A 57671-nucleotide genomic window follows, 5' to 3' on the forward strand; every position below is an offset into this window, starting at 1 on the left:
GGTGGCGAGCAGCTGGTTCAGCATGGTGACGAACTCTTCGTGCGTCTCGTCCATGCGGTCGTCGCCGGTCTGCAGGCTGGGGACCCATTCCAGGCCGGTGGTGGTGGCGGGGGCTTCGGGCGTGGCGGTGGTGTTCATGGGGCGCAACTGTACGGGGTGGGTGGGCCGCGGGGCTTGATGAAGGTCAAGTGCCGCCGGACCCCGATTGTGCCGCGGTGGGTGCCGTCTATGTTGGCAACGGCGCACCCCGCCGGGCCGCTGACAGCCGGGATCTGAATCAGGCTTCGGCCGGCTCGCCCAGCATCTGGCGCACGGCGGCTTGCAGTTCGGGCGATTGCAGCGCAGCGGGCAGGCGCGCGAGCATGGGGTGGGCCAGGCAGGCGCGCAGGTGGTGGGTGTCCACGGCGTCGCCGATGCTGAGTGCCTCGGGCGACGGGATGCGGCCTTGCGCCAGCCCTTCGCCCAGGTGGGCGCAGAGATAGCCGAGCGCGATGCGCGGCAGGCGCTCGGGTTCGATGGCGGCCGGCGGGGTGACCAGCAGGCGGCCCATGTCGTTCACATCGTCCACCAGTGCGGTGGGCAGTTCCCACGACTTCATGAGCAGGCCGCCGATTTCCACGGCGTTCAGGCCCAGCAGCTCCTGCTCCAGCCGCGCGCGTTCGAGCCGGTCGCGGCCGAGCCACCGCGGCATGCCGGCGGTGGGGATGAGCGAGGCGGTGGCCAGCTGGCCCACGAACCCCAGAACCACTTGCGTGGACATCGACGCCTGGTCGGGCAGGTTCAGCATCTTGCCCAGGCGCACGGCCAGCTCGCTGGCGATGGCGCTGGCTTTCCAGATGGCATCGAAGGCTTTTTGCGCCTCGGCCTGTGTGGGTTTGAAGGCTTCGGTCAGCATGTATTGCAGGCAGAGGCTGCGCACGCTGCTGATGCCCAGGAAAGTGACGGCCTGGCCGATGTTGGTGACGGGCCTGTGCAGGCCGTACAGGGGCGAGTTCACGGTGGACAGCACCTTGGCCGCGATGAGCGGTTCGCCCATCACGAGATCGCTGAGTTCGGCGGAGCTGGCCCGGGCCACGAATTCGGGCGACAGCAGCTGCTGCAAGGATCGCGGCGGGCGCGGGATGCCGCGCACGGCAGCGATCAGGGTGGCGTGGCGTTCGCTACCGAGATCGGATTCTGTGCGCCAGTGGAAACCCGCCAGCGCGCCCGGCAAGGGCTGCACGGTGGCGACAAAGGCCGGTGCCGGGCGCGGCGAGGAAGCCGGCACTGGACCGAGGGCACTGCGCAGGGTGGCCAATTCACGGGGCGCACTGGCTGGGGCGCGCCCGACCGGGCGGCGGAGCAACCACCATGCCATGGCAGAAGCCAGCACAGCAGCGATCCACAGAAACTCTGAAGACATGGGGGAACCTCCGATGCAAGGGTTATCGCCCGCGTGCGGCGGACTTTCGTTATGACCCTGTGTATCGGCGCCCTTGGAGCGGTCTTGAGCCCGCCCAAGGGCGGCTGCCCGGCCGACAGCCGCCCGGTGTGAACGCTCAGGCCAGGCGGACGCGGTGGCGCGCGATCTGGCTCAGCACCTGGGCCGGCGCGGTGCCACCCAGGGTGTTGCGGGCGTTGAGGCTGCCGCGCAGGCTCAGGCACTCGTAGACGTCTTTCTCAATGCTGGCGTTGAAGCCCTGCAGCACCGTGAGAGGCAGTTCGGACAGGTCGCAGGCGTGGCTGGTGGCGGCCTTCACAGCGTGGGCCACGGTTTCGTGGGCATCGCGGAAGGGCAGGCCTTTTTTCACCAGGTAGTCGGCCAGGTCGGTGGCGGTGGCGTAGCCCTTCTTGGCGGCTTCTTCCATGGCGATGGCGTTGACGGTGATACCGCCTTCCTTCTGCCCCGTGGCCGGGTTCGGCTGGCCACCCACCATCTCGGCAAAGATGCGCAGCGTGTCTTTCAAGGTGTCCACCGTGTCGAACAGCGGCTCCTTGTCTTCCTGGTTGTCCTTGTTGTAGGCCAGCGGCTGGCCCTTCATGAGCGTGATCAGGCCCATGAGGTGGCCGACCACGCGTCCGGTCTTGCCGCGCGCCAGTTCGGGCACGTCGGGGTTTTTCTTCTGCGGCATGATCGACGAGCCGGTGGTGAAGCGGTCGGCGATCTTCACGAAGCCGAAGTTCTGGCTCATCCACAGGATCAGCTCTTCGCTGAAGCGGCTGATGTGCACCATGCACAACGAGGCGGCGGCGGTGAATTCGATCGCGAAATCGCGGTCGCTCACGCCGTCCAGGCTGTTCTGGCAGACCTGCGGGTGGCCTTGTTCATCGACCATGCCCAGCGTGACGGCCACGCGCTCGCGGTCCAGCGGGTAGGTGGTGCCGGCCAGCGCGGCGCTGCCCAGCGGCAGGCGGTTGGTGCGACGGCGCACGTCATTCATGCGCTCGGCGTCGCGCGCGAACATTTCCACGTAGGCCAGCAGGTGGTGCGCAAAGCTCACCGGCTGCGCCACCTGCAGGTGGGTGAAACCGGGCAGGATCACTTCGACGTTCTGCTCGGCCACGTCCACCAGCGCGGTCTGCAGCTCCACCAGCAGGTCGCTGATCAGGTCGATCTCGCTGCGCAGCCACAGGCGCACGTCGGTGGCCACCTGGTCGTTGCGGCTGCGGCCGGTGTGCAGGCGTTTGCCGGCGTCGCCCACCAGCTGGGTCAGGCGGGCCTCGATGTTCAGGTGCACGTCTTCCAGGTCGAGCTTCCATTCGAAGCTGCCGGCTTCGATTTCGCTGCGGATCTGAGCCATGCCGCGTTCGATGGACGCGCGGTCGTCGGCGCCGATGATGCCCTGGGCGGCCAGCATTTCCGCGTGGGCCAGGCTGCCGGTGATGTCGGCCAGCCAGAGGCGTTTGTCAAAAAACACGCTGGCGGTGTAGCGCTTGACCAGTTCGCTCATGGGCTCCGAGAATAGGGCGGACCAGGCTTCGGATTTCTTGTCGAGTTGGTTGGTGGACATGGTGGTGCCAGCGGCTGGGTAGGGAATTGGAGGGCGGCGGGTGCGCCGGGCCGGGCTGGCCGGGTTTTACAAACGGATCTGTGCTGCCCATCTTCGGGCGGTCGCAGCCTATAGTGCGAGCCATGCAAGACTCCCGAATTTTATCGAGCTTCCAGGACCTGGCGCCAGCGGCCGGCATGCGGCCCCTGCGGCGCATGCCCGAGCCGGTGCGCGCCAGCGAACTGGTGTTCGACACCTGCAAGGTCGGCGTGGTGTTGCGGGCGGTGCTGTTCGTGCAGGCCGTCGTGTGTGTGGCGGCGCTGTTTGGTGCTCAGGGTTTGTGGGCCTGGACCGGCCAGATGGCCATGCTGACGGGCGCTGCCCTGCCCGCGACCCTGGTCTGGTTGCTGGGCGTCTGCGCGCTCAAGCGCCCGCTGGGCGCCCTGCCGATGCCGGCGCAGTGGACCGCGGGCGTCACGCTCGGTGCGCTGGCAGCCCTGTACGGCTGCGCGCTGTTGCACTGGATGGGGCTGGTGGATCCGGCGCCCTGGCTGGCCAGCGCGGCCTCGGGCGCGTTGTTGGCGGCGGTGCTGGTGGCGGCGCTGGTCTGGCGCGCCCGCGCCCGCACACCGGCGAGCACCACGGCGCGACTGGCGGAGCTGCAGGCCCGCATCCGGCCCCACTTTCTGTTCAACACGCTCAACAGCGCGATCGCGCTCGTGCGCGCCGAGCCCGCCCGGGCCGAGCGCCTGCTCGAAGACCTGAGCGAACTGTTCCGGCACGCGCTGGCCGACTCCAAGGAAGCGGTGCCGCTGAGCCAGGAACTGGAGCTGGCCCGGCACTACCTGGCGATCGAGCAGGTGCGTTTTGGCACCCGCCTGCGGCTGGAATGGAGCATCGACGAGTCGGCCTCCGAGGCCCGGCTGCCGCCGCTGATCCTGCAGCCGCTGGTGGAAAACGCGGTCAAGCACGGCGTGGAGCCCAGCCCCACCGGTGCCGTGGTGCGCATCAGCACGCAGCGGCGTGGCAGCGTGGTGGTGATCAAGGTGACCAACACCGTGCCGGCGGGCAGCGGCACCAGAGGCAACGGGCTGGCGCTGGACAACGTGCGCCAGCGCCTGACCCTGTTGCACGACGTGCAGGGCCGGTTTCAGAGCGCACTGGTCAATGATGTGTTTCAGGTTCGCCTTGAAATACCGGTATAAGCTGTTGTTTCGAGCCTGACAGCAAGGGAGCGTGGCATGGCATTGAAGGTTTTGATCGTCGACGATGAGACACTGGCCCGTTCGCGGCTGCGCACGTTGCTGGGCGATTGCGCCGATCCGCGCACCGAGATCGTGGGCGAAGCGGCCAACGCGGTGCAGGCGATGGAGCAGATCCAGCGCACAGCCTGCGATCTGGTGCTGCTGGACGTTCACATGCCCGGTGTCGACGGCATGGCGCTGGCCGCCAGCTTGCGCCAGATGGCATCGCCGCCGCAGATCATTTTTGTCACGGCCTACGCCGAGCATGCGGTGCAGGCTTTTGACCTGGAAGCCATCGATTACCTGACCAAGCCGGTGCGGCTGGAGCGCCTGCAGCAAGCGTTGCAGAAAGCGCAGCGCCTGCGCAGTGTGGGCGGCGAGGGCGCAGAAGCTTCTGGCCCCGTGGACAGCCTGCTGATCCAGGAGCGCGGGCGCAGCGAGCGCGTGGCGCTGTCGGATGTGATCTACCTCAAGGCCGAGCTGAAATACATCACGGTGCGCACGGCGGAGAAGGAGCACATCTACGACGGCGCCTTGAGCGATCTGGAGCAGAAATACGCGCACCTGTTCGTGCGTGTGCACCGCAATGCGCTGGTGGCGCGCCGCGCAGTGCGGGCGGTGGAGAAGCACAACGATCCTGTGGACGGCGAGGGCTGGACGGTGCGGCTCGATGGGGTGGACGAGCGTCTGTCGGTTTCGCGTCGTCAGCTGGCGGCTGTTCGTGAAGCGTTGATGAGCTGAGGTTTTTTGCTTGCGTTGCTCCGGTTCTTGAGCTGCTTCGGTCTCCGATAGCGCCGGTCATCGGCAACCGGGGCGACCGATTCCGCTCATGTCCCCCGGGCCGTTCCGGCCCTCCTCCTTTACTTCGCTGCATCAGTCACCCCGTTTGCCGATGACCTCGTTGGCGCTCGCCAGGTGCACAGTTTCTGTTTGAGTGCCCACCCGTTTGTTGCTGGCGAGGCCATGGCGTTCTGCAAAGCGAAGTAAAGGAGGAGACGGCCGCAGGCCGTCGGGGGACATGAGCGGCGCAGAGCGCCATGGCCTCGCCAGCGTGCAAGGTCAATGACAGAAATGACCTCAGACCTCAGCAGCCTCGATCAAAAACCGAACCCGTCGTTGACCCTGCCACTCATCCGCATCCAGCCGGAAGGCCAGCTTCACCCGCTCGGGCAACGGCTCGGTATGGCCGAACCAGATGCCGTCCACCGGATCGCCCTGGTGCTTCATCTTCAGCGCCAGGTGCTTCTCGCCCACGAGACGTTGGGACACGATCTGCAGCTCTTCGCAGAACACCGGTGGCGCAAAACCCTGGCCCCACACCTCGTGGTGCAGCGTGTCCACCAGATCGGTGCGGCGGTACTGTTTGTCGAGCGCACCGTCGGCTTCCATGCGCCGCTGCAGGGTGGCGGCGTCCAGCCATTCGTGGGCCACTTGCTGCAGCGCGGCTTCAAAGATGTCCAGGTGTTCTTCGTCGATGGTGCAGCCCGCCGCCATGGCGTGGCCCCCAAAGCGCAGCAACACGCCCGGGTGTCGCTTGGCCACCAGGTCCAGGGCGTCGCGCAGGTGAAAGCCGGGGATGGAGCGGCCCGAGCCCTTGAGCTCGTTTTCCTTGCCCTCGGCGCCACTGGCGGCGAACACGAAGGTGGGCCGGTGCATCTTGTCCTTCAGACGCGAGGCGACGATGCCGACCACGCCTTCATGGAAGTCCGGGTCGAACACGATCAGCGCCGGCGGCGGTTCTTCGGACTCGTCGAACATCTCTTCGGCCAGCAGCAGCGCCTGGTCACGCATCTCGCCTTCGATGGCCTTGCGCTCGCGGTTGATGCCGTCGAGCGTGCGTGCGAGTTCGTCGGCGCGCAGACCGTCGTCGGTGGTCAGGCATTCGATGCCCAGCGTCATGTCGGCCAGACGCCCGGCAGCGTTCAGGCGCGGGCCGAGGGCGAAGCCGAAGTCGAAGCTGGTGGCTTTTTGCGGCTGACGCGCCGCCACGTTGAACAGCGCCGTCATGCCCGGCGGCATGGCGCCGGCCCGCACGCGCTTCAGGCCCTGCGCCACGAGGCGGCGGTTGTTGGCGTCGAGCTTGACCACGTCGGCAACCGTGCCCAATGCGACCAGGGGCAGCAAGGCATCGATCTTGGGTTGCGTCTGCGCCGTGAACACGCCGCGCTCACGCAGTTCCGCACGCAAGGCGAGCAGCACGTAGAACATGACACCCACGCCGGCGATCGACTTGCTCTCGAAGTCGCAACCGGGCTGGTTGGGGTTGACGATCACGCAGTCGGCGGGCACCACGACTTCGCCGCCTTTCAGCGCGGGCAGGTGGTGGTCGGTCACGATGACCTGCAGGCCCAGCTCGCGCGCGGCGCGCACGCCGTCGAGGCTGGCGATGCCGTTGTCCACCGTCACCAGCACGTCGGCACCCTGCGCTTTCACGCGCTTCGCGATAGCGGGTGTGAGGCCGTAGCCGTCGGTCACGCGGTCGGGCACCAGGTAGCTCACGCGGTCAAAACCCATGGGCGCGCCCAGCAGGCGCAGGCCGCGCAGACCCACGGCGCAGGCGGTGGCGCCGTCGCAGTCGTAGTCGGCCACGATGCAGATGCTTTTGTTCGCGGCCATGGCGTCGGCCAGCGCGCGGGCGGCTTCGGCAGCGCCTTTCATGGAAGACGGCGGCAACAAGAGCGAGAGCGCGTCATCGAGCTGCTCCTTGCTGGTGATGCCGCGCGCGGCGAACAGGCGGGCCAGCAGCGGGTGCACACCGCCTTGTTCCAGCGCCCAGGCGGCGCGGGGCGGTACATCGCGGGTGATGATCTTCATAGGGTTTCGAGGGCTTTCCAGGCCGGGGGCGTGCCCAGCAGGTTTTTGAACAGGCGGCCGAGGCGTGCGCTGGCGTTGCGTGGAGCGCTGACCCAGGTTTTCGCACCACGCTCGCCGCACAGCGTGAGTGTGACCGGCTCGCCGCGGCGCGCGGCTTCCAACAGGGCTTTGATGGCTGTGGCGTCCAGCTGCGCCCAGGCCTGTTGCCAGGCGGCCCAGTCGGCGCGCAGCGCGGCCTGGCGCAGGGTGTCGGGCACGGTCGGTGCCGGCTGCAAGGGTGTGGGCGTTTCCAGGGCTCCCGCGCCGCTGACCCAGAAGCCGTTGACCGGCAGCAGGCCGCGGGCGGTTCGCGCATCGTGCACCGGGTGTGTGTAGAACAGCATCTGCGCCTCGCTTTGCAGGCGCTTGAGCAACTGGCTGCCGGCCGGGTTGGCGGGACTCTGGGGCATCCAGCCGTCCACCGGGCGGCCACTCACGCGGTCCAGGCTGGCGCAGGCGATGCCGCGCAGCGGTTCGCCGCTGGCGTGCCAGCGCGTGGCGCTCTCAAAGCGCAGGGTGATGCCGTCTTCCGCGCAATAGGGCGCGAATGCGTCGAACAGGCCGCGGGCGTCTTCATCGGTCAAGCCGATCTGATCGCCCGGCAACAGGCTCACATGGTCCGTGCCGATCTGGAAATGGCAGGGGCTGAACCAGGCTTGCGGCGTGGTCGGGTTGGCACTTGCGGCGGCGGCCCACGGGATCTGACCGTCGTCGCAGGCCGAGCCGTCCGCCTTCACCAGCCCCTGCGCCCGCGCCAGCGCGCGCTCGTGCGGCAGGCTCAGGCTGTGGTCGTCGCCGGTGTCGGTGGTCACGGGCGCCAGTTCGGCCAGCAGGGCCTGCAGGTTCGGCAGGCGCAGGCCGCTCAGCACCGCCAGGCACTCCGGCGCACTGGCGCTGGCAAACGGGATCAGCAGGCGGTTGGGCAATGGAGGCGGGGCTTCTGGGGCCATGGGGGCAACGGGCATGGATGCGATTGTCGGGGATGCCACAATCTCCGGCTGGACTCCAACGATGCAAACCCCTTACGAACTCATTCTCGGCTGGCGCTACACGCGCGCCGGCCGCGCCACCCGGCGCAACGGCTTCATTTCTTTCATCTCGGGCGTTTCCATGCTGGGCATCGCGCTGGGCGTGGCCGCGCTCATCATCGTGCTGTCGGTGATGAACGGTTTCCAGAAAGAGGTGCGCGACCGCATGCTGGGCGTGCTCTCCCACATCGAGGTCTTCGAACCGAGTGGCCTGGCGATTCCCAACCTGGCCGACACGCTGGCCATCATCGAGCGCCACCCCGAGGTGCTGGGCGCGGCGCCGTTCGTGGGGGCGCAGGCCCTGATCGCGCGCGGCGAAGACATGAAGGGCGCGCTGGTGCGCGGCATCGACCCGGCGCTAGAGCCCAAGGTGACCGACCTCGTGGCCGACCTCGCCGACACCGTGCTGCCGCGGCTCGTGCCGGGCGAATTTGGCGTGATCCTGGGCGGCGAGCTGGCGCGCAGCCTGGGCGTGGCCACCGGCGACACGGTGACCCTGATCGCGCCCAGCGGCCAGGTCACGCCCGCGGGGGTGGTGCCGCGCATCCGGCAGATGACGGTGGTCGGCACTTTCGATTCGGGCCACTTTGAGTACGACTCGGCGCTGGCCCTGCTGCACCAGGAAGACGCCGCGCGCATCTTCCGCGTCGAGGGGCCGACGGGGGTGCGCGTGAAGATCAAGAACCTGCACGAAGCGCGCGAGGTGGCCATTGCCATCGCCGCTGATCTGGACCCAGGCTTGCTGGTGCGCGACTGGACGCGCCAGAACCGCACCTGGTTCGCTGCCGTGCAGCTGGAAAAACGCATGATGTTCATCATCCTCACGCTGATCGTGGCGGTGGCGGCGTTCAACCTGGTGTCCACGCTGGTGATGACGGTGACCGACAAGCGCGCCGACATCGCCATCCTGCGCACGCTAGGCGCGAGCCCGCAGAGCATCATGGGCATCTTCATGGTGCAGGGCGCGATGGTGGGCATCATCGGCACCGGCGCCGGCCTGCTGCTGGGCCTGGGCGTGGCGTTCAACATCGACACGCTGGTGCCCGCGCTGGAGCGCCTGCTGGGCGCGAGCTTCCTGCCGCAGGACGTGTACCTCATCAGCCGCATGCCGAGCGACCCACAGCAGGGCGACATCCTGCCGGTGGGGCTGATTTCGCTGGCGCTGTCGTTCGTGGCGACCATTTACCCGAGCTGGCGCGCGAGCCGCGTCAATCCCGCAGAGGCCTTGCGCTATGAGTGAAGTTGTACTTCAGGCCACCGGCCTCACCAAGCGCTTCTTCGAAGGCCGGCTCGACGTGACCGTGCTGCAGGGCGTGGACCTGACGGTGCGCAAAGGCGAAACCGTGGCCATCGTCGGCGCTTCCGGCTCGGGCAAGAGCACGTTGTTGCACCTGTTGGGCGGCCTGGACGCGCCGACCAGCGGCAGCGTGCAGCTCATGGGGCAGACGATGTCGGGCCTGAGCGCGGCGCAGCAGGGCGCGCTGCGCAACCGGCATCTCGGCTTCGTCTACCAGTTCCACCACCTGCTGCCCGAATTCAGCGCACGCGACAATGTGGCAATGCCGCTGTGGATCCGCCGCCTGCCACGCGCCGAAGCGGCCGAGATCGCCACCCAGACCCTGACGCGCGTCGGACTGGCCGGCCGCCTGCACCACCGGCCGTCCGAGCTCTCGGGCGGCGAGCGTCAGCGGGTGGCGATCGCGCGCGCGCTGGTGACGCAGCCGGCCTGCGTGCTGGCCGACGAGCCCACGGGCAACCTCGACCGCAGCACCGCCGACGGCGTGTTCGAGCTCATGATGCAGCTCGCCCGCGACCAGGGCACGGCCTTCATCGTCGTCACGCACGACGAGACCCTGGCCGCGCGCTGCGGGCGCGTCCTGCGGTTGACGGCCGGCGTGCTGACCTGAGTACTCAGGGCGCGGTCTGGGCGAAGCGCAGCGGCTGCGCCATGCCGTTCACGTGGATCAGCAGCGTGCGGCCCTGCAGCTCGTAGCGCTCGGCCTTCTGCAGGGCCGAGAGATAGCGCACCTCCTGCTCGTTCGCCGGCCCCATGCAGGCCATCTTGGTCGAACCCATCTGGTCGAAGCCGATGTGGCCCTGCGTGATGCGGACCGAACCGAAGAAGCGGTTGCACGAACCGTTGCCGGCGACGCGACCTGCCTCGGGGAAGGTCAGCGTCGCCTGCGAGCGCGCCATCACGGCGCTGTCGCCCAGGGCTTCCAGCCGCCACTCGGTGCCCGTGAGCGAGGGCGCGGCGGGCTGTCCGGCGCAGGCGGCCAGCGAGAGGGAGATGGCGAACCAGGCGAAGGGGCGGACGAAACAAGAGGTCGAATGGGACATCGGGGGCTCCGGGACCGCACGGTGTGCCCCACATCGGGCACGCTTCAGGCGGCACAATTAACGTTATACCGCCATGTGGATCGACACCCATTGCCACCTCGACGCTACCGAATTCGGCGCTGACCACGCGCTGGCGGTGCAAGCGCGCGAGCGGGCGCGTGGGCTGGGTGTGGGCCTGTGCGTGATTCCGGCCGTGATGCGGCAGAACCTCGATACGGTGCGCCTGCTGGCGCACCGCCTGGGCGACGCCTACGCGCTGGGCATCCACCCGCTGTACGTGCCACAAGCGCGGGACGAAGACCTGGATGCGCTGGACGCGGCGCTGACCGAACACCGCGACGATCCGCGGCTGGTGGCGGTGGGCGAGATCGGGCTGGACTTCTTCGTGCCGGCGCTGTGCGAACCCGCCATGCGCGAGCGCCAGACCCGCTTCTACCGCGCGCAACTGCGGCTGGCGCGCCGGCACGGCCTGCCGGTGATCCTGCACGTGCGGCGCAGTGCCGACGCCTTGCTGGGCGCGCTGCGCGAACTGCCGGTGGCGGGTGGCATTGCGCACGCTTTCAACGGCAGCGCGCAGCAGGCACAGGCCTTTCTGGACCTCGGTTTCAAGCTCGGGTTCGGTGGCGCGGTGACGTTCGAGCCGGCGCTGAAGCTGCGCCGGCTGGCCGCCGAGCTGCCGCTGTCGGCGCTGGTGATGGAGACCGATGCGCCCGACATCCCGCCGCACTGGCTGTATGCGACGGCGGCCGAGCGCGCGGCCGGGCGCTCGCAGGGCGTGAACACGCCGGCCGAGTTGCCGCGCATCGGGCAGGTGGTGGCGGATCTGCGGGGTGTGCCGGCCGACGCGCTGGCGCGGGCGACCAGTGCCAACGCCCTGGTGGCGCTGCCGAAACTGGCTGCGTTGGCGACCGGTGGGACCGTGGCTTGAGCCGCCTGCAGGGTTTGCCGCCGGTGCTGGACGCGCGCACGCGCCTGCTGGTGCTGGGCAGTTTCCCGGGCGTGGCTTCGCTGCGCGCGCAGCAGTATTACGGCCACCCGCAGAACCAGTTCTGGAAGATCCTGGGCGCGCTCTGGCAGCAGCCACTGATCACGCTGCCGTATGCCGAACGCATCGCCGCGCTGCACGAGCACGGTCTGGGGCTGTGGGACGTGTACGGCGCCTGTGAGCGCGAGGGCAGTCTGGACGCCGACATCCGTTCTGCCGAACTCAATGACTTCGCTGCGGTGCAGCGGCAGTGTCCGCTGCTGGAGGCCATTGCGCACAACGGGGGTGAGAGTTACCGGCACGCCAAGCACACGTCGGCGTTCGGACTGCCGGTGTACAAGTTGCCATCCACCAGCCCGGCGAACGCGAGCTGGTCGTTTGATCGCAAGCTGGTGGCCTGGGCTGAGGTGTTGCGGCGGCATGGGGTTGCGTAGGGCCCGGGGGTAGACCTCGCAGGCTTGCTGCGACGGTGCGCTCTGCGCCGCTCGTGTCCCCCGGGCCTGCGGCCCTCCTCCTTTACCTCGCTATGCAGAACGCACCGCCGCAGCAAGCTGGAGTCATGGTTGGTCGTCGTTGAGCCGTCCGCACGGCGTCTTGTCCCCGCACCATGCTGGCCAGAAACACGGGCCCAGAAGAAAAGCCACCCGGCGCGAGAAAGCCATGACGAACTCCATGTTCATAATGATCGCTTTGCAGTTCCAGAAGTGACAAAGATGCAGTATTGGTTGCCGGTCCGCGCAGCGACGGATTCAGGGGGTTCGCCCGCCCGCCACCCCGTGGCATGGTTCCCCCGCCTGTTGGGCGGTGACCGCACAGGAGTCCGCGCATGAAGAGCGGGGCCAATGCCACGGCCCGGCGCCGCACCGGGCCGCAGACCCTGCCCGACGTGACCATGTCCGAAGACGGCGAGGTGCGTTTCCTGCACCTGGGCACCGAGTGGATCCAGGGCTCGATGATCATCGACGCGCCGTTCGACATCGAGCTTGACTACGTGCAGCGCATGATGGCCTGGCTGCTGTTCGTGGAGCCCGATTCGGTGGGCAAGCGCCGCGCCATGCAGCTCGGGCTGGGCTCGGCCGCGTTGACCAAGTTCCACTACAAGCAGCTGCGCATGGACACCACGGCGATCGAGATCAACCCGCAGGTGCTGGCTGCCTGCCGTGGCTGGTTCAAGCTGCCGCCCGATGGCCCGCGCCTGCGCGTGCTGCTGGCCGATGCGGAGCAGGAAATCCGCAACCCGGTGCACACCGGCCAGATCGACGCGCTGCAGGTCGATCTGTACGACCACGAAGCCGCAGCGCCCGTGCTCGACAGCCCCGACTTCTACGCCGACTGCCGCTCGGTGCTGACCGATGAGGGCGTCATGACGGTGAACCTCTTTGGCCGCGACGCGAGCTACGAGCGCTCGCTGCAAAGCATCTGCGCGGCGTTTGGTGATGACGCGGTCTGGGCTTTCAAACCCACGCGCGAGGGCAACACCATCGTGCTCGCGCAACGCACCGCCGACCGCCCCACGCGCATGGCGCTGCTGGCGCGGGCCGAAGAGATCCAGTCGCGCTGGCGCCTGCCGGCCGTGAAGTGGCTGAAGATCTTCAAACCGGCTCATTGAACTTGAGACGCCCATGAAAACATCCACCAAAGCCCACGCACCCGCACCCGCCGCAGCACAAGGACCGCTCGACTGGCGCAAGCTGGTCGGCTGGCTGCGCGAAGATGGCGTGATCTCGGCGGACGAGGCGGCCCGCACGGTGGCGCGTTGTGCGTCGGCGCACAGCGCCCAGCACCCGCTGCAGCGGCTCGCGGTGGTGGGCGTGGCGCGCGAGGCCGATGGCCATGTGCTCGACATCGAGCAGCTCACGCAGTGGCTGGCGAAGCGCAGCGGCATCGACTACTTCCGCATCGACCCGCTGAAGGTCGACGTGGGCAAGGTGGCCGACGTGATGAGTGCGGCCTACGCCGAGCGCCACAAGGTGTTGCCGGTGCAGGTGGGTGTGGCGGAGGTGGTGGTGGCCACGGCCGAGCCCTTCATTCAGGATTGGGTGCCCGAGGTGGAGCGCCAGACGCGCAAAAGCGTGCGCCTGGTGTTGGCGAGTCCGCAGGACGTGGCGCGCTACACGGCCGAGTTTTTTGCGCTGGCCAAATCGGTTCGTGCCGCAAGCAAGCTGGGTGGCCAGGCGGGTTTTGGCAGCTTTGAGCAACTGGTGGAGCTGGGCAAGGCCAACAAGCAGCTCGACGCCAACGACCAGCACGTGGTGCAGGTGGTGGACTGGCTCTGGCAATACGCCTTCGACCAGCGCGCGAGCGACATCCACCTGGAGCCGCGGCGCGAGCAGGGCGTGATCCGTTTCCGCATCGACGGCGTGTTGCACCCGGTGTACCAGATGCCCATGGGCGTGATGAACGCGATGATCGCGCGCATCAAGCTGCTCGGCCGCATGGACGTGGTCGAAAAGCGCCGCCCGCAGGACGGCCGCATCAAGACCGTGCGCCCCGGTGTCGGTGCGGTGCGGGGCGATGAAGTCGAAATGCGCCTGTCCACGCTGCCCACCGCTTTTGGTGAAAAGCTGGTGATGCGCATTTTTGACCCCGAAGCCACGGTGAAAGACCTGAGCGCGCTGGGTTTCGCACCGCACGATGCCCAGCGCTGGGAATCGCTCACCAGCAAGCCGCACGGCATCGTGCTGGTGACCGGCCCGACCGGTTCGGGCAAGACCACCACGCTCTACGCCACGCTCAAGCGCCTGGCGACCGAAGAGGTCAACGTGAGCACGGTGGAAGACCCGATCGAGATGATCGAGCCGGCCTTCAACCAGACCCAGGTGCAGCCGCACCTGGACCTGGATTTCGCGCAGGGCCTGCGCGCCCTGATGCGGCAGGACCCCGACATCATCATGGTGGGCGAGGTGCGCGACCTGCCCACGGCCGAGATGGCGGTGCAGGCTGCGCTCACCGGCCACCTGGTGTTCACCACGCTGCACACCAACGACGCCCCGTCGGCCATCATGCGGCTGATGGAGCTGGGCATCCCGCCCTACCTGATCAACGCCACCGTGCTCGGTGTGCTGGCGCAGCGCCTGGTGCGCACCCTGTGCCCGGTCTGCCGCGTCCGCGAGGACGATGCCGACACCACCGCATCGCGCGAAGCCTTGACCGAGCTGGTCAAACCCTGGCAGGTCAGCGGCAAGTACCGGCCCTACCGGCCGGTGGGCTGTGTCGATTGCCGCATGACCGGCTACCACGGCCGCATGGGCCTGTACGAGTTGCTCGTGGTCACCGAAACCTTCAAGAGCAAGGTGAGCCGCGAGCCTGTGCTTGAAGCCCTGCGCAGCCAGGCGGTGAAGGACGGCATGCGGCCGCTGCGCCTGGCCGGGGCCGCGCGCGTGGCCGAAGGCCTGACGACGATGGACGAGGTGCTCGCCTGCACGCCGCCTGTGAACGGTTGAAGGCAATGGCCCCCTTCCGGACCGTCACCGATGGTGCCAGTCCGGGGCTCCACCGCTGCGCGGGGCGCTGCCCCGAGGGGGCTGTTTCGCCTTGGGGCGGCCCTGCGGCGAAACGGTGCCCCCACTTCGCCGCTGCGCGATGTGCCGAACGTTTGACCGGATCGTTGTCCATGATTTTCAGCAAGGGCTTATATTCCGGTTTTCACACGTCCGCTTGCTGAAATGTCCGAGATGATCCCGATCAAGACCGAATCCGCCTGGCGCGGCACCGCCGATTGCCGCAACTGCGGCATCCGCGAGATGGTGCTGTTTGCCGACCTGCGCGAAGAGGACTTCAACCTGATCCACGCGCCCATCGATGACCTCGAATTCAGCGCGGGTCAGCCGCTGGTGCGCATGGGCGAGACGGCCACCTCGCTCTACACCCTGCGTTCAGGGGTGATCAAGCTGGTGCGCAACACGGTGGACGGGCGCCAGCGCATCGTGCGCGTGATGCGCTCGGGCGACGTGATCGGTCTCGAAGCCCTGATGGGTCCGGTGTACGACTCCGATGCCATTGCGCTGACCAACATCAAGGTGTGCCGCCTGCCGCTGCAGGTGATCCAGCGCCTCAACCGCGAAACGCCGCGCCTGCACCAGCGCCTGATGGAGCAATGGCACCACAGCCTGAAAGAAGCCGACGACTGGCTGGCCGAGCTCAATTTCGGCAACGCGCGCCAGCGTGTGGCCGGCCTCATCCTCAAGATGCGGGCGGAGCACGACCCCACGGTGGCCAACCTGTTTTCGCGCGAAGACATGGGCGCCATGCTCGACCTCAAGCTGGAGACGGTGAGCCGCACGATCTCCGCGTTCGAACGCGAGGGCCTGATCGAACCACTCGACAAGCAGGGCCGCACCTACCGCGTGGTGGATGCCGCGTTGCTGTCAGCGCCCAAAGCCTGAACGGTTTTATCCTGGCGCGACAGCGGGCCGCGCGGGGTCTACCGATAATCGGAGCAATGCCTGCCCCCTCCGTGTCTCCCGCCCCCCACCTCGCCACCGGTCTTCTGCTCGCCAGCGCAGGCTCCATCGCTTTCAGCGGCAAAGCCATCATTGTCAAACTGGCCTACCGCCACGGCGTCGACGCGGTCACGCTGATCATGTACCGCATGCTGTTCGCACTGCCACTGTTCCTGGCGCTGGCCTGGTGGGCCAGCCGGGGCAAGGCCGCACTCACCGGCAAGGACTGGCTCGGCATCGTCGGCCTGGGGTTCACCGGTTATTACCTCGCGAGCTTTCTCGATTTCTGGGGGCTGCAATACGTCAGCGCCAGCCTGGAGCGGCTGATCCTGTACCTCAACCCCACACTGGTGCTGGTGCTCGGCTGGCTCGTCTACCAGCGGCGCATCAGCGGCCTGCAGGCGCTGGCCATGGCCGTGAGCTACGCGGGCGTGTTGCTGGTGTTCGGTCACGAGGCCGGCTTCCAGGGGCCGAACGCGGTGCTGGGCGCGCTGCTGGTGTTCGGCAGTGCCATCAGCTACGCGATCTACCTCGTCTACAGCGGCGAGCTGGTCAAGCGCCTGGGCTCGCTGCGACTGGTGGGTCTGGCCACCAGCGTCGCCTGCGGCCTGTGCCTGCTGCAGTTCGTGGTTCTGCGCCCGCTGAGCGCGGCCGACGTGGCGCCCGAGGTGATCTGGCTCTCGCTGCTCAACGCCACCTTGTGCACGTTTGCGCCGGTGCTGATGGTGATGATGGCGATCGAACGCATCGGCGCGGGTCTGGCGGCGCAGACCGGCATGATCGGCCCCATGTCCACCATCGCCATGGGCGTGCTGATCCTGGACGAACCGTTCAACGGCTGGATCGTGGCGGGCACGGTGCTGGTGCTCTCTGGCGTGTTCTTGGTGACGCGCTTTGGCAAGCCCACCGTGGGCCAGTGATTTTTTCGACAAGGAGACACGGACATGGATTTCGGCATCAAAGGCAGATGGGCACTGGTCTGCGGCGCGAGCAAAGGCCTGGGCCTGGGCTGCGCGCAGGCGCTGGCGGGCGAGGGCGTGAATGTGGTGATGGTGGCGCGCGGGAGTGAGGCGCTGGAAGCCTCGGCCGCGGGCATCCGCGCCGCATCGCCGGGTGTGCAGGTGATCGCCGTGGCGGCCGACATCACCACGCCCGAAGGCCGCGCTGCCGCTTTCGCAGCGGCCGGCGGGCCCGGCACGGCGTTCGACATCGTGGTCACCAACGCCGGCGGCCCGCCACCCGGCGACTTCCGTAGTTGGGGTCGTGAAGAGTGGCTGAAGGCGGTGGACGCCAACATGCTCACACCCATCGAACTCATCAAGGCCACGGTGGACGGCATGGCGCAGCGCGGCTTCGGCCGCATCGTCAACATCACCAGCAGCGCGGTGAAAGCGCCGATCGACATCCTGGGCCTGAGCAACGGTGCGCGCAGCGGTCTCACCGGTTTCGTGGCCGGCGTGGCGCGCAGCGGCATCGCGGCGCAGGGCGTGACCATCAACAACCTGCTGCCCGGCAAGTTCGACACCGACCGCATCGCCGCCACGCTCAAGGGCGCGTCGGAGAAAACCGGCCAACCGGTGGAGGAACTGCGCCGCCAGCAGCAGGCGCAGATCCCCGCCGGCCGCTACGGCCACCCGCAGGAGTTCGGCGCCATCTGCGCCTTTCTCTGCAGCCAGCAGGCGGGCTACCTCAACGGCCAGAACATCCTGTCCGACGGCGGCTTGTATCCGGGAACGTTCTGATCAGCGACGCGAACTGACCAGGATCCCACCCACGATCAGTACAAACCCCGCTGCGTGGTACAGCCGGGGCATCTCGCCCAGCAGCGTGGCCGACATCAGTGCGGCGAACAGCGGCGTGAGGTTGTTGAAGAAGCCTGCGACCGTGGGACCTACGCGTGCCACGCCGATGCCCCAGCTGCGGTAGGCCAGCAGCGACGGGCCGACCGCCACGTAGACCAGTGCCGCGATCAGCGGCCAGCCCCATTGCATGTGGCCGGTGGTTGCGGGCGGCAGGGTCAGCCATTCGGCGCCGGTCATCGCGCCCGACCAGCCCAGGCCAAAGACGATCTGCGCCAGCAGGAAGGCGGCCCAGTCAGCCTTGATGTCTGGCGGGTAGCCTCCCACCGGCGGGCGCACCAGCAGCCAGCTGTACCAGGCCCAGGTGAGCGCGGCCAGCAGCATCCAGCCGTCGCCCGCGACCAGCCGCAGCGCGCCCAGCTGCGCCAGTTCGCCACGCGAGAGCACCACCGCCACGCCGGCCAGCGAGAGCGCGGCGCCCACGGCGGCGCGGCGCGAGACCGGCACACCGTAGAGCACGCGGCCGAGCAGCAGCATCCAGATCGGAATGCTGGAGGCCACCAGCGTCACGTTGATCGGTGTCGAGGTCTTGAGCGCCATGTACTGCAGCGCGTTGTACAGGCCCACGCCGAGCAGGCCCAGCAGCGCGAAACGCCTGCGTTGTGGCCACAGGCCGCTGCCCGGGCGCAGCACCCAGGCGGCCAGCGGCAGCAGCAGCACGCCGGCGAGCACCCAGCGCAAGAGGTTGAAGGTGATCGGTGGAATGGCGCCCTGCATCATCCGCCCGACCACGGCGTTGCCGGCCCACATGAGCGGCGGGATCAGCAGCAGGGCGATGGTGGACGGCGTGAGGCGCGGAGCGGGTGCGGACATGCGGCGACTGTACCCACACGGTCATGTCCCGCGCTGGAGCGGGGCCTGTGCATCTGGCCCGCAGGCGACACGGCCGTTTCGTGGCAGCATGTGGGTCGTTTCAAAAAATGCAGGAGATTCCCATGACCCAGACCAGCCGCGCCGTGCGCATCCACGCCACCGGCGGCCCCGAACAACTGGTGATCGACTCGCTGGACGTGGGCGAACCCGGCCCGGGCCAGGTGCGCATCCGCCACAAAGCCATCGGCCTGAACTTCATCGACGTGTACCAGCGCAGCGGCCTGTACCCGAACGCCCTGCCGCTGGCACTGGGCATGGAAGGCGCGGGCGTGATCGAAGCGGTGGGCGAGGGCGTGACGCACCTGAAGGTCGGTGACCGCGCGGCCTACGCCGCCAACCCCCCGGGCAGCTACAGCGATGTGCGCGTGATGCCGGCCATGAACGTCTGCCAGCTGCCCGACGCGATCAGCTTCGAAACCGGCGCGGCCATGATGCTCAAGGGTCTGACCGCGATGTACCTGCTCAAGCGCTGCAAGCCGGTCGAGGGACTGGAGCGGGGTGATTTTGTGCTGTTCCACGCCGCGGCCGGTGGCGTCGGACTGATCGCCTGCCAGTGGGCACGGGCGCTGGGCCTGCGCCTGATCGGCACCGCGGGTTCGGACGACAAATGCGCGCTGGCACGCGAGCATGGCGCCGAGTTCACGATCAACTACCGGACCGAGGACTTCGCCGCCCGCGTGAAAGAGATCACCGGTGGCCAAGGCGTGAAGGTGGTCTACGACTCGGTGGGCAAGGACACGTTCGACAAGTCGCTCGACTGCCTCATGCCGTTTGGCCTGATGGTGAGTTTCGGCAACGCCAGTGGCCCGGTGGCGCCGTTCGCGCCTGGCATCCTGGGCCCCAAGGGTTCGTTGTATGTGACGCGCCAGACGCTGTTCACCCACATCACCAGCCGCGAGCGCACGCAGGCCATGGCCGACGAGCTGTTCGCGGTGGTGGGCAGCGGCGACGTGAAGATCCGCATCGACCAGCGTTTTGCGCTGACCGACGTGCAGGCCGCGCACCGCAGCCTGGAGGCGCGCCAGACCACGGGCTGCACCATCCTGCTGCCATAGCCTGGCCGCCAGGGGCGATCAGCCCCTGGGTGAGGATCGGTCGGTCTTGAGAGGCGCCGCCTTGCCCTGGGGTGCGGGCGGCGGCTGGTGCCGTGTGGCCAGGTAGAAACCCAGGATGCGCGCCACATAGGCCTGCGTCTCGGGAAAGGGTGGCACACCCTGGTGGCGATCGACCGCGCCTTCGCCGGCGTTGTAGGCGGCCGAGGTCTTGACCACATCGTGATCAAAGCGCAGCAGCAGCCAACGCAGATAGGCCAGTCCACCTTCGATGTTCTGCTGCGGGTCCAGCAGGTTGCGCACGCCAAACCGCTTGGCTGTGGCGGGGATGAGCTGCATCAGCCCCTGGGCGTTCTTGGGCGACACCGCGAACGGGTTGAAGTTCGACTCCGCGCGCACGATGGACACCGCGAGACGCGGGTCCACGCCGTAGTAGGGCGCTCGTTCCTGCACCCGCTGCGCCCAGCGGCGGCGTTCCCGGTTCAGCTGGTCCAGGTAGCGTTTCACCACTTCGTGGCTCACGGGCTCGGTGCGGTCTTCCAGCGACCCGGCCGCCGGATCGGGCAGGCACTGCGGACGCTGCTCGTCCAGCGGGACCAGGCCGGGCTCGTCGAAAAACTGGAGGGCTTCGGCGTGGCCATTCTGGGCCGCCAGCGCCAGCATGAAGCGTCCCTGGGCCTGTGCTTTCGGCACGCTGCGCTGCTGCAGCAGCAGGCGGCCGAGACGGTACTGTCCATCCACGCTGCCCTGGCGCGCAGCGCTGCAGTAGTGTTGCGCCGCCAGATGAAAGTCCAGTGCGTGCATGGCCGCCTGGCCTTGCTCCAGCAGTTGGGGAAGGGCAGGCCCGCCGTCGGTGGCCACCTCGGGGACGTGGTCTCCCAGGGTGCGCAATGAAACGACGATGTCGCGGTCAGCGCCCACCGCCGGCATCGCGCCGGCCAGTGTGGCCAGCGTCAGCAAGGTCTGCCGCCAGCGCACCGTGTTCTCCCATCAGGCCAGCGCCGCCGGTTGCGGTGCCACGGTCCGCAGGGCCGTGCGCAGGTGGGCCAGGGTGCTGTCCACGTCGTGCCACTTGTCTAGACCAAAGAGGCCGATGCGGAAGGTCTTGAAGTCCGCGCCTTCGTCGCACTGCAGCGGCACGCCCGCGGCGGTCTGCAGGCCGACAGCGAGGAATTTCTTGCTCGACTGGATGTCGGGATCGGTGGTGAAGCTCACCACCACACCCGGCGCCTGGAAGCCCGGCGCCGCCACGCTGGGGAAAGCGTGCTCTTCCAGCAACGCGCGCACGGCGCGACCCAGGGCGATCTGTTCATCGCGCACTTTGGCGTAGCCGTAGGCCTCGGTTTCTTTCATGGTGTCGCGCAGCCGCAGCAGGGCGTCGGTCGGCAGCGTGGAGTGGTAAGCGTGGCCACCGCCTTCGTAGGTCTCCATGATCTGCAGCCACTTCTTCAGGTCCATGGCGAAGGTGGTGCTCTGCGTGGCGTCGATGGCTTTGCGGGCGCGTTCGCTCAGCATCACCATCGCGCAGCAGGGTGAGCTGCTCCAGCCCTTTTGCGGCGCTGAAATCAGGATGTCAACACCGGTGGCTTTCATGTCCACCCACATCGCGCCCGAGGCGATGCAGTCCAGCACGAACAGGCCACCCACGGCGTGCACCGCGTCGGCCACCGCGCGCAGGTAGTCGTCGGGCAGCATCATGCCGGCGGCGGTTTCCACGTGCGGCGCAAAGACCAGGGCAGGTTTCTCTTTGGCGATGGCGGCCTTCACGTCTTCAATCGGCGCCGGCGCCCAGGCGGCCTGTGCGCCCTCGGTGGTGCGGCGCGCTTTCATGACCGTGTGGCTGGCGGGGATCGAGCCCATGTCGAAGATCTGCGTCCAGCGGTAGCTGAACCAGCCGTTGCGGATCACCATGACATGTTGGCCGTGCGCAAACTGGCGCGCCACCGATTCCATGCCGAAGGTGCCGCTGCCCGGCACCAGCACGGCCGAGTGCGCGCCGTAAACACGCTTGAGCATGGCCGAGATGTCGGTCATCACGCCCTGGAAGCGTTTGGACATGTGGTTGAGCGCGCGGTCGGTGTAGACCACCGAAAATTCGAGCAGGCCATCGGGGTCGATGTGGGGCAGCAAACCGGGCATGGGGTGTCTCCTGGCAGGTCGCTCTGGAAGCGGGTCTGTCAGATTAGCACAGCAAGCCGAAATCAGTGTCGGCTGACGGGCGGCGGCGGGGTGCGCAGGCGGCTGGGCGCGAGCACGCCGGCCGAGTCCAGGATGGGGTAGGCGATGGAGCAGATGTGCGAGTTGATGCGCTTCAGGTCGCTGATCAGGTCGATGTGCAGCGAACTGCTCTCCATGCTGGGCATGGTCTGATCGGACAGCCGCTCCAGGTGGCTGCTGGCGTAGGCGCGCTCCATTTCCCGGAAACGCACTTTCTCTTCGAGCAGGCGCTGCGCGTCGCGCACATTGCCGTCGAGGAACACGCTCATGCCCAGGCGCAGGTTGTCGAGCAGGCGGGCGTGCATGGCACCGATCTCGGTCAGGCCGGCTTCCGAGAATTCGCGGCCCTTGCGGATTTTTTTGTCTTCGATGTCGAGCAGCACGCGTTCCACCGTGTCGCCGATCTGCTCCATGTTGATGGTAAAGCTGATGATGTCGGTCCAGCGCCGGCTCTCGGTTTCGCTCAATTGCTGGCGCGAGAGTTTGGTCAGGTAGTACTTGATGGCCGAGTACAGGCTGTCCACCGTGTCGTCCATCTTGCGCAGGTCCTGCGCCAGCTGCAGGTCGTTGGTCTTGATGACGGTCATCACGCCGCGCAGCATGGTTTCCACCACGTCGGCCTGGTGCAGCGCTTCGCGCGCCGCGCACGAGATGGCCAGCGACGGCGTGGCCAGGGCCGACGGGTCCAGGTGGTTGGGCCGGTTGAGTGCGCCGCCCGCCTCTTGCAGCGGCAGCAGCTTCTCCACCCAGCCGGCCACGGGCTGCGTGAGGCCGATGAAGAACAGGCCGACCATGAGGTTGAAGCTCAGGTGGAACAGCACGGTGAGCGCCGCCGGGTCGGGCACATGGGGTTGCACGAGCTGGAGCCAGAGCGGGATGAGCCAGGGCGCTATGGCCACGCCCATCAGTTTGAACAGCAGGTTCCCGATGGGCACCTGGCGCGTGGCGCGGTTGGTCTGGGCGGTGGTGATCACCGCCAGCAGGCCGCTGCCGAGGTTGGCACCCAGCACCAGACCCAGCGCCACGTCCACGCCCACTACCTGCAGGGCCAGCGCGGCCGTGAGCAACACCACGGCGAGGCTCGAATACGCCAGCACCGACAGCGTGGCGCCGACGAGGATCTCCAGCATGCGGTCGCTGGTGAGCGACTCCAGCATCAGCTGCACCGCCGGGTTGCGCGTGAGCACGGCGGTGGACTGGCTCACCAGCTGCAAGGCCAGCAGCATCAGGCCCAGGCCGATCAGCACGCGGCCCACGTCGCCCACCTGCGTGCCCTGGCGCGAGATGAACAGCGTGACACCGACGAAGATGAACAGCGGAGAAAGCCAGGAGAGATCGAAGGAAAACACCACCGCCATCAGGCTGGTGCCGATGTCGGCGCCCAGCATCACGGCCAGCGCGGCGGGCAGGGCAATGAGCCCGCGGCCCACAAAGGATGCGGTGATGAGCGCGGTGGCGGTGCTCGACTGCACCAAGGCCGTGACGCCCAGGCCGGAGAGCGCGGCGGTGAAGCGGTTGCCCATGCTCGCGGCGAGCACCTGGCGCAGGTTGCTGCCAAAGACGCGCAGCACGCCGGTGCGAACAAGATAGGTGCCCCAGACCAGCAGCGCAATGGCTGCCAGCAGATTCAGCAAATGTTTCATGTCTGGGGAAAACTATACGCCCCGCCAGAACGCCCCTGGCGCGGGTGCCCGCCGGCCGTGAGCCCAGGCAGGATCAGCGGCTGCGCCTGACGCGCAGGATCTCGTTCAGAATCAGCGCGATCGCGCCGATGGTGATGCCCGTGTCGGCGATGTTGAAGGCTGGGAAGTGCCCGCCCGGGAACAGGCCCGTCAGGAAACCCCAGTGAAAATCCAGCATGTCCACCACGTAGCCGTGCAGCACGCGGTCCACCACGTTGCCGATGGCGCCACCCAGGATGCAGGCCAGCGCAAACGCAAAGAGCTTTTGCCCCGGGTGCGAGCGCAGCATCCAGACAATGAACACCGCCGCCGCCACGCCCACGGCGGTGAAGAACCAGCGCTGCCAGCCCCCGGCCGAGGCCAGGAAGGAGAACGCGGCGCCGGTGTTGTGCACGCGGACCACATTGAAGAAGCTGGTGACGGTGGTGCTGTCGCCGAGGCGGTAGTTGCCGAGGATCAGCACCTTGGTGAACTGGTCCAGCAGCACGATGGTGACCGCCAGACCGAGCCAGGGCCAGAGAGAGCCTTTGATCTTGGCCATCAGGCGATCACCCGCTGTTCACCGCTGCCGTGCAGGTTGCTCACGCAGCGGCCGCAGAGCGTGGGGTGGGCCGCATCGGCGCCCACGTCGTCGCGGTAGTGCCAGCAGCGTTCGCATTTCTGCGCCGCACTGGGCGCCACCGCCACCTGCAGTTCGGCGCCGTCCACCACCGTGGCGGCGGACGTGATGGTGACGAACTTCAGGTCGTCGCCCAGCGAGCGCAGCAGGGCCGCGTCGTCGCCGCCGGCGGTGATCACCAGCGTGGCCTGCAGCGAGGCGCCAACATGGCCGGCGGTGCGCAGGTCTTCGATGGCCTTGTTGGCCACGTCGCGGATCGCGCGGATGCGGTTCCACTTGGCGAGCAGCGCTTCGTTGGCGGATGGCAGCGGCGAGAAGGTCTCGAAGAAGATCGAGCCCTGGCTTTTGCCGCCAGCGAAATGGCCCCAGGCCTCCTCGGCGGTGAAGCTCAGGAACGGTGCCATCCAGCGCAGCATGGCGTTGGTGATCTGGTACAGCGCGGTCTGTGCCGAGCGCCGCGCCAGGCTCTTTGGCGCCGTAGTGTACAGGCGGTCCTTCAGCACGTCGAGGTAAAACGCGCCCAGGTCTTCCGAGCAGTAGACCTGCAGCTTGCTCACCACCGGGTGGAACTCGTAGACGTCGAAGTGCGCCAGGATCTGGGCCTGCAGTTCGCTGGCGCGGGCCAGCGCGTAGCGGTCGATCTCCAGCATCTGCTCCAGCGGCACGGCGTCGGTGGCCGGGTCGAAGTCCGACACGTTGGCCATCAGGAAGCGCAGCGTGTTGCGGATGCGGCGGTAGGCGTCGACCACGCGGGCGAGGATCTTGTCGTCGATGTTGAGGTCGCCCGAGTAGTCGGTGCTGGCCACCCACAGGCGCACGATCTCGGCGCCGAGCTTGCTCGTGACCGACTGCGGCTCCACCGTGTTGCCCAACGACTTGCTCATCTTGCGGCCCTGGCCGTCGGTGGCGAAGCCGTGCGTCAGCAGACCCTTGTAGGGCGCGCGGCCTTCGAGCGCGCAGCCCAGCAGCAGCGAACTGTGGAACCAGCCGCGGTGCTGGTCGTGCCCTTCCAGGTAGAGGTCGGACTCGGGGCCCTGCGCATGGCTGGCGCCGTTCGGGTAGGCCTTGGCGTGGCTGCCGCGCAGCACGTGCCAGAAGGTCGAGCCGGAGTCGAACCAGACCTCCAGGATGTCGGTGCTCTTGGTGTACTGCGGGGCGTCGGCACCCAGGATCTCTTCGGCCGTCACGCGGCTCCAGGCTTCGATGCCGCCTTTTTCAACGATGTCGGCCGCCTGGTCCAGGATGGCCATGGTGTTGGGGTGCAACTCGCCCGAATCCTTGTGCAGAAAGAAGGGCACCGGTACACCCCAGCTGCGCTGGCGCGAGATGCACCAGTCGGGCCGGTTGGCGATCATGTCGCGCAGACGGGTCTTGCCGTTCTCGGGGTAGAAGCTGGTGTGGTCGATGGCGTCGAGCGCGAGCTGGCGCAGGGTCTTGGGCGCCTTGTCTTTCGTGAACACGCCCTCGCCTTCGTCCATGCGCACGAACCACTGCGCGGCGGCGCGGTAGATCACCGGCGTCTTGTGGCGCCAGCAGTGCGGGTAGCTGTGGGTGATCTTGACCGTGGCCAGCAAGCGGCCGGCGTTCTTCAGCGCCTCCAGAATGACCGGCACGGCCTTCCAGATGTGCAGGCCACCGAACAGCGGGAAGTCGGGCGCGTAGGCGCCGTTGCCCTGCACCGGGTTGAGGATGTCGTCGTACGCCAGACCGTTGGCGACGCAGGAGTTGAAGTCGTCCACGCCATAGGCCGGCGCCGAATGCACGATGCCGGTGCCGTCGCTGTCGCTCACGTAGTCGGCGATGTAGACCGGCGAGAGGCGGCGGTAACCGGCGTCCACGTCGTACAGTGGGTGGCGGAAGTTCAGGCCACCCAGTTGATCGCCCTGGGTCGTGGCGAGCACGTTGCCCTGCAGGCCGAAGCGTTCCAGGCACTTGTCCACCAGCGTCTCGGCCAGCACCAGACAGCCCATGGGCGTGTCCACCAGCGCGTAGGTGAGTTCGGGGTGGGCGTTGAGCGCCTGGTTGGCGGGGATGGTCCAGGCGGTGGTGGTCCAGATGACGGCGAAGGCGGTCTTGCCAGCGGGCAACGCGGACAGGCCGAAAGCGGCGGCGAGCTTGGGCGCGTCATCGGTCTCGAAGGCCACGTCCAACGTGTCGCTCTGCTTGTCGGCGTATTCGATCTCGAACTCGGCCAACGAAGAGCCGCAGTCGAAGCACCAGTACACGGGCTTCAGGCCGCGGTAGACAAAACCGCGTTCGATCACGCGCTTGAAGGCGCGGATTTCACCGGCCTCGTTGCCGAAGTCCATGGTGCGGTAGGGGCGCTCCCAGTCACCCAGCACGCCCAGGCGCTTGAAGTCTTCGCGCTGCTGGTCGATCTGCTCGGTGGCGAAGGCGCGGCTCTTGGCTTGCATGTCGTCGCGGCTCAGGTTGCGGCCGTGCAGCTTTTCGATCGCGTTCTCGATCGGCAGACCGTGGCAGTCCCAGCCGGGGATGTACTGCGCGTCAAAGCCGGCCAGCTGGCGCGACTTGACGATCATGTCCTTCAGCACCTTGTTCAGTGCGTGGCCGATGTGCAGCTTGCCGTTGGCGTAGGGCGGGCCGTCGTGCAGCACGAACAGCGGCGCACCCTGGCGGGCGTCGCGCAGGCGCTTGTACAGGCCGCCTTCATTCCATTCACCGACCCAGGCCGGCTCACGCTTCGGCAGGTCGCCGCGCATGGGGAACGGCGTGTCGGGCATGTTCAGCGTGGCGCGGTAGGCGCTGGCTTCGGGCTTGGCCTCGTTCTTCGGGGCAGCGGTTTTTTCAGACATGGTGGTCGGCTTTCGAATTCGGGATCGGCAAAGGCGGGCTCGGAGGTGCGGCGTGGCGCACGGGGGTGGGGCGGGTCGCCCTGAGCCTGTCAGAGGGCGCGCGGCCCGGGGCTCAGCGCCCCGGCAGCGGCGTTAAATTCGGTCGCGGGTGGTCTGGCGGTGCGTCTGGGTGTGCAGCGACGCAAAAAACGCACGCGCATCGTCGCGGTCCTTGGCGATGCCCCGGGTGAGGGCGTCCAGACCGTCGTACTTCAGCTCGTCGTGCAGTTTGTGCAGCAGTTCCACGCGGATGATTTTACCGTAGGCCTCTCCGCCGGGCAGTCTGGCGGCCATGTCGGCCGGCCAGTCCAGGCAATGGGTTTCCAGCAGCACGCGCCCGCCGTTCACGTCATCGGGGTCCAGCGAAGGGCGCACGCCGAGGTTGGCCACGCCCGCCAGGGGCTGGCCTTGGGGCGTGAGCCCGTGCACGTGCACGGCAAAAATACCGCTCGCTGCCGGTTTCCAGTGGGCGAAGCGCAGGTTGAGCGTGCGAAAGCCGTCGCCAGCGCCGGGGCGGCTTTCGGCCAGCTGGCGCCCGAGCTTGCGGCCATGCACCACGTGCCCGCTCACGGCGTAGGGGCGGCCGAGCAGGGTGGCCACGCGGTCCATGTCGCCCGCGGCCAGCGCATCGCGCACGGCGGAGCTGGACACGCGGATCCCATGGACTTCGTAGCTCTGCATGCGCGCGACGTCGAAGCCCAGCCGGGAGCCCGCCGCATCCAGCATGGCGTAATCCCCCGCGCGCTGGGCGCCGAAGCGGAAGTCGTCACCGACCAGCACGTAGCGCACGCCCAGGCGGGCGACCAGCATGTCTTTGATGAAGGCCTGCGGCGGCTGCCCGGCCAGGCGGGCGTTGAAGGGCAGCACCACGCATTGGTCCACGCCGCAGCGCTCCAGTTCTTCGAGCTTGTCGCGCAGGGTGGCGATGCGCGCCGGTGCCAGGTCGGGCTTGTGGTGCAGGGCGGCAAAGTAGTCGCGCGGGTGGGGCTCGAAGGTCATCACGCAGCTGGGCACATCGCGGTGCCGGGCTTCGTTGTTCAGCAGCGCCAGCATGGCCTGGTGGCCCCGGTGCACGCCATCGAAGTTGCCGATGGTGAGCGCGCAGCCGGGAGGCGACCCGCTGGTGGTGCCGCGCTGCAGGTTCCAGAGTCCTCGGATGATTTTCATGGGCGATGCCCGCCCCATGCCGGGTGTTGGGCGCGGTTCAAGGTGTTTGTCACAGAAGCGCTGTATATTGACACATGACAGGCGGGCCCCAGGTGGCGCGGGGCCTGACCTGAAGACAGATTGTCCGGTTGAATATCAACGTGGAGGTGGGTCTTGAAGGTCTTGAAGTTGTCTGCGCAGGGGCTGCCCCAGTCCTGGATCAGCCTGGAAGAAGCGGTGCTGCACTATGCCGCGGATGAGGTGCGCTGGGAAATGGGGGCCGAGGTCGCGGTGTTTCACGGCGGTCACAACGCCGTCACCGGGCGGCAGTCGATCATCACCGTCAATTCCATCATCGGCACCCAGGGCGTGCCGCGCATCAACCCCTTTGACCTGCGGCCCACGCTCACCAACAGCAAGCTCTTCGCCCGCGACCGTTGCCTGTGCGGCTATTGCGGCGGGCATTTTCACGAAGAGGAGCTGACGCGCGAGCACATCATGCCGCTGGGGCAGAACGGTCGTGACACCTGGATGAACGTGGTGACGGCCTGCCGTTCGTGCAACCACCGCAAGGGCAACCGGACGCCCGAGCAGGCCCACATGCCCCTGATCTACACGCCTTACGTGCCTAGCCTGTGGGAAGACTTCATCCTGCGCAACCGCCGCATCCTGGCGGACCAGATGGAGTTCCTGATGTCTCATCTGCCCAAGACTTCGAGGCTTCACGCGTAGTTCTTTTTTAGTGCTGGCGTTTCTTCGATGGCCTGAGAGCACTGGGCGACCGACTCCGCTCATGTCCCCCGACGGCCTGCGGCCGTCTCCTCCTTTACTTCGCTGCGCCGGTCACTCGGCGCTCTCAGGCCGCGAACACCCGAGTGCGCCAGCGATGGTGTGCCTACATTTCGTCAGATCGCTGAGGCGGTGTGCCCTGCGCAGCGAAGTAAAGGAGGAGGGCTGGCGAAGCCAGCCCGGGGGACATGAGCGGAGTAGGGCGCACCGCCTCGGCGATCCCGCGAAACCGATGAACGCCCAAAGAAAAGCCCCGCAAAGCGGGGCCTCCGTACCAACCCAAACAGAAGACTCAGGCAAACACCCCCGCCGTGTCCTCCATCCGCGCCGATACCTCCCCCAGGTGGTGCAGCGTGTCGCCAAAGGTCAACTCCAGCTGGGTCAGCTTCTTGAAATAGTGGCTGCCGATGTACTCGTCGGTCACGCCGATGCCGCCGTGCAGCTGCACCGACTGCTGGCCCACGAAACGCATCGATTGACCCAGTTGCACCTTGGCGCGAGCCATCGCACGGCGGCGCTCGGTCGCCGGGGCGTTCAGCTTCAGGCAGGCGTAGAAGCTCATGGAGCGGGCCAGTTCCAGCTGCATTTTCATGTCGGCCACGCGGTGGCGCAGTGCCTGGAAGCTCGCGATCGCCACGCCGAACTGCTTGCGCGTGTTCATATAGTCCACGGTGAGGGCCAGGGTCTTGTCCATCACGCCCACGGCCTCGGCGCAGACAGCGGCGATGCCGATGTCCACCGCGTGTTCCAGCGCGGCCAGGCCGTCGGTGGTGATCAGGCTGGCGGGGGCGTTCGAAAGGCTCAGCTCGGCCGCGCGGCCGCCGTCTTGCGTCCCGTAGCCCTGGGTGCTCACGCCGGCAGTGTTGCGTTCCACCAGGAACAAGGCGATCTGTCCGTTGGTCACGGCGGGCACGATGAAGGCGTCGGCCTGGTCACCGGCGGGCACCACGCTCTTGGCGCCGCTCACCGTCCAGCCACTGCCGGCCGGGGTGGCGGTGGTCTTGCAGGCATCCAGCCGGTAGCGCGCACCGCGTTCCTGCTGCGCCAGGACCACCAGCGCTTCGCCCGAGGCGATTTTCGGCAGCCAGGCGGCCTTGACGTCCGCGCCGGCGTAGCCACCGATCAAGCCGCCCGCGATCAGCGTCTGCGCCAGCGGCTCCAGCACGATGCCGCGGCCCAGCTCTTCCATCACCACCATGCCCTCGACCGGGCCCATGCCCAGGCCGCCATCGGCTTCGCTGATGTACAGGCCCGCCAGGCCGAGTTCGGCCAGCTCGTTGTAGGCACCGCGGTCAAAGCCACCGGCCTTGACGATGGCGCGGCGACGCTCGAAGTCGTAACCCTTGTCCACCCACTTGCGCACCGCGTCGCGCAGCTGTTCCTGGTCGTCACTGAAATCGAAATCCATGTCTGTCTCCTTAACCAAGGACCGTCTGGGCCACGATGTTGCGCTGCACTTCGTTCGAACCGCCGTAGATGGTGGTCTTGCGCAGGTTGAAATAGGTGGAAGCGAGAGGCGCGTTGCCCACCTCGCCACCCGGGAAGTCGCCCTGCCAGCCGGCTTCCATGGCTTCTTCGATGAAGGGCGTGGCAAATGGGCCGGCGGCCAGCATCATCAGCTCGGCGTAACGCTGCTGGATTTCGCTGCCCTTGATCTTGAGCAGTCCGGCGATGTCCAGCGAGTTCTTGCCCGACTTCTCGGCGCTCAGCACGCGCAGCACCAGCATCTCCAGCGCCACCACGTCCACCTCCAGCAGCGCGATCTGGTCGCGGAAGCGGCTGTCGTCCCAGACCCCTTCGGCCTTGGCGATGCGCTTGAGCCGCTCCAGCTCGCGCTTGGCGCGGTTCACGTCGGCGATGTTGGTGCGCTCGTGCGAAAGCAGGTGCTTGGCATAGGTCCAGCCCTTGTTCTCTTCGCCGATCAGGTTCTCGGCCGGCACCTTGACGTTGTCGAAGAAGACCTCGTTGACTTCGCACTCGCCGTCGAGCAGCTTGATCGGGCGCACGCTCACCCCCGGCGACTTCATGTCGATCAGCAGGAAGCTGATGCCGGTCTGTGGCTTGCCTTCGGTGCTGGTGCGCACCAGGCAGAAGATCCATTCGCCGTACTGGCCCAGCGTGGTCCAGGTCTTCTGGCCGTTGACGACGTAGTGGTCACCCTGGCGTTCAGCGCGGCATTTGACCGAGGCCAGGTCCGAGCCCGAGCCCGGCTCGCTGTAGCCCTGGCTCCACCAGACCTCGCCGCTGGCGATGCCGGGCAGGAAACGCTCGTGTTGCTCCTTGTTGCCGAAGGCCATGATGACCGGCGCCACCATCACCGGGCCGAAGGGCACGATGCGCGGCGCGCCGGCCAGCGCGCATTCTTCTTCAAACAGGTGTTTCTGTACGGCGGTCCAGCCCGGGCCACCGAACTGCTGCGGCCAGCCGTAACCCAGCCAGCCCTTTTTGCCGAGGATCTTGGCCCAGCGCTGCATGTCGTCGCGGCTCAGGCGAAGGGCGTTGTGGACCTTGTGGGCGATGTCGGCGGGCAGGTTGTCCTTGACCCAGGCGCGAACATCTTCGCGGAACGCCTGCTCTTGCGGCGTGAATGCCAAATCCATGCTTGTCTCCTTGTGTGTGGCGCGGCCCAGGTGGCGGGTTCTCGCTCAACGGCGCACAGTTTGGCACGACCGTTCGTTTTATCCCTGTCCGGGCTGCGACAAGCCGAGTTGCTCGTGCAGGTTTTGCAGCTGGGCCCGCAGATGCTCCACCGTCTCCTCCAGGCTGGCCACACGGCGCGTGAGGGCGATCACTTCGTCTTCGGTGGCACTGCTGCCGCTGTGGCTGGCGGGAACGCTCAGCGCGTTCACGTCCACGGGGCCGCAGAGCAGGTGGGCCCAGCGCTGTTCCCGGGCGCCCGGCGCGCGCGGCAGCTTCACCACCAGCACACCGCCCTTTTCAGGTGAACGGTCCTGCAGCTCTTCGAGGAACGCGTCCACCGAGGCGATGTCGAGGAACTTGTACCAGCGCTCGGTGTTCAGGCGCAGCTCACCCGCGGTCTGAGGCCCGCGCAGCACCAACATGCCCAGCAGCACGGCGGACTGCTCGGGCACCCCCACGGCGCGCTGGAAGTTGTGTTCGTAGCGCGTGACGCGGCCACCGCTGGTCTCCACCAGCATGTGCAGCTGGCGCAAGCCGTCGATGGCCTCGCCGATTTCGCCCTCGGTCAGCGAGAGCACCGGTTCCCGGCTCGACTTCTGGTTGCAGCCGCTCTGCAGGCTGTTGAGTGTCAGCGGGTAGCTGTCGGGCACGGTGCGCGCTTTTTCCATCAGCGTGCCCAGCACGCGCGCTTCGGGGACGGACAGGGGACGCTGGTCAAAGCGGTGCACGCGGGGACCGGCGGGAGAGGTTGGGTGTTCCAGGGTCATTACACTTCGTGGCCATGTCAGCCGTTTATAAAAACATTGTCATTCTGATCTCAGGCAGCGGCTCGAACATGGCCGCCATCGTCAGGGCCGCCGAGCGGCGTCATTGGGCTGATCGGTACGGCGCCCGCGTGGTGGCCGTCATCAGCAACAAGGCCGAGGCGGGTGGCTTGGGCGTTGCCCGCGAGCACCACATTCCCACTGCGGTCCTGGATCACAAGGGGTTTGCATCGCGGGAGGCCTTCGATGCCGCACTGATGACCGAAATCGACCGCCACGATCCGGCGCTGGTGGTGCTGGCCGGCTTCATGCGCATCCTCACGCCCGGGTTCGTTCAGCACTACGAAGGCCGGCTGATCAACATCCACCCCAGCCTGCTGCCCGCTTTCACCGGCCTGAACACCCACCAGCGCGCCATCGACATGGGCTGCAGATTCGCCGGTGCCACCGTGCACCGCGTCACGTCCGAGCTCGACCACGGCGACATCCTCGATCAGGCCGTGGTGCCCGTGCTGCCGGACGACACGGCGAAGACGCTGGCCGAGCGCGTGTTGACGCAGGAGCACATCATGTATCCACGTGCGGTTGAAAAGCTGTTGGCGTAGATCTCCTGAAGCTCCAATCAGCTGAGCAACGAAGGGCCGTCAACCGAGAACGCCGCGGAACCGGCTTCGCCGGGCCGCTCACCTTGCCCCCTGGGGAGTGACGGGCGAAGCCCGGCGCGGGGTCTACATGGCTTTTTGAAACACCAGCCCCGCGTGCTCGCGCATCGCGTGGAACTTGATCTTCGGCCAGTTGGCCTCCACGGCGCGCAGCGTGGCCGCGTGGTCCACCAGCAGGGTGGGCGCGTCCACCGCGTCCAGGGCCACGCGGTGGCTGTTGGCGTCGATGAACTTCTTGAGTTCGATCTCGCCGCCGTCTTCGGGTGCACAGGTCACCCAGCGAGCCACCTGGTAGGGGCTGTTCATGATGCGGGCCTTGACGCCGTATTCGTGTTCCAGCCGGTGCGCCACCACTTCAAACTGCAGCTGGCCCACGGCGCCGAGCAACAGCACCGAGCCAGCCACCGGGCGGAACACCTGGATCGCGCCTTCTTCACCCAGCTGGGTGAGGCCCGCGCGCAGCTGCTTGCTGCGCAGCGGATCGGCCACTTCCACGCTGCGGATGATTTCCGGCGCGAAGAAGGGCAGACCGGTGAACTGCAGGCTCTCTCCCTCCGTCAAGGTGTCGCCCAGTTGCAGCACGCCGTGGTTCGGGATGCCGATGATGTCGCCGGCAAACGCCTCGTCCAGCAGCTCGCGCCGCTGCGACAAAAAGCTCACCACGGTGTTGGGCCGCAGGTCCTTGCCGCTGCGCACCACCCTGAGCTTCATGCCGCGTTCGAAGTGGCCGCTGGCCACGCGCACGAAGGCGATGCGGTCGCGGTGCGCCGGGTCCATGTTGGCCTGGATCTTGAACACCACACCGGTGAATTTGGGTTCTTCGGGGTGCACCACTCGCTGGATGGCGGGGCGGTCGCCCGGGGGCGGCGCCAGGTCCACCAGCGCGTCCAACACCTCGCGAACGCCGAAGTTGTTGACCGCCGAGCCGAACAGCATGGGCGTCTGTTTGCCCGCCAGAAACTGTGCTTCGTCGAACGCGGGCGAAGCGCCTTCGACCAATTCCAGCTCGTCCTTGGCTTGCTGAAATTCACTGCCGAATCGCTTCAGGCTCTCGGGGTTGTCCAGGCCGGCCAACACGTCTTCATCGCCACCACGGCGGTCTTCGCCCGCAGCGAACACGCGCATCTGGTCGGTGCGACGGTCGTACACGCCGCGGAAAGTCTTGCCCATGCCCACGGGCCAGGTGAAGGGCACCACGGTCATGCCAAGCTCGCGCTCGATCTCGTCCATCAGGTCCAGCGGGGCTTGCACCTCGCGGTCCATCTTGTTGACGAAGGTGAGGATGGGCGTGTTGCGTGCGCGGCAGACCTGCAGCAGGCGCCGCGTCTGCGGCTCCACGCCATTGCCGGCGTCGATCACCATCAACGCGGCGTCCACGGCGGTCAGCACGCGGTAGGTGTCTTCAGAGAAGTCCTGGTGGCCCGGGGTGTCGAGCAGGTTGATCACGCAGTCGCGGTATTCCATCTGCATCACGGACGACGCCACGGAGATGCCGCGCTGCTTTTCGATCTCCATCCAGTCGGACGTGGCGTGGCGCGCGGCCTTGCGCGCCTTCACCGAGCCAGCGATGTTGATGGCGCCCGAGAACAGCAGCAGCTTCTCGGTCAGGGTCGTTTTACCCGCGTCGGGGTGGGAGATGATGGCGAAGGTGCGGCGACGCTTCACCTGTTGGGCAATTTCGGACATAGCCCATGATTATCGCGGGTGGGACAATAGCATGATGCACCCCAAAGCCCTCCTGGACGAATGTTCCGCCCTGATCGAACAGGTTTTCAAATTTGACCACCCCACCGACGCCGTGGTTGCGCGCCATTTCCGCGAGAACCGGTCGCTTGGCCCTCGCGAGCGCGCCACGCTGTCGGACACGGTGTACGCCATCCTGCGTGAGCGCCTGAAGTTCGAATGGCTGGCACGCTCCGGCACCGGCTCCAAATGGCGGCGCCTGGCGATCCTGGGCTTCCCGGGCGACCGCGACTTTCTTAAGAGTGCATTGACCGAGGTGGAAAAGACCTGGTGGGACCACTGCCTGGCGGTGAAAGATGCCGACCTCATGGCGCAGCACCGTCACAACCTGCCCGACTGGCTGGCCACGGCGCTGGGTGATCAGGTGGGCGACGAGTTCGACGCGCTGGTGGCGAGCCTGAACCAGCCCGCGCCGCTGGACCTGCGCGTCAATGTGCTGAAGAAGAAGCGCGAAGCGGTGTTGGCCGAGTTGCGCCAGGCCGGTCTGGTGTGTGAGCCCACGGCCTACTCGCCGCTGGGCATCCGCCTGCAGGGAAAACCTTCTCTGGCCAAACTGCCGGCCTTTGTGCAGGGCGATGTGGAGGTGCAGGACGAAGGTTCGCAACTGCTGGCCTTGCTGCTGGATGCCAAGCGGGGTGAGATGGTGGTGGACTTCTGTGCCGGCGCCGGTGGCAAGACGCTGGCCATCGGCGCGGCCATGCGCAACAGCGGCCGGCTCTACGCCTTCGACACCTCCGGCCATCGGCTGGATGCGCTCAAGCCGCGGCTGGCGCGCAGCGGCTTGTCCAATGTGCACCCGGTGGCGATTGCGCACGAACGCGACGACCGCATCAAGCGCCTGGCCGGCAAGATCGATCGCGTGCTGGTCGATGCGCCGTGCTCCGGCCTGGGCACGCTGCGCCGCAGCCCTGACCTGAAGTGGCGCCAGACGCCGCAGACGGTGGCGGCACAGGCTGAGCTCCAGCAGTCCATTCTGAACAGCGCGGCCCGGTTGCTCAAGCCGGGCGGGCGGCTGGTGTACGCCACCTGCAGCCTGCTGCCGGCAGAGAACGAAGCGGTTGCCGCGGCTTTTTCAGCGGCCCACCAGGACTTTGAGCCCGTGCCGGTGGCAGGCCTGCTGGCCCTGGCTCAGGTGCCTCAGGCAGACAGCCTGTGCCAGGGCGAGGATGGCCAATGGCTCCGTTTGTGGCCACATCGGCATGCAACGGATGGCTTTTTTGCTGCCGTCTGGCGGAAAAAGGCCTGAAAGACCGGCAAATGAGCTATTTCGCCTGAGCAGATCCCTTTCGGGGAGCTGTCCGGCGATTGTTTATTGACACCCCCGGCTTTAAAATCGCAGGTTGCTTCGCCCCTGTCCTGAACGGGGGCGTTTGGCAGCCTGACGCCTTCGTGGGCGGTTGAATAGGACCTTGATGATTGCTTCTGATTTCGAGTTTTTTGCCAGTTTGTGGGATGGCCTGATCCAGTTCCTGGCCCATGGTCTGACCGGTGCGGCCTGGTGGCAGGTGCTGCTGGTCGCTCTGGTGTTCACCCACATCACCATCGCCAGCGTCACGATCTACCTGCACCGCCACTCGGCGCACCGTTCGCTGGACCTGCACCCCATTCCCTCGCACTTCTTCCGCTTCTGGCTCTGGATGACCACCGGCATGGTGACCAAGGAGTGGACGGCGATCCACCGCAAGCACCATGCCAAATGCGAGCGCGAAGGCGACCCGCACAGCCCGGTGGTCTTCGGTATCAAGAAGGTGTTCTTCGAAGGCAGCGAGCTCTACCGCGCAGAAGCCAAGAACCAGGAAACCCTGGACCGTTATGGCCACAACACGCCGGACGACTGGGTGGAGCGGCACTTCTACACCGGTCGCTCGCGCCTGGGGGTGAGTCTCATGCTGATCATCAACGTCGCGCTGTTCGGCGTGCTGGGGGTGTCGGTCTGGGCCCTGCAGATGATGTGGATCCCGATCACGGCCGCCGGCATCATCAACGGCATTGGCCACTGGTGGGGTTACCGCAACTTCGAAGCCACCGACGCCAGCACCAACGTGTCGCCCTGGGGCATCATCATTGGCGGCGAGGAACTGCACAATAACCACCACACCTACCCGACCTCGGCCAAGCTGTCGGTCAAGCCTTACGAGTTCGACATTGGCTGGATGTACATCACCATCCTGAAGTCGGTTGGACTGGCCACGGTGAAGAAGCTGCCGCCCAGGATGGCGTTTGGCGACGTGAAGCCCGTGGCCGACGAAAAGACCCTGGAAGCGATCATCGCCAACCGCTACGAGGTGATGGCCGGTTACGCGCGTGAGATGCGTGCCGCCTGCCAGCGTGAAGTCGAAGGCCTGAAGGCCCGCAGTGCCGACGCTTCGGTGCTGGATGCGGCCCGCCGCTGGCTGCACCGCGATGACGACAAGGTGCCCGCTGACATCAAGCCACAACTGGCCTTGGCACGGGCGGAACACCCGGTGCTCGACAAGATGGTCACCATGCGTGAAGAGCTTCGCGCCCTGTGGTCCAGCACGAACGCCACCCGCGAGCAACTGGCCGGCGACCTTCAGGCCTGGTGCCGCCGGGCGGAGGAAAGCGGCATTGCCGCGCTGCGCGACTTTTCGATTCGCCTGCGCTCCGCGCACGCTTGAGCTTGATCCACCCCCGCCGCGCTGCGCGCGACCCCCTCAAGGGGGCAACGCTGGCGGCCCGGCGGAGCCGGTTCCGCGGCGTTCTGGGTTAGGCACTGTGCTCCGGAAATATGGGTGTGTCTTCTGGGTCGGCAACAAAAAAGCCGCTGTTTTCACAGCGGCTTTTTTGTTGGGAGAACCGGCTGAATTACTTCAGCTTGATTTCCTTGTAGTCCACGTGCTTGCGAGCTTTCGGATCAAATTTCTTGATCAGCATCTTCTCGGGCGTGGTCTTCTTGTTTTTGGTCGTGGTGTAGAAGTGGCCGGTACCCGCAGTGGATTCCAGCTTGATCTTTTCGCGTCCGCCTTTGGTTGCCATGTTGGGTGCTCCTTAAGCTTGGCCGCGTGCGCGCAGGTCTGCGAGCACGGCATCGATGCCGTTTTTGTCAATCAGGCGCAGGGCAGCACCCGACACGCGCAGGCGAATCCAGCGGTTTTCGCTTTCGACCCAGAAACGGCGGTATTGCAGGTTCGGCAGGAACCGGCGCTTGGTTTTGTTGTTGGCGTGGGAAACATTGTTCCCGACCATGGGCTTCTTGCCCGTTACGTCGCAGACGCGTGCCATGAGGACACTCCGATACTTCTATACAGCCGGTCACTCAGGACACTGGAGACGGTATTCCCGTTCCGCATCTGGTAACCCAGCCTCACCTCGCCAGAAAAGGGTGGCGGTAACCCGAATCCGCTGCGAACGACCAAAACTGGCCAATCGCAGCAAAGCCTTGGATTATAGCGCGGGCAGGCTGGTTCGGACAGCGCCGCCCGGCGGGAAGCGCTCAGGCCTCGTTTTGCTCCAGAAAACGCTGGGCGTCGAGGGCCGCCATGCAGCCGGTGCCGGCGCTGGTGATGGCCTGGCGGTACACATGGTCCTGCACGTCGCCCGCAGCGAAAACACCGGGCACGCTGGTCATGGTGGCCATGCCCTTCAGTCCGGATTGCGTGACGATGTAACCGTCTTGCATCTCCAGTTGGCCTTTGAAGATATCGGTGTTGGGGCTGTGGCCGATGGCGATGAAACAGCCCTTGAGCACGAGGTCTTCGGTCTCGCCGGTCTTCACGCTTTTCAGGCGCACGCCGGTCACGCCGCTCTGGTCACCCAGCACCTCGTCGAGCGTGAAATGGGTCTTGAGCTCGATCTTGCCCGCAGCGACCTTCTCCATCAGCTTGTCGACCAGGATGGGTTCGGCCTTGAACGTGTCGCGGCGGTGCACCAGGGTGACCTTGCGGGCGATATTCGACAGGTACAGGGCTTCTTCGACGGCGGTGTTGCCGCCGCCCACCACGGCCACATCCTGTTCGCGGTAGAAGAAGCCATCGCAGGTGGCGCAACCACTCACGCCTTTGCCCATGAAGGCTTCTTCCGAGGGCAGGCCCAGGTACTTGGCCGAAGCGCCGGTCGCGATGATCAGGGCATCACAGCTGTATTCGCCACTGTCGCCCTTGAGCACAAAAGGCCGCTTGGAAAAATCGACCGCATTGATGTGATCGAACACGATCTCGGTCTTGAAGCGTTCGGCGTGCGCCTGGAAGCGCTGCATCAGCTCAGGGCCTTGAATGCCGTCCACGTCGGCGGGCCAGTTGTCCACGTCGGTGGTGGTCATGAGCTGGCCACCCTGGGCAATCCCGGTGATGAGCACCGGATTCAGGTTGGCCCGTGCCGCATACACTGCAGCGGTGTAGCCCGCGGGGCCGGAACCTAGAATAAGTACTTTGGTGTGCTTCATGGTGCAAATCCCCATCAGGGAGTGGGGTTGTGTGGTTTAGAGTCGAGAGATGCTGTGTTGCGTTCGGGGCCTGGCGCCGTTGGCCAGGTGGGCGATCGGCTACTCGAAGCATTGTATGGAAGAGCGCTGCGGCAGCAGTCTGACCAGAGGTATATACGCATGTCCATCCTGTCCAATCTGGATTTGATTCGCCGGGTCCCGCTGTTTTCCACGCTGACGCAGGCGCAGGCCGAGTCCGTCGCAGATGCGGTCACCAAACGGCGTTTCAAGCGCGGAGAGTGCATCGTTGAACAGGGCAAGAAGTCCAATTTTCTGGCCATCGTGCTGACGGGGCGCGCCCGCGTGGTGACCACCGATGCCCGTGGCCGGGAAGTCATCCTGGCCACCATGAACCCGGGCGACTATGTGGGCGAGATGAGTCTGATCGACAACCAGCCGCATTCGGCCACGGTGCGTGCCGAGGTGCAGACCGATGTGCTGATCCTGGGGCGCCCTGAATTCGCCCGTTGCCTGCCCGAGAACACCTCCATGGCCTACGCCGTGATGAAGGGACTGGTGCAGCGCCTGCGCCACGCCGACCGCAAGATCGAGTCGCTGGCGTTGATGGACGTCTACGGCCGCGTCGCCCGGGCCTTGCTGGAGTTTGCGCGGCCCGACAAGGACGGGCAGCTCGTGATTCGGGAGCGGGTGTCTCGCCAGGATGTGGCCAAGATGATCGGCGCATCGCGAGAAATGGTTAGCCGGGTCATGAAAGACCTGGAGGACCGGGGCTTCATCGAGGTGGGCGAAGACGGCGCCACCGTGATCAAGGAACGGCTCAGCTCGCTGGGCTGAAGTCCGGCGTGGCCGCGCCGGCCGCAGCCCTGGATGCTCCTCGCCCGCGGCTACACGTGTTACCGGTTTGCCGGTGCCTGTCTCGTGTGGCCTTGGGGTAAGCTTGCTGCCGAACCGCAGCGAGGACCATGACCTATTCACTCAACACACTGAACGCCGACCGGGCCCAAGCCGCGCCTGGTGGTGTGGTCCGATTCACGCAGGAAATCGGGCTGGTGGTGGGCGCTGTGGCGCTGGCTTTCTGGTTGCTCGCGTTGCTGAGCCATTCGCTGGTTGATCCGGCCTGGAGCACGACGGGGTCGCGGTCCGAAGTGGGCAACTGGGGCGGCCAGCTGGGTGCGCTGCTGGCCGATGCGAGCTACTACCTGTTGGGTTGGTCGGTCTGGTGGTGCTTTTTTGCCGGTTTGCGGGCCTGGCTGTCGGCGTTGGCAGGGCGCTTGCGTGGCCAGCAAGCCCAGGCGGTCTCGCGGGATGATCACGGGGCTGAGCGCTGGTGGCAAACACCTTGGGCGCGTCGTCTCGCCTACGTGCTGGCACTGCTGGTCTTGCTGAGCGCCAGCGCGGTGCTGGAATGGAGCCGCCTGTACCGGCTGGAGCCGCACCTGCCGGGAACGGCGGGTGGCGTGCTGGGTCATGCGCTCGGGCCTGTGGTTGTGCGCTGGCTGGGTTTCACCGGTTCGGCGCTGGGCATGCTGGCGTTGCTCGTGATCTGCCTGCCCAGGGTGTTCCGGTTTTCCTGGGGCCAGTGGGCCGAACACCTGGGCGCCTGGCTGGACAACTGGTTTGAATCGCGCCGTGAAAAACGCGAGGCGGTCGAAGACCAGCGCATCGGGGAGATGGCGGCACGCGAGCGCGAAGAAGTGGTCAAGGTCGAGCGCGTCGAGAGCGAAGAACACCACCCCACCCCGGTGCTGATCGAGCCCACCCTGGTGGACGTGCCGAAAAGTGAGCGCGTGGCCAAGGAACGGCAGAAGCCGCTGTTCGTCGAAATGCCCGACAGCAAGCTGCCGCAGGTGGACCTGCTGGACAGTGCGCCCCTGCACCAGGCTGGCGTGGACAGCCAGACGCTGGAGATGACCAGCCGCCTGATCGAGAAGAAACTCAAGGACTTTGGCGTCGACGTGCGCGTGGTGGCTGCCGCGCCCGGCCCGGTGATCACCCGCTACGAAATCGAGCCAGCCACGGGCGTCAAAGGTTCTCAGATCGTGAACCTGGGGCGTGATCTGGCCCGTTCCTTGTCGCTGGTGTCGATTCGTGTGATCGAAACCATTCCGGGCAAGAACCTGATGGCGCTGGAGCTGCCCAACGCCAAGCGGCAGATGATCAAGCTGAGCGAAATCTTGGGCTCGCCGGTCTACAACGACGCCAAGTCGCTGCTGACCATGGGTCTGGGCAAGGACATCGGCGGCCAGCCCATCGTGGCCGATCTGGCCAAGATGCCGCATTGCCTGGTGGCCGGTACCACCGGTTCGGGCAAATCGGTCGGCATCAACGCCATGATCCTGTCGCTGCTTTACAAGGCCGATGCCAAGGATGTGCGCCTCTTGCTGATCGACCCCAAGATGCTGGAGATGAGCGTCTACGAAGGCATTCCGCACCTGCTCGCACCCGTGGTCACCGACATGAAGCACGCGGCCAACGGCCTGAACTGGTGTGTGGCCGAGATGGAAAAGCGCTACAAGCTCATGAGCAAGCTGGGTGTGCGCAACCTCGCGGGCTACAACGTGAAGATCGACGAGGCCAAGGCGCGCGGCGAAATCATCGGCAACCCGTTCAGCCTGACCCCCGAACAACCCGAGCCGCTCGAACGCCTGCCCTACATCGTGGTCGTGATCGACGAGCTGGCCGACCTGATGATGGTGGGTGGCAAGAAGATCGAGGAACTGATCGCCCGCCTGGCGCAAAAGGCGCGCGCCGCCGGCATCCACCTGATTCTGGCGACACAACGACCGAGCGTGGACGTGATCACCGGCCTGATCAAGGCCAACATTCCCACCCGCCTGTCGTTCCAGGTCAGCAGCAAGATCGACAGCCGCACCATCCTCGACCAGATGGGCGCCGAAAGCCTGCTGGGCATGGGCGACATGCTTTACATGCCTTCCGGCACAGGCTTCCCGGTGCGGGTGCACGGCGCTTTTGTGAGCGACGAAGAGGTGCACCGCGTGGTGGCCTATCTGAAAGAGCAGGGCGGTGAGCCCAACTACATCGATGGTGTGCTGGAAAGCCCGGTGAGCGATGGCGAGGGCGGCGACATGTTCGGCGAGGGCGGTGGCGACGGCAGCGAAAAAGATGCGCTGTACGACCAGGCGGTGGAAATCGTGCTGAAGGATCGCAAGGCCAGCATTTCCTACGTGCAACGCAAGCTGAAGATCGGCTACAACCGCGCCGCGCGCCTGCTCGAAGACATGGAAAAAGCCGGCATGGTCAGTGCACTGACTTCCAGCGGTCAACGCGATATTCTGGTGCCCTCGCGCAGCGAATGATGCACGGGCCTGAACCTTGTGGCCGTGGCCGGGTCCCATCCAACATGATCAAAAAATTGCTTTCAACGGTGACCGCGGTCACTGCGCTGACATTCGCGGCCCTGCCCGCACAGGCCGACGGCCTGAAAGACCTGGAGCGGTTCCTGCGCGAGGTGGGCAGTGCGCAGGCTGGCTTCACCCAGGTGGTGACCTCGCCGGTGCGCAACGGCGAAACCGTGGCGCGCCGCAAGACTTCCAGCGGGCGTTTTGAGTTCCTGCGCCCGAACCGCTTCCGTTTCGAGTACACCAAGCCGTTTGAGCAGACCATCGTGGCCGATGGCGAGACGCTGTGGCTGTACGACGTGGACCTGAACCAGGTGACCGCGCGCAAGCAGCAGGACGTGCTGGGCAGCACGCCCGCGGCGCTGATCGCCGCCGGCACCGACATGAAAGCCCTCACAGAGGTGTTCGATCTCAAGGCTGCGCCCGCTGCGGATGGCCTGGAGTGGCTGGAAGCCCGCCCGCGCAACAAGGACGGGCAGTTGCAGAGCGTGCGGGTGGGATTCCGCGCCGGTCAGCTCGCGGCGCTGGAGATTGCCGACAGCCTGGGCCAGCGCTCGGTGCTGACGTTCAACCAGTGGCAGGACAACGCGCCGCTGAAGGCAGAGCGGTTCCGCTTTCAGCCGCCAGCCGGCGCCGACGTGATCCGGCCCTGAGCGCGCCCTCTGCGATGGAAACGACGCCTTGAGTCCACCCGCCGCGCCGCACACGCCGCTGGCCGAGCGCCTGCGCCCGCGCACGCTCGCCGAGGTGATCGGGCAGCAGCACCTGCTGGGCGAGGGCATGGCGCTGCGGCTCGCGTTTGAGTCGGGCCAGCCGCACAGCTGCATCCTCTGGGGCCCACCCGGCGTGGGCAAGACCACCATCGCGCGCTTGATGGCGGACGCCTTTGACGCGCAGTTCATCACCATCAGCGCGGTGCTGGGTGGTGTGAAAGACATCCGGGAGGCGGTGGAGCAGGCGCAGATCGCGCGCGATGGGCTTCAGACCCAGCACACCATCGTGTTCGTCGACGAGGTGCACCGTTTCAACAAAAGCCAGCAGGACGCCTTTCTGCCGCACGTGGAAAGCGGGCTGTTCACCTTCATCGGTGCGACCACCGAAAACCCCTCGTTCGAAGTCAACTCGGCGCTGCTGTCGCGCGCGGCGGTCTACGTGCTGCAGCCGCTGGGCGAGGACGATCTGCGCCAGCTCATCACCCGGGCGCAAGGCATCGGGGCGGTGCCCGCGGTCGAAACCGCTGCGGCGGACCGCCTGATCGCCTACGCCGACGGCGATGCCCGTCGCCTGCTCAACACGCTGGAGACGCTGGCGGTGGCGGCCACGCGCGAAAAACTCGCCGAGGTGACGGATGCCTGGCTGATGCGTGTGCTGGGTGAGCGCATGCGCCGCTACGACAAGGGTGGCGAGCAGTTCTACGACACCATCAGCGCCCTGCACAAAAGCGTGCGCGGATCCGATCCGGACGCCGCGCTCTACTGGTTCGTGCGCATGCTCGACGGTGGTGCCGACCCGCGCTACATGGCGCGCCGCTTCATCCGCATGGCCAGTGAAGACATTGGCCTGGCCGATCCGCGCGCGCTGCGTCTGGCGCTGGACGCGGCCGAGGTGTACGAGCGCCTGGGCACACCGGAAGGCGAGCTGGCGCTGGCCGAATGTGTGGTCTACCTGGCCGTGGCGCCCAAGTCCAACGCGGTCTACAAGGCCTTCAACGAAGCCAAGGCCTTTGTGAAGAAGGACGGCACGCGACCGGTGCCCATGCACCTTCGCAATGCACCCACCAAGCTCATGAAGGAGCTGGACTACGGAAAAGGCTACCGGTACGCCCACGATGAGGCGGGCGGCTTCGCGGCGGGCGAACGCTACCTGCCCGATGGCATGGCCGGGCCTGATTTTTACCGTCCGGTGGAGCGCGGGCTGGAAATCCGCATCGCCGATAAGCTGCGCGAACTCAAAAAACTGAACAATCAAAATAACTAATGAAGCGCGAATCGCGCTGATGCAGCCGCGCCGGGAAATCAAAAATCAGGGTAAACCCGCGCCGCATAAGGGCTTACACGCATCTGGCCCTCTGAAACGCCTAGCTACAATCCGCCCACCAACCCGCAGTCTGTCCTGTTCCAAGGTCGAGCCTGGCGGGTTTTTTGCTAACTCAAGGCAGACAGACCGGGCACCCGCCCGGCTGGAAAAAACACGGAGAAGTTTGTATGGACGTTTTGCTGCAGCAGATCATCAATGGTCTGGTTCTGGGCAGTATGTATGCGCTGGTGGCGCTGGGGTACACTATGGTGTACGGCATCATCGGTCTGATCAACTTTGCGCACGGTGACGTGCTCATGGTGGGTGCGCTCACCAGCTGGACGCTGATCGGCTGGATGTCGAGCGCCTGGGCCGGCATGCCGGGCTGGCTGCTGTTGCTGGTGGCCACGCTGATCGCCATGGTGGTCTGCGGAGCCCTCAACTACGCAATCGAGAAGCTGGCCTATCGGCCACTGCGCAACTCACCGCGGCTCGCGCCCCTGATCACCGCCATCGGCATGTCGCTGCTGTTGCAGACCTTTGCCATGATCATCTGGGCGCCGAATCCGAAGTCGTACCCCTCGACCCTTTCGCGTGAGCCGATCGAGTTCGGGGGCGCCGTGATCTCGGTGACACAGATCACCATCCTGGCCACGACGGTCATCACGCTGGCGTTCCTCATGTGGCTGGTCAACCGCACCAACCTGGGCCGCGCCATGCGCGCCACGGCCGAGAACCCGCGTGTGGCCGCCCTCATGGGCATCAAGCCCGACGTGGTGATCTCCGCCACGTTCATCATCGGCGCCATGCTCGCGGCCATCGCTGGCGTGATGTGGGCCTCGAACTACGGCACGGTGCAGCACGCCATGGGCTTCATGCCCGGCCTGAAGGCCTTCGTGGCCGCGGTCATGGGCGGCATCGGCAACCTCGCGGGTGCCGTGGTGGGCGGTGTGGCGCTGGGTCTGATCGAGTCGCTGGGCGCGGGTTACCTGGGCCAGCTGACCGGCGGCGTGCTGGGCAGCCAGTACACCGACATCTTCGCCTTCATCGTGCTGGCCCTGGTGCTGACGTTGCGACCGTCCGGTCTGCTCGGCGAGCGTGTGGCCGACCGGGCCTGACGGCCAAGGAACACATCATGATGAACACCAAATACGGAAAACTCATCGCCTTCCTGCTGGGCGCTGCCGCGTTGCTGCTGCTGCCCATCCTGCTGCAATCGACCGGGAGCAACTCCTGGGTGCGCATTGTCGACATCGCCCTGCTCTACGTGCTGCTGGCGCTGGGTCTGAACATCGTGGTCGGCTACGCCGGCCTGCTCGACCTGGGCTACATCGCCTTCTTCGCCGTGGGCGGCTATATCTTCGCGCTGGTGGGTTCGCCCCACCTCACCGACACCTTCCCGGCCATCGCAGCCATGTTCCCCAACGGCATCCACATCAGCATCTGGCTGGTGATGATCCTGGCCGCGGTGATCGCGGGTGTTGTGGGCATCATCCTGGGCGCCCCCACGCTCAAGTTGCGCGGTGACTACCTGGCCATCATCACGCTGGGCTTCGGCGAGATCATCCGCATCTTCCTGCTCAACATGGACCGCCCGGTGAACATCACCAACGGCCCCAAGGGCATCAGCCAGATCGACACCATTTCGGTGTTTGGCCTCGACCTGGGCCAACGCCTGACCATTGGCGACTACACCTTCCAGCCGGTCACACTGTATTACTACCTGTTCCTGTTTTTCGTCGTCGGTGCGGTGATCCTTTCTTACCGCCTGCAGGACTCGCGCATCGGCCGCGCCTGGATGGCCATCCGTGAAGACGAGATCGCGGCCAAGGCCATGGGCCTGAACACCCGCAACCTGAAGCTGCTGGCCTTCGGCATGGGTGCCACGTTTGGCGGTGTCTCGGGCGTGCTGTTCGCTTCGTTCCAGCGCTTCGTGTCGCCCGAGTCCTTCTCGCTGATGGAATCGGTGATGGTGGTGGCGATGGTGGTGGTGGGCGGTATCGGCCACATCCCCGGGGTGATCCTGGGCGCCCTGTTGCTGGCGGGCCTGCCCGAGGTGTTGCGCCACGTGGCCGGGCCCCTGACCGAGTGGACCGGTGGTCGCCTGGGCCCTGAAATTCTGCGCCAGCTGCTGATTGCGCTGGCCATGGTGGTGGTGATGCTGATCCGTCCGAAGGGCCTGTGGCCTTCGCCGGAACACGGCAAATCGCTGGCGAAATGAGCAGAGAGAACACGCATGTCTGAAACCATTCTCAAAGTCGCCAACGTCTCCAAACGCTTCGGTGGCCTGCAGGCCCTGAGCGATGTCGGCATTGAAATCCAGCGCGGTCAGGTCTATGGCCTGATCGGTCCCAACGGTGCGGGCAAGACCACCTTTTTCAACGTGTTGACCGGGCTGTACACGCCCGACAGCGGCACCTTCGAACTGGCCGGCAAACCCTACACGCCCTCGGCCGTGCACGAGGTGGCCAAGGCCGGTATCGCGCGCACCTTCCAGAACATCCGCCTGTTTGCCGAAATGACGGCGCTGGAAAACGTGATGGTGGGCCGCCATGTGCGCACCCACTCCGGCCTGATCGGTGCGGTGTTCCGCACCCCCGGCTTCAAGCGCGAAGAGGCTGAGATCACGGCCCGCGCCCGGGAACTGCTCGACTACGTGGGCATCGGCAAGTTTGCCGACTACAAGTCACGCACCCTGAGCTACGGCGACCAGCGCCGCCTGGAGATCGCGCGCGCCCTGGCGACCGATCCCCAGCTGATCGCGCTGGACGAACCTGCCGCCGGCATGAACGCAACCGAAAAGGTGTTGCTGCGCGAACTGATCGACCGCATCCGCAAGGACAACCGCACCATCTTGCTGATCGAACACGACGTGAAGCTGGTGATGGGCCTGTGTGACCGCGTGACCGTGCTCGACTACGGCAAGCAGCTGTCGTCGGGAACCCCGGCGGATGTGCAGCGGGATCCGAAGGTGATTGAGGCCTACCTGGGCACGGGCGGCAGCTGAGGACACAAGAACATGGCAAACACACTACTCAAAATCAGCGGCCTGAAGGTCTCTTACGGCGGCATCAAGGCGGTCAAGGGTGTCGATCTGGAAGTGCGGGAAGGCGAGCTGATCTCGCTCATCGGCTCCAACGGCGCGGGCAAGACCACCACCATGAAGGCCGTCACCGGTTCGCTGGCCTTTGAAGGCGGCGACATCGAATACCTGGGCCAGAGCATCAAGGGCCGTGGCGCCTGGGACCTGGTCAAGCTGGGCCTGGCCATGGTGCCGGAAGGCCGCGGCGTGTTCACCCGCATGACCATCACCGAAAACCTGCAGATGGGCGCCTACATCCGCAAGGACAAGGCGGGCATCGCCAACGACATCGAGCGCATGTTCGGCATCTTCCCGCGCCTGAAAGAGCGCAAGGACCAGCTCGCCGGCACCATGAGCGGTGGCGAGCAGCAGATGCTGGCGATGGCACGCGCACTGATGAGCCAGCCCAAGGTGCTGCTGCTCGACGAGCCGTCCATGGGACTGTCGCCCATCATGGTGGACAAGATCTTCGAGGTGGTGCGCGATGTGTCGGCCCAGGGCGTCACCATCCTGCTGGTGGAGCAGAACGCCCAGCGCGCGCTGCAGATCGCCCACCGCGGCTATGTGATGGATTCGGGTGAAATCACCATGACGGGCTCCGGCCAGGATCTGCTGGTGGATCCGAAGGTCCGCGAAGCCTACTTGGGACACTGACCCCCGCCGCGCTGCGCGCGACCCCCTTGCAAGGGGGCAACGCGATGCGGCCCGGCGAAGCCGAGACCAAAGCGTTCTGGGTTGGGGGCACTTTGCTCGGGAACTTACAATGACGGGTTGCGCTTTTTGGGCGCAACCCGTTCTTCATTGCCCCACACCATGACCACCGAAAACGCCCACGCCACCCCCGCCACCGACGACAACCAGCTGATTGCGGAGCGGCGCGAGAAGCTCAAGGCCTTGCGCGAGGCGCAGCAGCGCGGCGAGGGCGTGGCGTTCCCGAACGACTTCAAGCCGGTGGACAAGGCCGAGGCGCTGTTTGCCACGCACAGCGAGGCAACCAAGGAAGCGCTCGAAGCCAACCCGGTGCGCGCCTGCGTATCGGGCCGCATGATGCTCAAGCGCGTGATGGGCAAGGCCAGCTTCGCCACCTTGCAGGACGCGTCGTTCGGCCCCTCGGGTGGCCGCATCCAGATCTACCTGAACACCGACAGCGTGGGGGAAGCGGCGCTCAACACCTTCAAGCACTGGGACCTGGGCGACATCATCGCGGCCGAAGGCGTGCTCATGCGAACCCGCACCGGCGAGCTCACCATCCACGCCGACAAGATCCGTCTGCTCACCAAGAGCCTGCGCCCGCTGCCCGACAAGTTTCACGGCATCCATGACCAGGAAATCAAGTACCGCCAGCGTTATGTGGACCTGATGACCGACGAGAGTGCGCGCAAGCGCTTCGTCACGCGCAGCCACGCGCTCTCCAGCATCCGCGATTTCATGGTGAGCCACGGTTTTCTGGAAGTGGAAACGCCGATGCTGCACCCCATTCCCGGCGGCGCCAACGCCAAGCCCTTCAAGACGCACCACAATGCGCTCGACCAGGAAATGTTCCTGCGCATCGCGCCCGAGCTGTACCTGAAGCGCCTGCTGGTCGGTGGTTTCGAGCGTGTGTTCGAGATCAACCGCAACTTCCGCAACGAAGGCATCAGCGTCCGCCACAACCCCGAGTTCACGATGATGGAGTTCTACGCGGCCTACTGGAACTACCAGGACCTGATGGACTTCAACGAGCAGCTGATCCGCCATGTCGTCAAGCAGGTGCACGGCGACACGCCGCTGAGCTACAACGGCAAGCCGGTGGACGTGTACTCGCCCTTCGAGCGCCTGACCATCCGCGAAGCGATCCTGAAATACACCGAAGCCGGCGAGGGCGTGGACAGCGCCGAGTGGTTGATTCCCGCGCTGAAGAAGCTGGGTCTGTCGGAACAGAAACACCAGCTCAGCGGCCGCAGCCTGGCGAGCCTGCAGGTGCTGTATTTCGAAGAGACGGTGGAAGAGAAGCTCTGGAACCCGACCTTCATCATGGAGCACCCGACGGAAATTTCGCCGCTGGCGCGCGCCAACGACGACCGCCCGGAAGTGACCGAACGCTTCGAGCTCTACATCACCGGTCGCGAGTTCGGCAACGCCTTCTCCGAGCTCAACGACGCCGAAGACCAGGCCGCGCGTTTCCACGCGCAGGTGTCGGCCAAGGACGGCGGCGACGAAGAGGCGATGTACTACGACGCCGACTTCATCCGCGCGCTCGAATACGGCATGCCGCCGGCCGGTGGCTGCGGCATCGGCATCGACCGCCTGATGATGCTGCTGACCGACAGCCCCAGCATCCGCGACGTGATCCTCTTCCCTGCGCTGCGCCGCGAGGCCTGACGCGGGCCCCGACATGCCGCCCATGAGCCGGGCGCTGCGCTGGGTCTGGCGGCTGTTTACGCTGGGTCTGGTGCTGGCGCTGGCCGTCAGCCTCTGGGACTACCAGGACCGTTGGCACACGCCGGGTTTCTGGTTGCGCAACCTGGTGATGCTCTGGCTCTACTGGGCGCCCCGGCTGGCCGGGCCTTTCCTGCTGATCGGCCTGGTGGGGGTCGCGGTGAGCGGGCGCGGCTTCCTGCGCTGGAAAGCCGGGGTGGCGGCCTTGCTGGTGATGGTGGGCCTGTGGTCCTCGCTGGTGGAACCCGGTCTTTCGCGGGTGCGGCAGACGACGATCACCGGCTTGCCCCCGGGCGCCCAGCCGGTGCGCCTGGCCGTCATCGCCGACATCCACTGGGGCCTGTTCTTCCGCGATCACCAGCTCGAACGCCTGGTGCGCCAGCTCAATGCGCTGGAGGTGGACGCGGTGCTGGTGGCCGGCGACTGGACCCATGAACCCCCCCTGGACTTGAAGACCGGTCTCGCACCGCTGGCCGGCATCCGTCATCCGGTGTTTGGCGTGCTCGGCAACCACGATGTCGAGGCGCCAGGGCCGGACCTGACCGAACCGCTGCGCGAGGCGCTGCAGACCCATGGTGTGCAACTGCTCGAAGGCCGGCGCGTGGCCTGGAAAGGCTGGGAGCTGGTGGGTCTGGACGACGGCTGGGGTGGCCGGCCCGAGGCACAGATTCGCGCGTTCTGGCCTGAGGCGTCCGGATCGGCCACCGCTCCGGGCAACCGCCTGGTGGTGACCCACCAGCCCGACACGGTGGCTCTGCTGCCACCGGGCGCGGCCCACCTCTCGGTGGCGGGACACACCCACGGCGGACAGATCTGGATTCCAGGGCTCACCCCCTGGGTGCTGCGCAACACGAACACGCGGCAACCCTGGTGGAACGGCCTCTACGACACCCCGGCGGGGCCGCTGCTGGTCACGCCTGGCATCGGGACGATCGGTTTGCCGGCACGTCTGGCTGTCATGCCGACCATCGAACTGGTTGAGCTCAAGCCCTGAAGGGAAACACCCCCCTGCGCCGCTGCGCGGCTTCCCCCCTCCCTGGCGCCTTCGGCTTGGAGGGGGGACGGCCCCTTGGGCCGGCCAAGCCGGACCTTCGGCGCCCCTGGGTGGCGCTGTTTCATGCGTCGCGGGTTGCGCTCCGGTGCAGTGGAGCAACTGATGCCGTTTTGCCTTCAAAGCGATAACGGCGTTGTTCAGCCTGGTTTTCACGCTGAATGCAAAACGGCATGAGCGGCCTCAGCAGTTCAACGTCTGGATGCTCTTGCGCGGGGTGTTCTTCAACTCGTCCAGTGTGATGCGCAGCCAGTCCAGGTGTGCCTGGGCGTTTTCCTGAAGACCCAGCGTCTCTTCGGGCAGCAGGGCCACCACCACCTTGCAGCGCAGCGTGGTGCCCACGGGCAGTTGCGAAGACGGGCGCAGGCCACCCGCCACGATGCTCGTGGCCGCGGCCACCGCCTGCGCCGACCGGACAGGTCCTTCCATCAACAGGGCAAAGCTGCGGTCATCCACGCGGGCGGCGGTGTCCACATCGCGTGCGACCGAGCGCAGCAGCGAACCGGTGAGCACCAGAGCGCGGTCGGCCACCTCGCGGCCGTGCTCCTGCACGAACCAGGCGTGGTTGTCCAGGTCGATCAGCAGCAGGGCGCTGTGGTGGCGGTAGCGCTGGGCCCGGATCAGGCTCTCGTGCAGGCGCAGCATGAAGTTGTGGCGGTTGGTCAGGCCGGTGAGCGGTTCCGTCAGGGCGAGCGCCTTGGCCCGCGCCTGCGCCTCGTGTTGCATGGACGAGCGTTGCAGCAGCGCGTACATCAGCAGCGGGGCCTCGATGGCGGCGGCGATCACCATGCCGTACTGGGACAGAAAGCCCGAGGACATCAGGCCGAAGTTGCGCAGCACCGGCAGCGCGCCGGCCAGCAGGACCGGCAGGATGCCCACTGCGATCCATCGCACCCAGCGGTCCCCGGTGCGCCAGGCGGCCCAGAGCATGGCATAGACCACAGCCATGGTCAGCGACCCTGCCACGTTGATGGCCTGAAAGCTCCACTGGTCGAGCACCCGTTGGTCCCAGACCACCAGCACCAGCAAGACGGCCGCCAGCGCCAGCGAGATGCGGTCCAGCCAGCGGCCGATGCGGCGTGGCTGCACGACATGGCGCACAAACAGCAGGCCCGCAACGGCCGCCAGCGGCAGCAGAACGAACTCGGCCGAACCGTTCAGCTGCGGTGCGTTGGGCCACAGAAATTGACCCCCCACCCCCAGAGACGCCGCCAGCGACAGCCCGAGCAAGGTGATGTAGATGGCGTAGGCCCCGAAGCTGGTGTCCCGGAACACCAGCCCGTTGACCACCGCGATGGCTGTCAGCAGCATGGCCATGCCGAAATACCCGCCGAGCAGGAACTGCTGCACCATGCGTTGCTCGCGCAAGCGGCTGTGGCTGTGCACGACCAGCTCACCCGAAAACGGGACCCGCGCGTGCTGGATCCGCACCCAGTAGGTCACCGGGCCGTCCACACGGGGTTCCAGCGCAAACACCGGATAGCGGTCGGGCGACGCCCAGTCCTTCACCGGCAGGCTGTCGCCCGCGTGCTGTTCCAGCCAGCCGCCGTCGGCGCGCTGGTGGTGCAGGCTGATGCGATCGGTGCCCGAACGGGCCAGTTCCAGCTCCCAGTGCGAACGGCTGTCTTGCGTCCAGGCGTCGAAGCGCACCCACAGCGCCGCATCGCCGGTCAGGCGCACGCGGTGCAGGCTGTCGCGCACCACAAAGGGCAGTTCAGCGTACCGCTGCGCGACCTCCTGCACGCTGGATTGGCCCGACGCATCCACCCACCAGGTGCTGCGCCCCGCCAGCGGCACGCTGGACTGCTCGCCGTCGAGCACCACCACCGGGGTGGCGGTGCTGCCGGGGGTGTGTGCTGCGAAGGCCCCGCCCGATGACGACAGCGCCAACCAGACCAGACAGGTCAGCAGAAAAAACCAGGCCCTTAGCGGCCTGGAAAGAGGGGCGCTGGCGGTGAGAGGTGCCTGGAGCGGGGTCGGCATGCCCGGATTGTGGCGTGCGGCTGGAAGCGCGCGTCGTGCAAAGTTGGCGCAGCCACCGCTTATCGACGCGGTTGCAGCCGTTTGACCACAGCGCCAGGCAGAAAAAAGCCCCGGACGGCATGGTGGCCTCCGGGGCTTTTTTTTTTGAGTGTGGGGCTGCTGGCTTCAGGCGAAAGCGGCCAGCGCCTTGCGCATCTTCTTCATGGCCGCGACCTCGATCTGGCGCACGCGCTCGGCGCTCACACCGTATTCGGCCGCCAGTTCGTGCAGCGTCATGCCGCCCGAGCCGTCGTCGTTCACCTTGAGCCAGCGCTCGGTCACGATGCGGCGCGAACGGTCGTCGAGCTCGCTCATGGCGGTGGCGATGCCTTCGGTGGCCAACACATCGCGTTGCGCCGACTCGATCATCGCCGTGGGTTCGTGCGTCGCGTCGGCCAGGAAAGCAATGGGACCGAAGCTGTCTTCGCCATCGTCGCCCGGACTCGGGTCCAGCACCACGTCGCCGCCGGAAAGCCGTGTTTCCATTTCGCGCACTTCTTCCGGCTTGACCTTCAGGTCGCGAGCGACCACGTCCACCTCGCCATCCGAAAACGCTTCGCGGTGTGTGTCGCCGTCCAGTGCTTCGGCGCGGAAGCCCTGCTTCATCGAGCGCAGGTTGAAAAACAGTTTGCGCTGGGCCTTGGTGGTCGCCACCTTGACCATGCGCCAGTTCTTCAGGATGTACTCGTGGATCTCGGCCTTGATCCAGTGCATGGCGTAGCTCACCAGGCGCACGCCCTGTTCGGGATCGAAGCGCTTGACCGCTTTCATCAGGCCGACGTTGCCCTCCTGGATCAGGTCGCCGTGCGGCAGGCCATAACCCAGGTACTGGCGGGCGATCGACACCACCAGCCGCAGGTGCGACATCACCAGCTGCCCGGCAGCGTCGATATCGTTGTGGTCGCGCAGGCGGCGCGCAGCGCCCTGTTCCTCTTCCAGCGTCAACAGCGGCATGCGGTTGACGGCCGAAATGTAGGCGTCCAGGTTGCCCAGCGCGGGCAGCGTCAGCGAACGGCTCGCCCACGGGCTGGCCACGGCCAGTGTGGCAGACGGCAGGGCGGTGGGTGCAAGCAGTGCAGTGGTCATATAGAAGAACCCTCCTCAGGTTGGTCTTTCTCAAATGTTAGCACTCCATATGAGTGAGTGCTAATTGAATAGTTCCATGGCCTCGATGCCAGGGGGCTATCGGGGGTCGAAGTGTCGAGTTTCAGTGAGTTTTGAACTTTTTTCACTGAGTTTTGAACTCTTCCAGAGGTAAATCTATATGTATATCAAGCACTTACGGTAATTTCTGGCAACTAGGCTAGTTGCGAGACCTCAAGGTGTCATCATATTCTTCGAAGTCTTCAAGACCACACGGAGATGGTTGTCACTTGTCTGGGACCACGGTGGTGAGCTGGCGCTGACTACCACTGCAGAGCTGGCCATATCAAAATCAACGACGGGTGTGCAGCGTAAGGAGCCTGTTGCCATCGTCAACCTACTCAAGGTCGGCGCCATCAAGCAGACGATCAGCTCGGCTGCCGGCGCGGGACCGAGCGGCAGCAATGTACCGAACAGCCGACCGCAGGCCGAGACCTTATGGGCTAGCTGCTTCAACGACTGCTTCCCTATCGGGCGAACTTGCAGTACCGACCCAACGACGCCACACAAGGTCGTGAAGACCGGTCATTCGCCAGCGCACGTGGCTGGTCAGGAAGACACGGCTGTCCGATCGACCTAGGCGTCAGCGAGTACCGCACCGGCGACGTTCGAGTGCGTGCCATCAAGGTCTGCGGAACCGTGCTTGGCGTCCGTTGACCTCAGGCCGGCGGAGCCACTGTCTCGGCCACACTATCGTGCTGAGTGCGTCGATCACAATGACCACCATCAACCACGTTCGCGCCGCACAACATGCCTCAATTCATTCGCAATGGACCCGACATACCCGAGCGCCTCTTACAGTTGCACGAGGACGGGCAAGTTGTGTTCTTCTGCGGCGCTGGGGTCTCATACCCAGCGCGCCTACCTGGATTTGGCGGGCTGGTGGCGAAGCTCTACTCGGCACTAAGTGTCGTACCGAGCGCAGTCCAACAGTCAGCGATCAAGGCCGGGCAGTTCGACACCGCCATTGGGTTGCTGGAAGCGGACATCGTGGGTGGCCGCGAGACGGTGCGCCGAGCACTGGCGAGCATCCTGACCCCAGACCTCAGCCCCCCCAATGCGATCGCGACCCACGAGGCCCTACTTACGCTGGGCAAGATCCGTGGGGGCCGCACGCGGCTCATCACCACCAACTTCGATCGCCTGTTTGAGGAAGTGATTGCAGGGAAGTCGCTGAGCATCGACCACTTTCAGGCGCCGCTGTTGCCAGTTCCGAAGAGTCGCTGGGACGGCTTGGTGTACCTGCACGGCCTACTCAGCGCCGCCCCTACAGCGGGAGAGCTGGATCGGCTGGTTGTCTCCAGCGGTGACTTTGGCCTCGCCTACCTCACCGAGCGCTGGGCTGCGCGCTTTGTCAGCGAGCTGTTTCGTAACTACACCGTGTGCTTCGTTGGGTACAGCATCAATGACCCGGTGCTGCGCTACATGATGGACGCGCTTGCCGCTGACCGTCTGCTCGGCGAGTCACCGCCGGAGATGTTTGCGTTTGGCAGCTACTCCAAGGGCAAGGAAGAACAGCGCGCCAACGAGTGGCGGGCCAAGAACGTCACGCCCATCCTTTACCGTGAACACAACCGTCATGCCTATCTGCACGGCACGTTGCGTTCCTGGGCCGAGACCTATCGCGACGGCGTACGCGGCAAGGAGCGCATCATCGTCGAGTGCGCCATCGCGCGCCCGCTGGCAAGTACCAGTCAGGACGATTTCATCGGCCGCCTGATGTGGGCACTAAGCGATCCGGGTGGCCTGCCAGCCAGGCGATTTGCAGAGTTGGACCCCGCGCCGTCGTTGGATTGGCTGGAACCTCTGAGTCAGGATCGCTACCGGCATGCGGATTTGGACCGCTTTGGCATCCAGTCCAAAGTAACCTTGGATGACAAGCTGACCTTCAGCCTCACCCGCAGGCCGTCACCTTATGGGCTGGCCCCATGGATGTCTGTCGTCGATCCAGGCGCGCGCAGCAGCCGGTGGGACGAAGTGATGCGGCAACTTGCGCGCTGGCTTATCAGGCATCTCAATGACCCCGCCCTGTTGTTGTGGCTGGTCAAACGCGGCAGTCAACTGCACGACGATCTAGCCTGGTCGATTGAGCACCGACTTGATGAGATAAACAAACTCGAACGCGACGGCAATACGGCGGAATTGGTGCGGATTCGCGACAACGCGCCCAACTCGATCCCCAGCGCCTTGATGCGTACGCTTTGGCGACTGCTGCTGACCGGTCGCGTGAAGTCGTGGCTGCGCGACTTCGACCTCTATCGCTGGCGCGATCGATTCGCTCGGGATGGACTGACCACATCGGTGCGGCTTGAGCTGCGCGAGACGCTGACTCCGCGTGTGTCGCTGCGCGAGCCTTTCCGTTGGGCAGCCGAGGAAGGAGAAAGGCGCGAGCCTGAACGGATCAAGGAACTGGTCGAGTGGGAGATCGTGCTCTCGACGGATCACGTTCACTCAAGCCTGCGCGATCTGCCCAAAGATGAACGCTGGACGGCCGCGCTGCCGGAGTTGCTGGCTGACTTCAGCGCTTTGTTGCGTGATGCGCTCGATTTGATGCGAGAGCTCGGCAGCGCCGAGGACAGGAGCGATCTGTCCTACGTGCATCAGCCCTCGATTGGCGAGCACCACCAAAACAAGGACTTCCACGACTGGACGGCGTTGATCGAACTGACCCGGGACGCCTGGCTCGCCACGGTGGCGTTGTCGCCGGCGCGTGCGGCGCTGGTAGCCGAGTCTTGGTGGCACGTGCCGTATCCGCTGTTTCGCCGCCTAGCCTTCTTCGCAGCCGCACATGACGGCGTGATTCCTTATCGCCGCGCACTCGACTGGCTGCTTGCGGATGCGGGCTGGTGGCTATGGTCGGTGGAAACCGAGCGGGAGACTATGCGCCTAGTGGTTGCTCTGGCGCCGCGACTCGATGCAGCGATGCTCAAGGAACTGGAGGGGGCTGTTCTCGCCGGGCCTCCTCGCGAGATGTTCAAAGACGACATCGATCCTGAGCGCTGGACCCAGATCGTGGACCGGGAAGTCTGGTTGCGACTGGCGAAGGTTGATGAGACGGATGCAGTCTTGGCCGCAGCCGGCAAGGAAAGGCTGGAAGCGCTTTCGGCCCGGTATCCCGAATGGACGCTGGCGGCGGATCAGCGAGACGAGTTTGCCGTCTGGATGGGGGATGGCGAAGAGTGGCGGAAGTTCGTCACTACTCCCCGTCGTCGCCGTGATCTCATTGAATGGCTGAAGCAGCAACCCAGCGCAGATCACTGGCATGAAGACGACTGGCGCCAGCGTTGTCGGGAAAACTTCGCTACTACCGCGTGCGCCTTGTGCTCCTTGGTGAAGGATGGACTCTGGCTCACTGATCGCTGGCGCGAGGCCCTTCAGGCATGGTCAGAAGAGAAGCTCATCAAGCGTTCCTGGCGCTA

At 66.1% G+C, this 57671-nt stretch carries 48 protein-coding genes (1 of these 48 running past the window's edge); 27 read left to right on the top strand and 21 right to left on the bottom strand.

What is annotated here, in order from left to right; all coding sequences use genetic code 11:
- Nucleotides 1-277: 277 nt before the first annotated feature.
- Both F3K02_RS13435 and argH read right to left on the bottom strand, forming a co-directional pair.
- Nucleotides 278-1402, bottom strand: coding sequence for an HDOD domain-containing protein (locus F3K02_RS13435; protein WP_177136133.1), 1125 nt, complete (start codon nt 1400-1402; stop codon nt 278-280).
- 136 nt (nt 1403-1538) lie between these two features.
- Nucleotides 1539-2990 carry an argininosuccinate lyase gene (gene argH, locus F3K02_RS13440; protein WP_177136134.1) on the bottom strand — a complete coding sequence of 484 codons (1452 nt, stop codon included), beginning with the start codon at nt 2988-2990 and terminating at the stop codon, nt 1539-1541.
- 122 nt (nt 2991-3112) lie between these two features.
- On the opposite strand from argH, the gene F3K02_RS13445 reads away from it, so the two are divergent.
- A complete protein-coding gene (locus F3K02_RS13445; RefSeq protein ID WP_177136135.1) occupies nt 3113-4174 on the top strand; it encodes a sensor histidine kinase in 1062 nt (353 codons plus the stop codon).
- Nucleotides 4175-4210: 36 nt separating this feature from the next.
- Complete coding sequence (locus tag F3K02_RS13450; protein ID WP_177136136.1) at nt 4211-4954, top strand: LytR/AlgR family response regulator transcription factor; 744 nt, start codon at nt 4211-4213, stop codon at nt 4952-4954.
- A gap of 336 nt (nt 4955-5290) precedes the next feature.
- On the opposite strand, the gene recJ is transcribed toward F3K02_RS13450, so the two are convergent.
- The gene (gene recJ, locus F3K02_RS13455) at nt 5291-7027 is read right to left on the bottom strand and encodes a single-stranded-DNA-specific exonuclease RecJ (RefSeq protein ID WP_177136137.1); all 1737 of its coding nucleotides are present in this window, start codon (nt 7025-7027) and stop codon (nt 5291-5293) included.
- Nucleotides 7024-8031, bottom strand: a complete 1008-nt coding sequence (locus F3K02_RS13460; RefSeq protein WP_177136138.1) for a phosphoglycerate mutase — start codon at nt 8029-8031, stop codon at nt 7024-7026. The genes recJ and F3K02_RS13460 overlap by 4 nt, the downstream gene beginning before the upstream one ends.
- A gap of 46 nt (nt 8032-8077) precedes the next feature.
- On the opposite strand from F3K02_RS13460, the gene F3K02_RS13465 reads away from it, so the two are divergent.
- Both F3K02_RS13465 and lolD read left to right on the top strand, forming a co-directional pair.
- On the top strand, nt 8078-9334 hold the full coding sequence (locus F3K02_RS13465; protein ID WP_177136139.1) for a lipoprotein-releasing ABC transporter permease subunit: 1257 nt from the start codon (nt 8078-8080) through the stop codon (nt 9332-9334).
- Nucleotides 9327-10001 carry a lipoprotein-releasing ABC transporter ATP-binding protein LolD gene (gene lolD / locus F3K02_RS13470; RefSeq protein WP_177136140.1) on the top strand — a complete coding sequence of 225 codons (675 nt, stop codon included), beginning with the start codon at nt 9327-9329 and terminating at the stop codon, nt 9999-10001. The genes F3K02_RS13465 and lolD overlap by 8 nt, the downstream gene beginning before the upstream one ends.
- Before the next feature lie 4 nt (nt 10002-10005).
- Here the strand turns inward: lolD and F3K02_RS13475 are convergent, their stop codons facing one another.
- Nucleotides 10006-10434: an META domain-containing protein gene (locus tag F3K02_RS13475; RefSeq protein WP_177136141.1), complete on the bottom strand. Its 429-nt coding sequence runs from the start codon at nt 10432-10434 to the stop codon at nt 10006-10008.
- A gap of 73 nt (nt 10435-10507) precedes the next feature.
- Between F3K02_RS13475 and F3K02_RS13480 the strand changes: the two genes are divergently transcribed.
- The 7 genes from F3K02_RS13480 to F3K02_RS13510 all read left to right on the top strand — a co-directional run bounded on the left by F3K02_RS13480 (nt 10508) and on the right by F3K02_RS13510 (nt 17603).
- Nucleotides 10508-11362, top strand: a complete 855-nt coding sequence (locus F3K02_RS13480) for a TatD family hydrolase (protein ID WP_177136142.1) — start codon at nt 10508-10510, stop codon at nt 11360-11362.
- Entirely contained in the window at nt 11359-11853 is a 495-nt protein-coding gene (locus F3K02_RS13485) for a DNA-deoxyinosine glycosylase (protein ID WP_177136143.1), read from the top strand. The genes F3K02_RS13480 and F3K02_RS13485 overlap by 4 nt, the downstream gene beginning before the upstream one ends.
- A gap of 392 nt (nt 11854-12245) precedes the next feature.
- Nucleotides 12246-13028 carry a class I SAM-dependent methyltransferase gene (locus F3K02_RS13490; protein ID WP_177136144.1) on the top strand — a complete coding sequence of 261 codons (783 nt, stop codon included), beginning with the start codon at nt 12246-12248 and terminating at the stop codon, nt 13026-13028.
- A gap of 13 nt (nt 13029-13041) precedes the next feature.
- Nucleotides 13042-14862 carry a type IV pilus assembly ATPase TfpB gene (gene tfpB, locus F3K02_RS13495; RefSeq protein ID WP_177136145.1) on the top strand — a complete coding sequence of 607 codons (1821 nt, stop codon included), beginning with the start codon at nt 13042-13044 and terminating at the stop codon, nt 14860-14862.
- 222 nt (nt 14863-15084) lie between these two features.
- A complete protein-coding gene (locus F3K02_RS13500; protein WP_246309465.1) occupies nt 15085-15804 on the top strand; it encodes a Crp/Fnr family transcriptional regulator in 720 nt (239 codons plus the stop codon).
- Nucleotides 15805-15860: 56 nt separating this feature from the next.
- On the top strand, nt 15861-16781 hold the full coding sequence (locus F3K02_RS13505; protein ID WP_177136146.1) for a DMT family transporter: 921 nt from the start codon (nt 15861-15863) through the stop codon (nt 16779-16781).
- Between the two features lie 24 nt (nt 16782-16805).
- A complete protein-coding gene (locus F3K02_RS13510; protein WP_177136147.1) occupies nt 16806-17603 on the top strand; it encodes an SDR family oxidoreductase in 798 nt (265 codons plus the stop codon).
- Here the strand turns inward: F3K02_RS13510 and F3K02_RS13515 are convergent, their stop codons facing one another.
- Nucleotides 17604-18533 (bottom strand): DMT family transporter, encoded by a 930-nt coding sequence (locus F3K02_RS13515; RefSeq protein ID WP_177136148.1) that lies wholly within the window; start codon nt 18531-18533, stop codon nt 17604-17606.
- 122 nt (nt 18534-18655) lie between these two features.
- Here F3K02_RS13515 and F3K02_RS13520 point away from each other — a divergent pair, with 122 nt between their 5' ends.
- Nucleotides 18656-19648, top strand: coding sequence for a quinone oxidoreductase family protein (locus tag F3K02_RS13520; RefSeq protein ID WP_177136149.1), 993 nt, complete (start codon nt 18656-18658; stop codon nt 19646-19648).
- Nucleotides 19649-19666: 18 nt separating this feature from the next.
- Here the strand turns inward: F3K02_RS13520 and F3K02_RS13525 are convergent, their stop codons facing one another.
- From F3K02_RS13525 to F3K02_RS13550, 6 genes are all read right to left on the bottom strand, one after another.
- Nucleotides 19667-20623 carry a lytic transglycosylase domain-containing protein gene (locus F3K02_RS13525; protein ID WP_343067088.1) on the bottom strand — a complete coding sequence of 319 codons (957 nt, stop codon included), beginning with the start codon at nt 20621-20623 and terminating at the stop codon, nt 19667-19669.
- A gap of 12 nt (nt 20624-20635) precedes the next feature.
- Entirely contained in the window at nt 20636-21784 is a 1149-nt protein-coding gene (locus tag F3K02_RS13530) for an aminotransferase class V-fold PLP-dependent enzyme (protein ID WP_177136150.1), read from the bottom strand.
- A 62-nt stretch (nt 21785-21846) separates the two neighbouring features.
- Entirely contained in the window at nt 21847-23505 is a 1659-nt protein-coding gene (locus F3K02_RS13535; RefSeq protein ID WP_177136151.1) for a Na/Pi cotransporter family protein, read from the bottom strand.
- A 73-nt stretch (nt 23506-23578) separates the two neighbouring features.
- Nucleotides 23579-24085: a signal peptidase II gene (gene lspA, locus F3K02_RS13540; protein ID WP_177136152.1), complete on the bottom strand. Its 507-nt coding sequence runs from the start codon at nt 24083-24085 to the stop codon at nt 23579-23581.
- A complete protein-coding gene (ileS, locus tag F3K02_RS13545) occupies nt 24085-26976 on the bottom strand; it encodes an isoleucine--tRNA ligase (protein ID WP_177136153.1) in 2892 nt (963 codons plus the stop codon). The genes lspA and ileS overlap by 1 nt, the downstream gene beginning before the upstream one ends.
- A gap of 132 nt (nt 26977-27108) precedes the next feature.
- Nucleotides 27109-28182, bottom strand: coding sequence for a bifunctional riboflavin kinase/FAD synthetase (locus F3K02_RS13550; protein WP_177136154.1), 1074 nt, complete (start codon nt 28180-28182; stop codon nt 27109-27111).
- 153 nt (nt 28183-28335) lie between these two features.
- On the opposite strand from F3K02_RS13550, the gene F3K02_RS13555 reads away from it, so the two are divergent.
- Nucleotides 28336-28893 carry an HNH endonuclease gene (locus F3K02_RS13555; protein WP_177136155.1) on the top strand — a complete coding sequence of 186 codons (558 nt, stop codon included), beginning with the start codon at nt 28336-28338 and terminating at the stop codon, nt 28891-28893.
- A gap of 349 nt (nt 28894-29242) precedes the next feature.
- Here the strand turns inward: F3K02_RS13555 and F3K02_RS13560 are convergent, their stop codons facing one another.
- The 3 genes from F3K02_RS13560 to F3K02_RS13570 all read right to left on the bottom strand — a co-directional run bounded on the left by F3K02_RS13560 (nt 29243) and on the right by F3K02_RS13570 (nt 32357).
- Nucleotides 29243-30358: an acyl-CoA dehydrogenase family protein gene (locus tag F3K02_RS13560; RefSeq protein ID WP_177136156.1), complete on the bottom strand. Its 1116-nt coding sequence runs from the start codon at nt 30356-30358 to the stop codon at nt 29243-29245.
- 10 nt (nt 30359-30368) lie between these two features.
- Complete coding sequence (locus F3K02_RS13565) at nt 30369-31550, bottom strand: acyl-CoA dehydrogenase family protein (RefSeq protein WP_177136157.1); 1182 nt, start codon at nt 31548-31550, stop codon at nt 30369-30371.
- Nucleotides 31551-31628: 78 nt separating this feature from the next.
- Nucleotides 31629-32357 (bottom strand): YceH family protein, encoded by a 729-nt coding sequence (locus F3K02_RS13570; RefSeq protein ID WP_177136158.1) that lies wholly within the window; start codon nt 32355-32357, stop codon nt 31629-31631.
- 14 nt (nt 32358-32371) lie between these two features.
- Between F3K02_RS13570 and purN the strand changes: the two genes are divergently transcribed.
- Nucleotides 32372-32959, top strand: a complete 588-nt coding sequence (gene purN, locus F3K02_RS13575) for a phosphoribosylglycinamide formyltransferase (protein WP_177136159.1) — start codon at nt 32372-32374, stop codon at nt 32957-32959.
- 123 nt (nt 32960-33082) lie between these two features.
- On the opposite strand, the gene F3K02_RS13580 is transcribed toward purN, so the two are convergent.
- Nucleotides 33083-34702, bottom strand: a complete 1620-nt coding sequence (locus tag F3K02_RS13580; RefSeq protein ID WP_177136160.1) for a peptide chain release factor 3 — start codon at nt 34700-34702, stop codon at nt 33083-33085.
- A gap of 34 nt (nt 34703-34736) precedes the next feature.
- Here F3K02_RS13580 and F3K02_RS13585 point away from each other — a divergent pair, with 34 nt between their 5' ends.
- Nucleotides 34737-36005 (top strand): RsmB/NOP family class I SAM-dependent RNA methyltransferase, encoded by a 1269-nt coding sequence (locus F3K02_RS13585; RefSeq protein ID WP_177136385.1) that lies wholly within the window; start codon nt 34737-34739, stop codon nt 36003-36005.
- A 166-nt stretch (nt 36006-36171) separates the two neighbouring features.
- Complete coding sequence (locus tag F3K02_RS13590; RefSeq protein WP_177136161.1) at nt 36172-37398, top strand: DesA family fatty acid desaturase; 1227 nt, start codon at nt 36172-36174, stop codon at nt 37396-37398.
- A 187-nt stretch (nt 37399-37585) separates the two neighbouring features.
- Here the strand turns inward: F3K02_RS13590 and rpmG are convergent, their stop codons facing one another.
- From rpmG to trxB, 3 genes are all read right to left on the bottom strand, one after another.
- On the bottom strand, nt 37586-37756 hold the full coding sequence (gene rpmG, locus F3K02_RS13595) for a 50S ribosomal protein L33 (RefSeq protein WP_068173845.1): 171 nt from the start codon (nt 37754-37756) through the stop codon (nt 37586-37588).
- 12 nt (nt 37757-37768) lie between these two features.
- Nucleotides 37769-38002, bottom strand: a complete 234-nt coding sequence (gene rpmB, locus F3K02_RS13600) for a 50S ribosomal protein L28 (RefSeq protein WP_177136162.1) — start codon at nt 38000-38002, stop codon at nt 37769-37771.
- Nucleotides 38003-38213: 211 nt separating this feature from the next.
- A complete protein-coding gene (gene trxB / locus F3K02_RS13605; RefSeq protein WP_218179461.1) occupies nt 38214-39161 on the bottom strand; it encodes a thioredoxin-disulfide reductase in 948 nt (315 codons plus the stop codon).
- A gap of 159 nt (nt 39162-39320) precedes the next feature.
- On the opposite strand from trxB, the gene F3K02_RS13610 reads away from it, so the two are divergent.
- From F3K02_RS13610 to F3K02_RS13655, 10 genes are all read left to right on the top strand, one after another.
- Nucleotides 39321-39995: a Crp/Fnr family transcriptional regulator gene (locus F3K02_RS13610; protein ID WP_177136163.1), complete on the top strand. Its 675-nt coding sequence runs from the start codon at nt 39321-39323 to the stop codon at nt 39993-39995.
- A gap of 128 nt (nt 39996-40123) precedes the next feature.
- Nucleotides 40124-42478 carry a DNA translocase FtsK gene (locus tag F3K02_RS13615; protein WP_177136164.1) on the top strand — a complete coding sequence of 785 codons (2355 nt, stop codon included), beginning with the start codon at nt 40124-40126 and terminating at the stop codon, nt 42476-42478.
- 44 nt (nt 42479-42522) lie between these two features.
- The gene (gene lolA / locus F3K02_RS13620) at nt 42523-43173 is read left to right on the top strand and encodes an outer membrane lipoprotein periplasmic chaperone LolA (RefSeq protein ID WP_177136165.1); all 651 of its coding nucleotides are present in this window, start codon (nt 42523-42525) and stop codon (nt 43171-43173) included.
- 28 nt (nt 43174-43201) lie between these two features.
- Nucleotides 43202-44497 (top strand): replication-associated recombination protein A, encoded by a 1296-nt coding sequence (locus tag F3K02_RS13625; protein ID WP_177136166.1) that lies wholly within the window; start codon nt 43202-43204, stop codon nt 44495-44497.
- A 227-nt stretch (nt 44498-44724) separates the two neighbouring features.
- Nucleotides 44725-45654 (top strand): branched-chain amino acid ABC transporter permease, encoded by a 930-nt coding sequence (locus F3K02_RS13630; RefSeq protein ID WP_177136167.1) that lies wholly within the window; start codon nt 44725-44727, stop codon nt 45652-45654.
- Nucleotides 45655-45671: 17 nt separating this feature from the next.
- On the top strand, nt 45672-46757 hold the full coding sequence (locus F3K02_RS13635) for a branched-chain amino acid ABC transporter permease (protein WP_425485596.1): 1086 nt from the start codon (nt 45672-45674) through the stop codon (nt 46755-46757).
- A 15-nt stretch (nt 46758-46772) separates the two neighbouring features.
- Nucleotides 46773-47543, top strand: coding sequence for an ABC transporter ATP-binding protein (locus F3K02_RS13640; protein ID WP_177136168.1), 771 nt, complete (start codon nt 46773-46775; stop codon nt 47541-47543).
- A 12-nt stretch (nt 47544-47555) separates the two neighbouring features.
- Nucleotides 47556-48272 carry an ABC transporter ATP-binding protein gene (locus F3K02_RS13645; RefSeq protein ID WP_177136169.1) on the top strand — a complete coding sequence of 239 codons (717 nt, stop codon included), beginning with the start codon at nt 47556-47558 and terminating at the stop codon, nt 48270-48272.
- Between the two features lie 159 nt (nt 48273-48431).
- Entirely contained in the window at nt 48432-49979 is a 1548-nt protein-coding gene (lysS, locus tag F3K02_RS13650; RefSeq protein ID WP_177136170.1) for a lysine--tRNA ligase, read from the top strand.
- A 22-nt stretch (nt 49980-50001) separates the two neighbouring features.
- A complete protein-coding gene (locus tag F3K02_RS13655; protein WP_177136171.1) occupies nt 50002-51030 on the top strand; it encodes a metallophosphoesterase in 1029 nt (342 codons plus the stop codon).
- A 240-nt stretch (nt 51031-51270) separates the two neighbouring features.
- Here F3K02_RS13655 and F3K02_RS13660 read toward each other — a convergent pair whose 3' ends face one another.
- On the bottom strand, nt 51271-53070 hold the full coding sequence (locus F3K02_RS13660) for a sensor domain-containing diguanylate cyclase (RefSeq protein ID WP_177136172.1): 1800 nt from the start codon (nt 53068-53070) through the stop codon (nt 51271-51273).
- Nucleotides 53071-53235: 165 nt separating this feature from the next.
- Nucleotides 53236-54195 carry an RNA polymerase sigma factor RpoH gene (rpoH, locus tag F3K02_RS13665; protein ID WP_177136173.1) on the bottom strand — a complete coding sequence of 320 codons (960 nt, stop codon included), beginning with the start codon at nt 54193-54195 and terminating at the stop codon, nt 53236-53238.
- A gap of 807 nt (nt 54196-55002) precedes the next feature.
- On the opposite strand from rpoH, the gene dsr1 reads away from it, so the two are divergent.
- On the top strand, nt 55003-57671 hold the 5' portion of the coding sequence (gene dsr1, locus F3K02_RS13670; protein ID WP_177136174.1) for an anti-phage defense-associated sirtuin Dsr1. The gene runs 1117 nt beyond the window's last position; only the first 2669 of its 3786 coding nucleotides appear in the window; the start codon lies at nt 55003-55005; its stop codon lies off the right edge, out of view.

It is taken from the genome of Hydrogenophaga aromaticivorans (assembly GCF_013387465.1).
Taxonomy (GTDB): Bacteria; Pseudomonadota; Gammaproteobacteria; order Burkholderiales; family Burkholderiaceae_C; genus Hydrogenophaga; species Hydrogenophaga aromaticivorans.

Coding starts and splice junctions, on each gene's coding strand:
- F3K02_RS13435 (WP_177136133.1), bottom strand. CDS start 1,402: ATGTCTTCAGAGTTTCTGTGGATCGCTGCTGTGCTGGCTTCTGCCATG.
- F3K02_RS13500 (WP_246309465.1), top strand. CDS start 15,085: ATGTCCGAGATGATCCCGATCAAGACCGAATCCGCCTGGCGCGGCACC.
- F3K02_RS13445 (WP_177136135.1), top strand. CDS start 3,113: ATGCAAGACTCCCGAATTTTATCGAGCTTCCAGGACCTGGCGCCAGCG.
- F3K02_RS13640 (WP_177136168.1), top strand. CDS start 46,773: ATGTCTGAAACCATTCTCAAAGTCGCCAACGTCTCCAAACGCTTCGGT.
- F3K02_RS13645 (WP_177136169.1), top strand. CDS start 47,556: ATGGCAAACACACTACTCAAAATCAGCGGCCTGAAGGTCTCTTACGGC.
- purN (WP_177136159.1), top strand. CDS start 32,372: ATGTCAGCCGTTTATAAAAACATTGTCATTCTGATCTCAGGCAGCGGC.
- lysS (WP_177136170.1), top strand. CDS start 48,432: ATGACCACCGAAAACGCCCACGCCACCCCCGCCACCGACGACAACCAG.
- argH (WP_177136134.1), bottom strand. CDS start 2,990: ATGTCCACCAACCAACTCGACAAGAAATCCGAAGCCTGGTCCGCCCTA.
- F3K02_RS13550 (WP_177136154.1), bottom strand. CDS start 28,182: ATGAAAATCATCCGAGGACTCTGGAACCTGCAGCGCGGCACCACCAGC.
- F3K02_RS13580 (WP_177136160.1), bottom strand. CDS start 34,702: ATGTCCGAAATTGCCCAACAGGTGAAGCGTCGCCGCACCTTCGCCATC.
- F3K02_RS13515 (WP_177136148.1), bottom strand. CDS start 18,533: ATGTCCGCACCCGCTCCGCGCCTCACGCCGTCCACCATCGCCCTGCTG.
- F3K02_RS13530 (WP_177136150.1), bottom strand. CDS start 21,784: ATGCCCGGTTTGCTGCCCCACATCGACCCCGATGGCCTGCTCGAATTT.
- F3K02_RS13535 (WP_177136151.1), bottom strand. CDS start 23,505: ATGAAACATTTGCTGAATCTGCTGGCAGCCATTGCGCTGCTGGTCTGG.
- ileS (WP_177136153.1), bottom strand. CDS start 26,976: ATGTCTGAAAAAACCGCTGCCCCGAAGAACGAGGCCAAGCCCGAAGCC.
- F3K02_RS13480 (WP_177136142.1), top strand. CDS start 10,508: ATGTGGATCGACACCCATTGCCACCTCGACGCTACCGAATTCGGCGCT.
- F3K02_RS13590 (WP_177136161.1), top strand. CDS start 36,172: ATGATTGCTTCTGATTTCGAGTTTTTTGCCAGTTTGTGGGATGGCCTG.
- F3K02_RS13565 (WP_177136157.1), bottom strand. CDS start 31,550: ATGGATTTGGCATTCACGCCGCAAGAGCAGGCGTTCCGCGAAGATGTT.
- F3K02_RS13630 (WP_177136167.1), top strand. CDS start 44,725: ATGGACGTTTTGCTGCAGCAGATCATCAATGGTCTGGTTCTGGGCAGT.
- F3K02_RS13490 (WP_177136144.1), top strand. CDS start 12,246: ATGAAGAGCGGGGCCAATGCCACGGCCCGGCGCCGCACCGGGCCGCAG.
- rpmG (WP_068173845.1), bottom strand. CDS start 37,756: ATGGCAACCAAAGGCGGACGCGAAAAGATCAAGCTGGAATCCACTGCG.
- F3K02_RS13655 (WP_177136171.1), top strand. CDS start 50,002: ATGAGCCGGGCGCTGCGCTGGGTCTGGCGGCTGTTTACGCTGGGTCTG.
- F3K02_RS13610 (WP_177136163.1), top strand. CDS start 39,321: ATGTCCATCCTGTCCAATCTGGATTTGATTCGCCGGGTCCCGCTGTTT.
- F3K02_RS13475 (WP_177136141.1), bottom strand. CDS start 10,434: ATGTCCCATTCGACCTCTTGTTTCGTCCGCCCCTTCGCCTGGTTCGCC.
- F3K02_RS13635 (WP_425485596.1), top strand. CDS start 45,672: ATGATGAACACCAAATACGGAAAACTCATCGCCTTCCTGCTGGGCGCT.
- lolD (WP_177136140.1), top strand. CDS start 9,327: ATGAGTGAAGTTGTACTTCAGGCCACCGGCCTCACCAAGCGCTTCTTC.
- recJ (WP_177136137.1), bottom strand. CDS start 7,027: ATGAAGATCATCACCCGCGATGTACCGCCCCGCGCCGCCTGGGCGCTG.
- trxB (WP_218179461.1), bottom strand. CDS start 39,161: ATGAAGCACACCAAAGTACTTATTCTAGGTTCCGGCCCCGCGGGCTAC.
- F3K02_RS13465 (WP_177136139.1), top strand. CDS start 8,078: ATGCAAACCCCTTACGAACTCATTCTCGGCTGGCGCTACACGCGCGCC.
- F3K02_RS13510 (WP_177136147.1), top strand. CDS start 16,806: ATGGATTTCGGCATCAAAGGCAGATGGGCACTGGTCTGCGGCGCGAGC.
- tfpB (WP_177136145.1), top strand. CDS start 13,042: ATGAAAACATCCACCAAAGCCCACGCACCCGCACCCGCCGCAGCACAA.
- lolA (WP_177136165.1), top strand. CDS start 42,523: ATGATCAAAAAATTGCTTTCAACGGTGACCGCGGTCACTGCGCTGACA.
- rpmB (WP_177136162.1), bottom strand. CDS start 38,002: ATGGCACGCGTCTGCGACGTAACGGGCAAGAAGCCCATGGTCGGGAAC.
- F3K02_RS13505 (WP_177136146.1), top strand. CDS start 15,861: ATGCCTGCCCCCTCCGTGTCTCCCGCCCCCCACCTCGCCACCGGTCTT.
- lspA (WP_177136152.1), bottom strand. CDS start 24,085: ATGGCCAAGATCAAAGGCTCTCTCTGGCCCTGGCTCGGTCTGGCGGTC.
- F3K02_RS13450 (WP_177136136.1), top strand. CDS start 4,211: ATGGCATTGAAGGTTTTGATCGTCGACGATGAGACACTGGCCCGTTCG.
- F3K02_RS13560 (WP_177136156.1), bottom strand. CDS start 30,358: ATGGATTTCGATTTCAGTGACGACCAGGAACAGCTGCGCGACGCGGTG.
- F3K02_RS13460 (WP_177136138.1), bottom strand. CDS start 8,031: ATGCCCGTTGCCCCCATGGCCCCAGAAGCCCCGCCTCCATTGCCCAAC.
- F3K02_RS13615 (WP_177136164.1), top strand. CDS start 40,124: ATGACCTATTCACTCAACACACTGAACGCCGACCGGGCCCAAGCCGCG.
- F3K02_RS13570 (WP_177136158.1), bottom strand. CDS start 32,357: ATGACCCTGGAACACCCAACCTCTCCCGCCGGTCCCCGCGTGCACCGC.
- rpoH (WP_177136173.1), bottom strand. CDS start 54,195: ATGACCACTGCACTGCTTGCACCCACCGCCCTGCCGTCTGCCACACTG.
- F3K02_RS13660 (WP_177136172.1), bottom strand. CDS start 53,070: ATGCCGACCCCGCTCCAGGCACCTCTCACCGCCAGCGCCCCTCTTTCC.
- F3K02_RS13585 (WP_177136385.1), top strand. CDS start 34,737: ATGCACCCCAAAGCCCTCCTGGACGAATGTTCCGCCCTGATCGAACAG.
- F3K02_RS13520 (WP_177136149.1), top strand. CDS start 18,656: ATGACCCAGACCAGCCGCGCCGTGCGCATCCACGCCACCGGCGGCCCC.